The sequence below is a fragment of the Pleomorphomonas sp. JP5 genome, from assembly GCF_023721815.1.
In the GTDB taxonomy this organism is placed as follows: domain Bacteria; phylum Pseudomonadota; class Alphaproteobacteria; order Rhizobiales; family Pleomorphomonadaceae; genus Pleomorphomonas.
In genome coordinates this window covers 1-55,494 of sequence record NZ_JAMDLI010000007.1, presented here as the reverse complement: position 1 = coordinate 55,494, position 55,494 = coordinate 1, and the positions used below count along the sequence as shown (strand labels likewise).

Annotated in this window: 53 protein-coding genes and 1 pseudogene (1 of these 54 only partly in view); 23 read left to right on the top strand and 31 right to left on the bottom strand. The window is 64.3% G+C overall.

Annotation, left to right across the window (positions count from 1 at the left end):
- Positions 1-514, bottom strand: the beginning of a protein-coding gene (locus M4J40_RS07260) for a methyl-accepting chemotaxis protein (protein WP_251753274.1). 1,166 nt of this gene lie to the left of the window's left edge; only the first 514 of its 1,680 coding nucleotides appear in the window; it begins with the start codon at positions 512-514; the stop codon falls past the left edge of the window.
- Positions 515-1,017: 503 nt separating this feature from the next.
- On the opposite strand from M4J40_RS07260, the gene M4J40_RS07255 reads away from it, so the two are divergent.
- Entirely contained in the window at positions 1,018-1,506 is a 489-nt protein-coding gene (locus M4J40_RS07255) for a ferritin (protein ID WP_251753272.1), read from the top strand.
- A gap of 164 nt (positions 1,507-1,670) precedes the next feature.
- Here the strand turns inward: M4J40_RS07255 and add are convergent, their stop codons facing one another.
- Together add and M4J40_RS07245 are read right to left on the bottom strand one after the other, a co-directional pair.
- Complete coding sequence (gene add / locus M4J40_RS07250) at positions 1,671-2,684, bottom strand: adenosine deaminase (RefSeq protein WP_251753270.1); 1,014 nt, start codon at positions 2,682-2,684, stop codon at positions 1,671-1,673.
- A 112-nt stretch (positions 2,685-2,796) separates the two neighbouring features.
- On the bottom strand, positions 2,797-3,711 hold the full coding sequence (locus tag M4J40_RS07245) for a LysR substrate-binding domain-containing protein (protein WP_251753268.1): 915 nt from the start codon (positions 3,709-3,711) through the stop codon (positions 2,797-2,799).
- A gap of 220 nt (positions 3,712-3,931) precedes the next feature.
- Here M4J40_RS07245 and M4J40_RS07240 point away from each other — a divergent pair, with 220 nt between their 5' ends.
- The 3 genes from M4J40_RS07240 (at position 3,932) to M4J40_RS07230 (ending at position 8,310) form a co-directional block, all read left to right on the top strand.
- Positions 3,932-4,237: a hypothetical protein gene (locus M4J40_RS07240; protein WP_251753267.1), complete on the top strand. Its 306-nt coding sequence runs from the start codon at positions 3,932-3,934 to the stop codon at positions 4,235-4,237.
- Positions 4,238-4,664: 427 nt separating this feature from the next.
- Positions 4,665-7,145, top strand: a complete 2,481-nt coding sequence (locus M4J40_RS07235; RefSeq protein ID WP_251753265.1) for an autotransporter domain-containing protein — start codon at positions 4,665-4,667, stop codon at positions 7,143-7,145.
- Between the two features lie 739 nt (positions 7,146-7,884).
- On the top strand, positions 7,885-8,310 hold the full coding sequence (locus tag M4J40_RS07230; protein ID WP_251753263.1) for a GNAT family N-acetyltransferase: 426 nt from the start codon (positions 7,885-7,887) through the stop codon (positions 8,308-8,310).
- A 62-nt stretch (positions 8,311-8,372) separates the two neighbouring features.
- Here the strand turns inward: M4J40_RS07230 and M4J40_RS07225 are convergent, their stop codons facing one another.
- Both M4J40_RS07225 and M4J40_RS07220 read right to left on the bottom strand, forming a co-directional pair.
- Positions 8,373-9,197 carry a hypothetical protein gene (locus M4J40_RS07225; RefSeq protein ID WP_251753261.1) on the bottom strand — a complete coding sequence of 275 codons (825 nt, stop codon included), beginning with the start codon at positions 9,195-9,197 and terminating at the stop codon, positions 8,373-8,375.
- A gap of 346 nt (positions 9,198-9,543) precedes the next feature.
- On the bottom strand, positions 9,544-9,834 hold the full coding sequence (locus M4J40_RS07220; protein WP_251753259.1) for a hypothetical protein: 291 nt from the start codon (positions 9,832-9,834) through the stop codon (positions 9,544-9,546).
- Positions 9,835-9,902: 68 nt separating this feature from the next.
- Between M4J40_RS07220 and M4J40_RS07215 the strand changes: the two genes are divergently transcribed.
- Complete coding sequence (locus M4J40_RS07215; RefSeq protein ID WP_251753256.1) at positions 9,903-11,507, top strand: hypothetical protein; 1,605 nt, start codon at positions 9,903-9,905, stop codon at positions 11,505-11,507.
- 319 nt (positions 11,508-11,826) lie between these two features.
- Here M4J40_RS07215 and M4J40_RS07210 read toward each other — a convergent pair whose 3' ends face one another.
- The gene (locus M4J40_RS07210) at positions 11,827-12,567 is read right to left on the bottom strand and encodes a GntR family transcriptional regulator (protein WP_251753254.1); all 741 of its coding nucleotides are present in this window, start codon (positions 12,565-12,567) and stop codon (positions 11,827-11,829) included.
- A gap of 197 nt (positions 12,568-12,764) precedes the next feature.
- Here M4J40_RS07210 and M4J40_RS07205 point away from each other — a divergent pair, with 197 nt between their 5' ends.
- Entirely contained in the window at positions 12,765-13,484 is a 720-nt protein-coding gene (locus tag M4J40_RS07205) for an alanyl-tRNA editing protein (protein ID WP_251753252.1), read from the top strand.
- 12 nt (positions 13,485-13,496) lie between these two features.
- Here the strand turns inward: M4J40_RS07205 and M4J40_RS07200 are convergent, their stop codons facing one another.
- A complete protein-coding gene (locus M4J40_RS07200) occupies positions 13,497-14,108 on the bottom strand; it encodes a 5'-methylthioadenosine/S-adenosylhomocysteine nucleosidase (RefSeq protein ID WP_251753251.1) in 612 nt (203 codons plus the stop codon).
- A 346-nt stretch (positions 14,109-14,454) separates the two neighbouring features.
- Between M4J40_RS07200 and M4J40_RS07195 the strand changes: the two genes are divergently transcribed.
- A complete protein-coding gene (locus tag M4J40_RS07195; RefSeq protein WP_251753250.1) occupies positions 14,455-15,255 on the top strand; it encodes a TIGR02391 family protein in 801 nt (266 codons plus the stop codon).
- A gap of 153 nt (positions 15,256-15,408) precedes the next feature.
- Here the strand turns inward: M4J40_RS07195 and M4J40_RS07190 are convergent, their stop codons facing one another.
- Positions 15,409-15,837 carry an Rrf2 family transcriptional regulator gene (locus M4J40_RS07190; RefSeq protein WP_251754238.1) on the bottom strand — a complete coding sequence of 143 codons (429 nt, stop codon included), beginning with the start codon at positions 15,835-15,837 and terminating at the stop codon, positions 15,409-15,411.
- A 94-nt stretch (positions 15,838-15,931) separates the two neighbouring features.
- Here M4J40_RS07190 and M4J40_RS07185 point away from each other — a divergent pair, with 94 nt between their 5' ends.
- Positions 15,932-16,909 carry an alpha/beta fold hydrolase gene (locus M4J40_RS07185; RefSeq protein ID WP_251753249.1) on the top strand — a complete coding sequence of 326 codons (978 nt, stop codon included), beginning with the start codon at positions 15,932-15,934 and terminating at the stop codon, positions 16,907-16,909.
- Between the two features lie 178 nt (positions 16,910-17,087).
- Positions 17,088-17,651, top strand: a complete 564-nt coding sequence (locus tag M4J40_RS07180) for a GNAT family N-acetyltransferase (RefSeq protein WP_251753248.1) — start codon at positions 17,088-17,090, stop codon at positions 17,649-17,651.
- Between the two features lie 55 nt (positions 17,652-17,706).
- On the opposite strand, the gene M4J40_RS07175 is transcribed toward M4J40_RS07180, so the two are convergent.
- From M4J40_RS07175 to M4J40_RS07160, 3 genes and pseudogenes are all read right to left on the bottom strand, one after another.
- Positions 17,707-18,354, bottom strand: coding sequence for a hypothetical protein (locus M4J40_RS07175; protein WP_251753247.1), 648 nt, complete (start codon positions 18,352-18,354; stop codon positions 17,707-17,709).
- Between the two features lie 322 nt (positions 18,355-18,676).
- Positions 18,677-19,130 (bottom strand): annotated as a pseudogene (locus M4J40_RS07165) (GNAT family N-acetyltransferase).
- Between the two features lie 31 nt (positions 19,131-19,161).
- Entirely contained in the window at positions 19,162-20,055 is an 894-nt protein-coding gene (locus M4J40_RS07160; RefSeq protein ID WP_251753246.1) for an AraC family transcriptional regulator, read from the bottom strand.
- 96 nt (positions 20,056-20,151) lie between these two features.
- Between M4J40_RS07160 and M4J40_RS07155 the strand changes: the two genes are divergently transcribed.
- Positions 20,152-20,916, top strand: coding sequence for an SDR family oxidoreductase (locus tag M4J40_RS07155; protein WP_251753245.1), 765 nt, complete (start codon positions 20,152-20,154; stop codon positions 20,914-20,916).
- Between the two features lie 391 nt (positions 20,917-21,307).
- On the opposite strand, the gene M4J40_RS07150 is transcribed toward M4J40_RS07155, so the two are convergent.
- Both M4J40_RS07150 and bla read right to left on the bottom strand, forming a co-directional pair.
- Positions 21,308-21,742 carry a CBS domain-containing protein gene (locus M4J40_RS07150; RefSeq protein ID WP_251753244.1) on the bottom strand — a complete coding sequence of 145 codons (435 nt, stop codon included), beginning with the start codon at positions 21,740-21,742 and terminating at the stop codon, positions 21,308-21,310.
- A 119-nt stretch (positions 21,743-21,861) separates the two neighbouring features.
- The gene (gene bla, locus M4J40_RS07145) at positions 21,862-22,740 is read right to left on the bottom strand and encodes a class A beta-lactamase (RefSeq protein WP_251753243.1); all 879 of its coding nucleotides are present in this window, start codon (positions 22,738-22,740) and stop codon (positions 21,862-21,864) included.
- Positions 22,741-22,955: 215 nt separating this feature from the next.
- Between bla and M4J40_RS07140 the strand changes: the two genes are divergently transcribed.
- Positions 22,956-23,891 carry a DUF535 family protein gene (locus M4J40_RS07140; protein ID WP_251753242.1) on the top strand — a complete coding sequence of 312 codons (936 nt, stop codon included), beginning with the start codon at positions 22,956-22,958 and terminating at the stop codon, positions 23,889-23,891.
- Between the two features lie 16 nt (positions 23,892-23,907).
- Here M4J40_RS07140 and M4J40_RS07135 read toward each other — a convergent pair whose 3' ends face one another.
- Entirely contained in the window at positions 23,908-25,080 is a 1,173-nt protein-coding gene (locus M4J40_RS07135) for an ATP-binding protein (RefSeq protein ID WP_251753241.1), read from the bottom strand.
- The gene (locus M4J40_RS07130) at positions 25,077-25,769 is read right to left on the bottom strand and encodes a response regulator (RefSeq protein WP_251753240.1); all 693 of its coding nucleotides are present in this window, start codon (positions 25,767-25,769) and stop codon (positions 25,077-25,079) included. Before M4J40_RS07130 ends, M4J40_RS07135 begins: the two co-directional genes overlap by 4 nt.
- A gap of 186 nt (positions 25,770-25,955) precedes the next feature.
- Here M4J40_RS07130 and M4J40_RS07125 point away from each other — a divergent pair, with 186 nt between their 5' ends.
- Together M4J40_RS07125 and M4J40_RS07120 are read left to right on the top strand one after the other, a co-directional pair.
- Complete coding sequence (locus M4J40_RS07125) at positions 25,956-26,522, top strand: putative glycolipid-binding domain-containing protein (RefSeq protein WP_251753239.1); 567 nt, start codon at positions 25,956-25,958, stop codon at positions 26,520-26,522.
- Positions 26,519-27,436, top strand: coding sequence for an arginase family protein (locus M4J40_RS07120; protein ID WP_251753238.1), 918 nt, complete (start codon positions 26,519-26,521; stop codon positions 27,434-27,436). Before M4J40_RS07125 ends, M4J40_RS07120 begins: the two co-directional genes overlap by 4 nt.
- A gap of 189 nt (positions 27,437-27,625) precedes the next feature.
- On the opposite strand, the gene M4J40_RS07115 is transcribed toward M4J40_RS07120, so the two are convergent.
- The 5 genes from M4J40_RS07115 to M4J40_RS07095 form a co-directional block, all read right to left on the bottom strand.
- Positions 27,626-28,297, bottom strand: coding sequence for an outer membrane protein (locus M4J40_RS07115; protein ID WP_251753237.1), 672 nt, complete (start codon positions 28,295-28,297; stop codon positions 27,626-27,628).
- A 235-nt stretch (positions 28,298-28,532) separates the two neighbouring features.
- Entirely contained in the window at positions 28,533-28,859 is a 327-nt protein-coding gene (locus M4J40_RS07110; protein ID WP_251753236.1) for a hypothetical protein, read from the bottom strand.
- A gap of 11 nt (positions 28,860-28,870) precedes the next feature.
- Positions 28,871-29,440, bottom strand: a complete 570-nt coding sequence (locus tag M4J40_RS07105) for a hypothetical protein (protein ID WP_251753235.1) — start codon at positions 29,438-29,440, stop codon at positions 28,871-28,873.
- Between the two features lie 204 nt (positions 29,441-29,644).
- On the bottom strand, positions 29,645-29,881 hold the full coding sequence (locus M4J40_RS07100) for a hypothetical protein (protein ID WP_251754237.1): 237 nt from the start codon (positions 29,879-29,881) through the stop codon (positions 29,645-29,647).
- 69 nt (positions 29,882-29,950) lie between these two features.
- Positions 29,951-30,700 carry a nucleotidyltransferase domain-containing protein gene (locus M4J40_RS07095; RefSeq protein ID WP_251753234.1) on the bottom strand — a complete coding sequence of 250 codons (750 nt, stop codon included), beginning with the start codon at positions 30,698-30,700 and terminating at the stop codon, positions 29,951-29,953.
- 520 nt (positions 30,701-31,220) lie between these two features.
- On the opposite strand from M4J40_RS07095, the gene M4J40_RS07090 reads away from it, so the two are divergent.
- Positions 31,221-31,721, top strand: a complete 501-nt coding sequence (locus M4J40_RS07090) for a thioesterase domain-containing protein (RefSeq protein WP_251753233.1) — start codon at positions 31,221-31,223, stop codon at positions 31,719-31,721.
- Between the two features lie 139 nt (positions 31,722-31,860).
- On the opposite strand, the gene M4J40_RS07085 is transcribed toward M4J40_RS07090, so the two are convergent.
- The 5 genes from M4J40_RS07085 to M4J40_RS07065 form a co-directional block, all read right to left on the bottom strand.
- The gene (locus tag M4J40_RS07085) at positions 31,861-32,424 is read right to left on the bottom strand and encodes a hypothetical protein (RefSeq protein ID WP_251753232.1); all 564 of its coding nucleotides are present in this window, start codon (positions 32,422-32,424) and stop codon (positions 31,861-31,863) included.
- 3 nt (positions 32,425-32,427) lie between these two features.
- Positions 32,428-33,717: an AAA family ATPase gene (locus tag M4J40_RS07080; protein ID WP_251753231.1), complete on the bottom strand. Its 1,290-nt coding sequence runs from the start codon at positions 33,715-33,717 to the stop codon at positions 32,428-32,430.
- 312 nt (positions 33,718-34,029) lie between these two features.
- The gene (locus M4J40_RS07075) at positions 34,030-35,220 is read right to left on the bottom strand and encodes an efflux RND transporter periplasmic adaptor subunit (protein WP_251753230.1); all 1,191 of its coding nucleotides are present in this window, start codon (positions 35,218-35,220) and stop codon (positions 34,030-34,032) included.
- A gap of 14 nt (positions 35,221-35,234) precedes the next feature.
- Positions 35,235-38,432, bottom strand: a complete 3,198-nt coding sequence (locus M4J40_RS07070; protein ID WP_251753229.1) for an efflux RND transporter permease subunit — start codon at positions 38,430-38,432, stop codon at positions 35,235-35,237.
- The gene (locus M4J40_RS07065; RefSeq protein ID WP_251753228.1) at positions 38,426-38,626 is read right to left on the bottom strand and encodes a hypothetical protein; all 201 of its coding nucleotides are present in this window, start codon (positions 38,624-38,626) and stop codon (positions 38,426-38,428) included. Before M4J40_RS07065 ends, M4J40_RS07070 begins: the two co-directional genes overlap by 7 nt.
- A 171-nt stretch (positions 38,627-38,797) precedes the next feature.
- Between M4J40_RS07065 and M4J40_RS07060 the strand changes: the two genes are divergently transcribed.
- Positions 38,798-39,424 carry a TetR/AcrR family transcriptional regulator gene (locus M4J40_RS07060; RefSeq protein ID WP_405030723.1) on the top strand — a complete coding sequence of 209 codons (627 nt, stop codon included), beginning with the start codon at positions 38,798-38,800 and terminating at the stop codon, positions 39,422-39,424.
- A gap of 119 nt (positions 39,425-39,543) precedes the next feature.
- On the opposite strand, the gene M4J40_RS07055 is transcribed toward M4J40_RS07060, so the two are convergent.
- Both M4J40_RS07055 and M4J40_RS07050 read right to left on the bottom strand, forming a co-directional pair.
- Positions 39,544-41,961: a S8 family serine peptidase gene (locus tag M4J40_RS07055; protein WP_251753224.1), complete on the bottom strand. Its 2,418-nt coding sequence runs from the start codon at positions 41,959-41,961 to the stop codon at positions 39,544-39,546.
- Between the two features lie 13 nt (positions 41,962-41,974).
- Positions 41,975-43,045, bottom strand: a complete 1,071-nt coding sequence (locus tag M4J40_RS07050; RefSeq protein ID WP_251753222.1) for an AAA family ATPase — start codon at positions 43,043-43,045, stop codon at positions 41,975-41,977.
- Positions 43,046-43,257: 212 nt separating this feature from the next.
- On the opposite strand from M4J40_RS07050, the gene M4J40_RS07045 reads away from it, so the two are divergent.
- Positions 43,258-43,515, top strand: coding sequence for an AbrB/MazE/SpoVT family DNA-binding domain-containing protein (locus M4J40_RS07045; RefSeq protein ID WP_251753220.1), 258 nt, complete (start codon positions 43,258-43,260; stop codon positions 43,513-43,515).
- Positions 43,515-43,847, top strand: a complete 333-nt coding sequence (locus tag M4J40_RS07040; protein ID WP_251753217.1) for a type II toxin-antitoxin system PemK/MazF family toxin — start codon at positions 43,515-43,517, stop codon at positions 43,845-43,847. Before M4J40_RS07045 ends, M4J40_RS07040 begins: the two co-directional genes overlap by 1 nt.
- 3 nt (positions 43,848-43,850) lie before the next feature.
- Here the strand turns inward: M4J40_RS07040 and M4J40_RS07035 are convergent, their stop codons facing one another.
- Positions 43,851-44,654 (bottom strand): helix-turn-helix domain-containing protein, encoded by an 804-nt coding sequence (locus M4J40_RS07035; RefSeq protein WP_251753215.1) that lies wholly within the window; start codon positions 44,652-44,654, stop codon positions 43,851-43,853.
- Between the two features lie 255 nt (positions 44,655-44,909).
- Between M4J40_RS07035 and M4J40_RS07030 the strand changes: the two genes are divergently transcribed.
- Positions 44,910-45,599 (top strand): O-methyltransferase, encoded by a 690-nt coding sequence (locus M4J40_RS07030; protein ID WP_251753213.1) that lies wholly within the window; start codon positions 44,910-44,912, stop codon positions 45,597-45,599.
- Between the two features lie 138 nt (positions 45,600-45,737).
- Here M4J40_RS07030 and M4J40_RS07025 read toward each other — a convergent pair whose 3' ends face one another.
- Together M4J40_RS07025 and M4J40_RS07020 are read right to left on the bottom strand one after the other, a co-directional pair.
- On the bottom strand, positions 45,738-47,519 hold the full coding sequence (locus M4J40_RS07025) for a chloride channel protein (protein ID WP_251753212.1): 1,782 nt from the start codon (positions 47,517-47,519) through the stop codon (positions 45,738-45,740).
- An 857-nt stretch (positions 47,520-48,376) separates the two neighbouring features.
- Positions 48,377-48,838: a MerR family transcriptional regulator gene (locus M4J40_RS07020; protein ID WP_251753210.1), complete on the bottom strand. Its 462-nt coding sequence runs from the start codon at positions 48,836-48,838 to the stop codon at positions 48,377-48,379.
- 218 nt (positions 48,839-49,056) lie between these two features.
- Between M4J40_RS07020 and M4J40_RS07015 the strand changes: the two genes are divergently transcribed.
- Positions 49,057-50,100, top strand: a complete 1,044-nt coding sequence (locus M4J40_RS07015) for an SDR family oxidoreductase (protein WP_251753209.1) — start codon at positions 49,057-49,059, stop codon at positions 50,098-50,100.
- On the opposite strand, the gene M4J40_RS07010 is transcribed toward M4J40_RS07015, so the two are convergent.
- Complete coding sequence (locus M4J40_RS07010; protein WP_251753207.1) at positions 50,090-50,455, bottom strand: GatB/YqeY domain-containing protein; 366 nt, start codon at positions 50,453-50,455, stop codon at positions 50,090-50,092. The genes M4J40_RS07015 and M4J40_RS07010 overlap by 11 nt on opposite strands.
- 66 nt (positions 50,456-50,521) lie before the next feature.
- Here M4J40_RS07010 and M4J40_RS07005 point away from each other — a divergent pair, with 66 nt between their 5' ends.
- From M4J40_RS07005 to M4J40_RS06990, 4 genes are all read left to right on the top strand, one after another.
- Positions 50,522-50,938 (top strand): helix-turn-helix domain-containing protein, encoded by a 417-nt coding sequence (locus M4J40_RS07005; protein WP_251753205.1) that lies wholly within the window; start codon positions 50,522-50,524, stop codon positions 50,936-50,938.
- 582 nt (positions 50,939-51,520) lie between these two features.
- Positions 51,521-51,811, top strand: coding sequence for a DUF1778 domain-containing protein (locus tag M4J40_RS07000; RefSeq protein WP_251753204.1), 291 nt, complete (start codon positions 51,521-51,523; stop codon positions 51,809-51,811).
- Positions 51,804-52,313, top strand: a complete 510-nt coding sequence (locus tag M4J40_RS06995) for a GNAT family N-acetyltransferase (protein WP_405030722.1) — start codon at positions 51,804-51,806, stop codon at positions 52,311-52,313. The genes M4J40_RS07000 and M4J40_RS06995 overlap by 8 nt, the downstream gene beginning before the upstream one ends.
- Before the next feature lie 515 nt (positions 52,314-52,828).
- Positions 52,829-54,934: a methyl-accepting chemotaxis protein gene (locus M4J40_RS06990; protein WP_251753201.1), complete on the top strand. Its 2,106-nt coding sequence runs from the start codon at positions 52,829-52,831 to the stop codon at positions 54,932-54,934.
- Positions 54,935-55,494: the final 560 nt, after the last annotated feature.

Below are 55,494 nucleotides of genomic sequence, written 5' to 3'. Positions count from 1 at the left end.
CGGAGCTGTCGTGGTTGATGTTGACGGCCTTGAGGAGCACGCTCGACGCATCGTCGAACACCGTGCGCATCTCGCCCTTGAACAGCGTCGCCGCCTGCTCGTTCTGGTTGGCGCGCGACAGCTCGATGAGCTTGTCATGAAGGGCGTTGTAGTCGCCCCAGCGGGCGATGAACTTGTCGAGGTTGGCCTGCTCGTCCGGCGAGGACACCAGGCTCTTGTAGACGTCGAGGTTCTTGGCGATCGTCGCCGAGACCGCCTTGATCTCGTCTTCCGCCTTGGCCATCTCGTCGGGCGTGGTCGACATGATGTGCGAGCCCTCGGCGATGCGGTAGTCCGAGGTATTGGTGTTGAGCGTGTTGGTGATCTCGACACTCGGCAGCCAGTTGGTGGCGATCTCGATGACGTTGTCGTTGACCTGGCCCAGCGAACGCAGCGCCAGACCGCCTTCAATGGCGATGACCGCCGTCAGGAGAACCGTGAGAAGTGTGAGTGCCGTCTTGATGGTAAGCTTCATTCCAACCTCGGTGGAGAAACGGGGCGTAAGCTGGAAAAGAACACCAGATCCCCATGAATGAATGCTTAATTACGGAAGCGTCTGGCGAGTAACGATGCGTATTTTTATTTGCTGTCCCGGTTGTTTTTCTAGTGTTTGAGCAAAGTATGAAGAAATATATACTTATATAGGTATTTTTGCGAGGTGGTTGAAATCAATGGAGCACATTGCCGGTCGGCTCTACCGCACCGAGGGATCAGCCGCGGCTCGGAGAGGGCGGGCGTCCGTTTCGGATGGGTCGATACCGGCTGGCGTCCGGCGTGCCCGCTGGTGCGTCATTCGTGACTTTTACGCCGGAATCCTGGTGTGGAGCGGCGCCTCTCGGCCTGACCGGTCCAGGTTTCCCTCAGCACTAGCGCGTATTGGGAAAAGTGGAGACGCTCTTCAGGAAAAAAGCGCGATAGAACAAGACGGCTGGAAGCGGTGATGCATCGTCGGCGCGGGCGACAAGAGGAGAAGTGAAGATGTTGAGTGATGCCCTTCAGAACGGCTTCAACGAGCAGATCCAGAAAGAGTTCTATTCCTCGTATCTGTATCTGGCGATGGCCGCCCATTTCGAAGCCGCGAACCTGCCGGGCTTCGCATCGTGGATGAAGAAACAGTCGGACGAGGAGCGCGGCCACGGCATGAAGCTGTGGGACTATGTGTACGATCGCGGCGGCAAGGTGGAGCTTTCGGCGATCGAGCAGCCGCCGGTGGCGTTCGGCAAGCCGCTGGAGGTGTTCGAGCAGGTGCTGGCGCACGAGCAGAAGGTTACCGCCTCGATCAACGCGCTCTATGCGCTGGCGGCCAAGGACGCCGACGTGGCGGCCGAGATTTTCCTGCAATGGTTCGTCACCGAGCAGGTCGAGGAAGAGAAGACCGTCACCGACGTGATCGCCCAGCTCAAGATGTCGGGCGACAACGGCTTCGCCGCCCTGTTCGTGGACAAACACATCCTGGGCCAGAGGTAAGCTGGGCCAGAGGTAACGGCTGGCAACCCGGCGTGCACCATGCGCGCCGGGGCAGAGTTCGTCGCGCGCGGCGGGCGATCCCTGCTGGGCCGACGGCTCGGCGGAGACATTTGCCCGGCGGCGCCTGTTACGCGGATGCAAATGTCGAATTCGCTCCAGTAGCCTCAGCCACTCCATCCCTCGACCAGCCGCCCCCCGAGGGCGGGCTTCGCCGCTTCCGGCCAGAAGGCGTGGCGGAGGGCTTCGAGGTTGTGGGCGAGGAATTCGCCCGTCTGCCAGCCGAAGGCGACGGCGAGGCGGCGGTATTCCAGCGACAGGCTGAGCGGGGCCACCGTGCGGGCGTCGGTGTTGATGGAGAGCGACAGGCCGCGCCGAGACATCCGGTCGATGGGGTGGTCGGCATAGTCGCTGTAGACGCCGACCTGGATGTTGGACGACGGGCAGACTTCGAGGTGGAGGTTGCGCGCCTTGATCTCGGCCAGGAGGTCCTCGCTTTCGATGGCGCGGACGCCGTGGCCGATGCGGGCGGGGGCGAGCAGTGCCATCACCTCGGCAAGGCTGTCCGGCCCGGCCGCCTCGCCGGCATGGGCGGTGACCGGCAGGCCGAGCACGTGGGCGCGGTCGAACACGGCGCGGTTGGCGGCGGCCGGATGGCCCGCCTCGTCGCCGGCCAGATCGACGCCGACGACGCCCCGGTCGCGCCAGCGGTGGGCCAGCTCGATCACCGTGAGGTTGGCCTCGGGCGGGTAGTCGCGCAGGGCGCAGAGGATCAGCCCGGCGGTGATGCCGGTGGCCTCCGCCCCGGCGGCGAGGCCCTCCGTCACCGCCGCCATCACCTGATCGAGGCTGAGGCCGCCGCGCTGGTGGGTGTGGGGCGCGAAGCGGATTTCGGCGTGGATGACGCCGTCGGCGGCGAGAGCCCGCATCATCTCGTCGGTGGCGATGGCGAGCGCGGGCGCGGTTTGCAGCGCGGCGGCCGACGGGCCGATGGCGCGGAGGTAGTCCATCAGGTTGTCGCAGCGCTCGGGCGCGGTGTAGAGGCGGCGGAACTCGGCCTCGCCGATGGGGTTGCCCAGGCGATTGAGCGCGCGGCGCGTCAGCGAACAATCGAGGTGAACGTGCAGTTCGACCTTGGGCCTCGAGGTGAAGGTGGGCGCGGCGGTCACATCGACGAGCATGGGGCAGTCTCCATCCTGCGACGAACTGTCGCCGCGCGTTGCCCGACCGGCAACCGAGTTATGGGGAGTTCAGTTGAGGCGCGCTCAATCATGTCCGTCCGCTTGATCCGGCCTATTCCCGCTCAAGCGATGTTTTGCCGAAGGCGGCGGCCTCGGAGGCGGCGAACTCGGCCTGGAACCAGCGCAGGGTGGACATGTGCAGCGCCGACGTCTGGTCGCTGCGCCAGAGCAGCGCCCAGGTGCCGTCGCGCTTGTAGAGGCCGAGCGGCGCCACCAGCCGTCCGCCGGCGATGGCGTCCCACACGGCCGGGCCGGGCGCCAGCACCGCGCCGACGCCGGCCTCCGCCGCCTTGATGGCGAACAACAGCCGCTCGAAGCGCAGCATGGGGCTTTCGGGCAGCGCGTGGCCGCTTTCCATCGACCAGTTGGACCACATGGCCGTGGGCCAGACGGTGGTGAGCCGCTGGGCGGAGAGGATGTCCTCGGGCGGGCCGCCCTCGGGCAGGATCTCCGGGCTCGCCACCGGGCCGAAGGTTTCCGGGCCGAAGACGTGGCGCGTCATGCCGGGAATGGCGTTCTCGCCGCCGACGACCACGTGCATGTCGATGGAGCGGTCGGTGGCGATGGGGTCCTTGTTCCAGGCGACGACGTCGATCTCGGTGCCCTTGAGGCGCTTGAGCAGCCTGGGCAGGCGCGGCAGGAACCAGCGGACCAGGAAGGTGGCCGGCGCGGCGATCACCAGCCGGCCGCGCTGGCCCGACCGCTCGGCCCGCTCGACCGAGCGCACGATGCTCTCGAAGGCGGCGGCCAGCGAAATCGACAGCCGCTCGCCCGTGTCGGTGAGGATTAGCTTGCGATGGGCGCGGATGAACAGCTCGGTCTTCAGCGCCGCCTCCAGCGCCCGGATCTGCTTGGACACCGCGCCATCGGTGACCCCCAGCTCCATGGCCGCCAGCCGCACGCTGCCAAGCCGCGCCACCGCCTCGAAAACGCGCAGGGCCGAGAGGTGGTCGAGAGGGTCGAGCATGGGACGGGCCGGGGGAGAGGAGGGAAAGGGCGGGGGAGAGTTTAGAGTAGTTTCAGCAAAAGTGGGAACCGGTTTTGCGTCCGAAACTGCGGCAGAACAAATACTCTAGGCACGGGGCGGGGGGATGGGAAGGGGGCGATACGGGTGGCCGATTGCCTGGAAATCGCCGACGGCCTTAGTATCGAAACAGATACCGGCAAGGCGGGCTCCGATGACCGACATGTTCTCACCGTCCCACGTCACGCACGACCCCGACGACATCGCCCTCGTCGTCGAGGTGACGCTGCCGCAAATCTCCAGCTGGCTGCTGAACCGCTTCGAAGACCCGCCCGAACACGTCCTCCAACACATCCGCGACCCCGCCCTCCTGAAGGAAGGGCTGGCGCCGCTCTTTGGCGAGATGCAGGCGGGCGACAGCCTCTGGCTCTGCCGAAGCCGCGTGGGCGGGGGACCGCACGGACACGAGGGCGTCGCGCTCGTTCGGGAGGGGCGGGCGGTGGTTTACGTGAAGGTGGTGCAGTACTGAGGGGGCGGGGTGGGAGGCCGAAAAGGGCGGGGCCGCTGGGTTGGGCGGGGATGGTTAAAAAAATATGACTCATAATGCGCGCTTTGGGGGTAATTCCCCTTGTCAGGCTGCGCAATATTCAAACATACTGCACTCTATCGTTGTGAGATCGGAAAGAGGCCCGTGGGCGCCCAGATCATTCGACGACCAAGTTGAAACATTTGGTCGGCCAGCGAATGCTCCAGATTCATTTGCTGGAGCAGCCGCTTTTCGATCAGGTTGATTAAACCTGATCGGCGGGTGCTCTAGCCTTTGGCTGGGGAGGTAAGCTTCAGTCCCCGGCACCGGTTCCCTTCGCTCTGACTCGTTGGCGCGGCACCTTCCATAGTGCGCGGGGATGGCTATGATTTACAAGGGATTTTCGCCTTTATTGAAGTCATCGACCGCGATGGTTCCGATTTTTCTGGCGCTGTCTGGCCCCGCGCTGTCGAACGGCCTGTCGGACCTGAGGATTGGCGAGAGCGGGAACGAGATCGTCACGATCGTCGACTCGCAGGCCTATAGCGGGATGGCCATTGGCTATGCGGCCGGTTCCGGTACGCTTGGCATCACCGGCGCCGGCGCGGTGCTGGCGATCTCGTTCGGCGTCAACGCAGGCGTGGATGGCGCGGCCGACATGACCGTTTCCAACGGCGGCTCGTTCTCGACCAATGACGGCAGCTTCTATCTGGGCGGCGCGGGAACGCTGCGGGTTCAGGGCACAGGTACTCTGTTCGAGATCGGCACGAAGACGACCGGCATTCCGGCGGACTATCCTGACAGTGCCGGCTGGCTCCTGACCCACGGCGGCAGCACCCTCAACGTGTCGGACGGCGCGACCCTGCGCGTCGACGGCCTTTATGTCGGCGACCAAGACGCAAGCCTTGCAACCATGACCGCGACCGGCAAGGGCACCACCATCGATGCGCAACTGGTGATCATGGTCGGCGGCGATGGCAACCCGAACCCGGCCGGCAATGGCTTGCTGACCATCGCCGATGGCGCCACGGCGCGCGCCTCGGTGATCGCTGCCGGCGTCGACACCAGCAGCCCCGGCACCATCGTGGTCACCGGCGCCGGCTCCAGCCTGACGAGCTTTTACAACAACGCCACCTTCCCCGGGAAGGTCTACGCCGGCTTTAACGGCGACGGCACGATCATCGTCCAGAACGGCGCCGCGCTGTCGTCCGATCACGAGATCCGCATCGCCTGGGGCGCGGCGAGCACCGGCAAGCTGATCGTGGGCGGCGACAGCACGGCGGAAGCGGCCGGCTCTGTCACCGCCGCCAAGGGCGTCGTGTTCGGCGATGGCGCCGGCCAGCTCATCTTCAACCACACCAGCGCGGACTATGTGTTCGCTCCGTCGATCAGCGGGGCCGGCGAGGTTCTGGTCAAGGCCGGCACCACCACGCTGTCGGGCACGAACACCTACACCGGCGGCACTCTGCTCAGCGGCGGCAAGCTGTCGGTCACCGGATCGCTGTCGGGGTCGGCCACCGGGGTGAAGATGTCGGGCGCCACGCTGGACGGCTCCGGCTCGATCGCCGGCACCGACTACGGCGTTTGGTTCGACACCACGGGCAACGTGTTCACCGCCTCCGGCAGCGTGTCGGGCGGCACCGCTTCGGTGTACTTCAACGCCGGCAACAACACGCTGAACTTCGAGCCGGGCGTCGCCCTCAGCGGGGTGGTGGACTATCGCGGCACCACCGGCAACACCACCGGCTTCGGCGCCGGCAGTTACAGTATTCCCGCCGCCAACTACGTTGCCGCCAGCAACACCATCACGCTCAACAACGCCAAGCAGACCCTCGTTCTCGAACATCCCGACACGTCGGGATACATCAACGTGGTGGCCATTCCCGGCGCCAGCCAGGCGGCCAGCCAGTATACCTCCTCGGTGTCCGACGTGGTGGGCAGCATTCTGGCGCTCGACGTGGCGCGGCCCGACCAGGCGAGCGTGGGCGGCAGCACCATTTCCGCCCTGCAATATGGCGAGGACAGACGGGAGAGCGCGGAAAGCAAGGCGCTGCGCGATCTGGGCGGCGGTCTGGCGACGGACGCCTACGGCAATCTTTACTGGGCGCGCGCCTTCGGTGGCCTGCGCTACCAGCCGAGCCGCGGCGGCGACGACTACAGCCACACCGCGCACTACGGGATAATTTCGGGCGTCGACCACCAGTTCGAAAACTATCGCCTGGGCTTCTTCGGCGGTGGCGGCGGCGTGCGCAGCGTGGCCGGGCAGAGCGTGTCGACCATGAACGGCGCCACCGGCTTCCTCGGCGTCTACGGCGCGATGAAGACCGGCGACCTGCAATGGAACGCCTCTCTGACCGGCGGCGCCATCGAAAACCGCGCCAGCCGCTCGCTCAACGGCGGCACGCAAACGGCCTCGGGCGATTTCATGGGCTGGTACGTTTCGCCGGAGATCGCGGTGAGCGGCACCTACCAGATCGCCCCCGGCTGGGAGCTGACGCCCAGCGCCAAGGCCCGCTACACCGGCGCCTTCTACGACGGCTATAGCGAAAGCGGCTCGTCGCAGAACGTCACCTACGACGCGCGCCAGAGCCACACGCTCGATGGCCGGCTGCAGGTGGAGCTGAAGCGCAAGCTGAGGCTGCCCTCCGGCCTGCCGGCGGCGGTGATCGCCACGGCGTCGGTGAGCGACACGCAGGCGCTCGGCTCGAGCACCACCCGCGCCAGCCTGCTCAACAACGAGTTCTCCGTGTCGAGTTCGGCCGACCGGAACGTGGCCGGCGCCAGCCTCGGCCTCGGCTTCGACGCCATGCTGTCGGAACGGACATCGGTCTATGGCTCGGTCGACGGCACGGTCTACACCGATGACTCCATGGCCATGTCGGGGCGCCTCGGCCTCAGAGTGGCATTCTGAGGCAAGGCGGCGCCGGGAGGCCGATATCGGCGCTGCACCCCGTCCTGCTGAGGTCCGCCTTGAGTTCGCGCGCGAATTCAAGCGACCTTCGCGAGGGCAGGACGCGATGTGGAACAGATGGTCAGCGGCGCCCCCCTCGTTTGCCAACCTGTCTCCCCTCACCATCAAGCTGTCCTCCTCTGCGCAGGCAGAGGATCTTAGGCCGGAAAGGGCTCGGCGGAGATATGGGGCTCCGCATGGACCCAGAGCGCGTCCGGCGGCCCCCTGGTTCGCCAACGCGCTCTACATCTTTGCTTTCACGCCCCCCCAGGCGCAAAGCCGGTTCCCACTTTTGCTGGAGACTCTAGAATTCTTGGTTTGACGTTGCGTCTGCCGGTCCCCAATCTCACGACGCGCTGGCTCGCGGGGCCCGGCCTGGAGGAAGAGGAAAGGCGATCCACGTGTCCAAGACGGCGCTCGACCTCAGTCCTCAGCAGGGGGACAGCCGTCCGTGTAAATCCGGCCACTATCGAAGGCGGAGGGAATTTTCTTTCGAGCGATGGCTAGAAGTTCAACGGTCGGAACGGTATTAGCCATCATGGCGGGGCTGTAACAGAGGGTGAGGGGACGGGATAGACAGCCATGTTCTATCCACTTTAACATCTTGCGCTGCATATGCCTGTCTCAAACCTCGTCACGGTAAATGAGATGAGCTTTGTTTTGTGCTCGCGAATGATATAAATGAGGGGGGTCTTGTCCCGTGAAGATAGTGGAGATTAAACAAATCTCGGACAATATTCTTGAGGCGATGAACTATCTAGTCCCTCAGCTTTCACCTTCTTCGTCCTTAATATCAGCCGACGATTTGGAAGATATTATTAGAGATGAGGGGACTATTCTATTTCTTGCTGAAGAATCCGGTTTTTTTATTGGAACTTTGACTCTTGTTATATTCAGAATTCCAACCGGAATCAGGGCGAGAATTGAAGACTTGGTTGTTGCAGAAGCGGCAAGAGGTAAGGGGGCTGGCAAGCAATTGGTTAATCATGCTCTGCGCGTGGCTTTTGAAAACGGTGCGACTGGTGTGGATCTCACTTCGCATGCTTCTCGCGTTGTCGCGAATGAAATGTACAAACGTTTGGGATTTGAAACTAGAACCACCAACGTTTATAGGTGCGTTTTCTAACGTTTGAGCTGAAGCCAAACTTGAGAATTACACAATCGCAGGGCCTAGCAATGAATGAATTACTATCCAATAATCCGTATCCACAAAGCGGTTGCATCATCCCCTATCTTGAAACGCGGAAATTTGACACAAGCGGCATCCTCTTGTTCTATGGTTCTGAGTTCGCTGGCTAAACATGCTAGGCCTTTGGCCCGGATGGCTTCGATCAAGCTATCTGTGTCATAAGCGCCATAAATATCAATGATATTTGCGAACCCATCACTCATAATTAATAGATTATCTCCGTCTTGGATGGAAGTGGAAGTACAGTTTGTGGAGCGAGTTGATGCTTCTGTATCTGGGCTGAGGGCAGTATAGTCTGGGCTGCATCGCTTTGCCCGACGGTTTTCGATGGTGACCTTTGAACGAACTCTTTGGGCTCCAATACCAACTCCCAAAGCACGTGCTTCGTTGGATTCGCTACTCGTTTTGGGGGGCTCTGTGCACCATGAGTACACTAAGCCGGAGACATGCAGAACATAACAGTCAGCCGCCCATGCAACTTGAAGTTTGTCGTTGACTATTTGTGCCAAGGCAAAGGCGGCGGTTGGGATTTCCCAGTCTCCTTGGATGTCTCGTTGCTTATCGGCTTCGAATTTCTCGGCGAGACAAGCGAACAGCCGGCGGCAAGTTGAAGCAGCGTCCGGTTCCTTACAGCTTGAGAGTGCTGCGTCTGCAGTGAAAGCGATCCATGCTGCCCCTCCTTGATCTTTTAGCAAGCCAGGTTCAGCAAGATCTGTTGCGCCGTCTATCACCCATGCACTTTGTGGCGAGATTCCGATCCGGTCTTCATTTGCTCGATCAAAGCTGCCGTTTAGACTAACTGACTGTAATAATTCGAAGTGCATGCTTTATTATCCGAGTTCAGTGCCTTTAGAACATGAATTATTGATTTTACGTTGCAGGTACTTAAAGTTCAATAGTGAGGGGCAGGCGACGTTCACCCTTTCTTTTTTCCAAAAGAAAAACTCCACCTACGGTGGAGGGTTGGATCGGTTCTATGCAGTATAACAGAAGCCTCCGTGCTTGGGCCACGCAGTGGAGCAAGCACGGAGGTTATAGTCGACGATAACCATCTATCCCACTCGATGGGCGCGCAAATACCGCCTGGCTTTTGCGATCCTGATGTAACAAATCTACTTCTAGTTGCCCAAGCGCAGCGTCCCAAGCCTCCGCCTATGGCGGATGGTTTGTTCACGGCCTAACGGCGAGAACAAAGTAGATGTAGAGAACCATGAGTGTATATGTCGATTTGTCGAGTGCGTGAAGAACAAGCCCAGCGTTCAAAGCCGCCATCGCTGCATAGAGAGCATGATGGCAGGTCAAGACTTCTGCAGTTTTCTTCATCCAGTTTAGTGGTTTTCTCAAATTGGGCAAAGCCCGCAGCATGGAGCCGGTGTGAGAATAGGCAATCACTGTGCACAATGCCAGGCTGCGGGATGCACTTTTCGCTACTATTTTGGCTACGTTCAGGAGCTTGTTCACTTTCTTGTTCCTCGTGTTTGTCAAGCCCGGCCGGGTACAGTTGAAATTCGGAACGCGTTGAACTCAATATGAAGAGGATGAGCGGACGAAGCACTGCCGGAGAAAGCGGATTTCTCACGGAAGGACACGGAAGAATGCCTCAAACCTTTGGTATGCTTTTAGGAAAAGAAATTGAAAAGCAGCTCCAATCGACTGGAAAGAAGCAAATTGAGGTAGTGAAAATAAGTCTCGGCATTAACCCAGAGAGTTCAGAATCGAGTCTGACAGATAGTCAGTCCCAAAAAGTTCGTAACGGAACACGTAGGCTCTCTGAGTTAAAGAGGGGTGGTATCCCTAATCCAACACCATCTAATTATTTGCCATATTGTGAGGTGCTTGGAATAAGTTCTGAGCGACTAAACAAGCTTAGGCAACAGGCTGTATCGCCTGAAGAAAAACTGATCGGTTGGCCAGAACTAAAGACGACAGAGGTGCCGATTGATTTAGTGGTGAGAGATTTTCGGTATACAATTAAGGGCTTTACCGCTTTGTCGGAAGCTGAAAGGGCTTATAGTCGCACTAGTGAGCGCATCCGCATACATCCACATGGAGTTGGCGTTTATGATCCATCTGTAAATGCATTCCTGCTCAGGTCCGGACTATCTGGTTGCGCCTTACCCGTAAAAATTGATGAAAAATACTTAGCTTATAACGTAAATAATATTGATGACTGTCAACTTTTGTCTTATGTTGTGAGTGAGAAGGCGAACAAAGGCGCTAAACTATTTAATTCCAGAAAGATTAGACTTTCAAGCGACATACCAAGTAAGGGTGGAGGGGTAGTGCACCTAAGGGAAACGGATTATTGTAGTTCTCTTATGACTGACCAACTGGCGTTTCAGCAGATATATATTGATGATCCTAAAAGTCCGAGGATTCTTCGAGACGGGCTGACCGAGTTCATGCGAGACGGAAGACTAATTGCGCTTGATGACGCGGACGGAATGTCAAATCAGTTGGGCGCATCAACGATTGCGTTCTCCCGGGACGGAAAATTACTGCATGTCGAACAGACACGCCAAAATGCACAGAGTATGGGGCTTTTGGCGCCGAGCGGCTCTGGCTCTCTCGACTGGGAAGATATCTTTGAAGGTAGAGTGGAGTGTGCGAGCGGCAGGAGAGAGGATCTTCTTTCAATTGTCTCTATAGGCGCTGCAAGAGAACTCGTCGAGGAGTGTGGTTTGCATGTTCAACACAACAAAGAAGATCCTTACATCGGCATCGATGAGGTTGCAAAGAACTATCTAAAGGTTTTCGGATTTTCTCGGATGTTGCATCGTGGAGGTAAGCCAGAATTCTACTGCGTGTCTGTTCTTCCTTTTGACCAATTTGACGTAGAAAGGGCGATCCTCGCCAAGGAGGAAGAACCGTATACTCGACGGACAAGGCGGTCTCAGGCTATGAGAGTGGATTTCGCCGGCTCGCTCAACGAAGTACGGCACGCTATTCTGAGAGTTTGCGAAGAGTTTATGGGACCATTCTCAGTAGATATGTTAAGGAAAAACAGAGAGCTCGATTTCCTTTCATTCCCTCTGAGCCATGCTTTTGAGCTTTTGGTGGAGGCGATAAACGGGCCTTGCGGAAACGAGTTGGTAGAGTTTCTGAAGTCTGCGAGCGTGAGGCAACCTGGATGACTTTTCGACAAAGCAGAATGAAATTATAGGAGGGATCATGCGGGAGCGTGATATGTCCTCTTAGGCTTCTCGTCCTGAGGTCCTCGCCTGCGCAAGGATGGCGATTTATATAAAGGAAATAGCGGGTTAGGCGGTGGCGTCTGTCCGGCGAGCTGGTGCCTTCCGTGAGGCGGGGCTGCTCTGCCGTGGCGCTGCTCTTGCTGGCGCTCTCCCTTCTGGTGCCGCTCTTGCTGACGCTGCACTTACCGACGCTGCCCTTGCCGATGCGGAAGCCGATTGCGCCCCGCCTCGCACGCCCCCACCTTCCACCGGCCACCCTTTACCCCTTCTCCGCGAAGAACGCCGCGATATTGCTCGCCGCCGTGTCGATGTGCCGGCGCAGCGTCCTGATGGCGCCTTCCGTATCTCCCTGTCTCGCCGCGTCCAGCATGTCGCGGTGGTCGTCTTGGGAGAGGTGGGAGCGGCCTTTGGCGGCGAGTTGGAAGCGGAGGTAGCGGTCGAAGGCGGTGAGGTGGGTTTCGGTGAGGGCGATCAGTTTGGGGCGGCCGGCGGCGCCGTAGAGCGTCATGTGGAAGCGGCGGTTGAGGTCGCCCATGCGGGCGGGGTCGGGCTCGCTGTCCATCTCGGCGATGAGGTCGGCGGCGCGGGCGAAGTCGGCTTCCGTCAGATGGGGGATCGAGCGTTCGAGGACGGCCGGTTCCAGCGCCAGGCGGATGGCGTAGATGTCGGCGGCGCCGCTGGCGGAGATGTCGGTGACCACCGCGCCCTTGTGCGGCACGAAGTCGATGAGCGCCTGCGCTTCGAGCTGCCGCAGCGCCTCGCGGACCGGCATGCGGCTGACGCCGAAGGCGGCCGCGAGGTCTTCCTGCCGGAGGGGCGTGCCGCCGGGAAGGCGACCGGTGAGGATGGCGGCGCGCAAGGTGGTCTCCACGAACGCGGTGGCCGTGCGGGGCCGGCCGCCGGCCTCGGCGATCAGGGCCGACAGGTCGAGCGCGCGTCCGGCGGACCCTGGTTCGCCAACATGCTCCCGCGTCCGCTGGGCTTGCTCTCGCTTGGGCATGATGGATATCCAGTTGTATATTGGATCCAATCATGCCACGCTGAGCCGACATTGTCACGTCAGCGTTCCGCTTGATCCGGCGGTTCAGGGGCAGCGCCCAGCCGGGGCGTCCGCCTCCGTCAGGGCCGCCCGAAAGGTCGAGGCCCGAGGGAACGGGATCACGTTCGCAAAGCCCTGAAACGAAAGGGGGCCAGCCGTTGCGCCCGCAGCCTCTCTATCAGACCCGCTCCGATCTTCTTGAACTGGAGGCCGACGTGGTCGACGCGCGGCCCGGCATGGTGCTGCTCGATCAGGTGATCGCCTTTCCCGGCGGTGGCGGGCAGTTGCCCGACCGGGCCGTGCTCCACTGGGACGGCGGCGCGGCGGCGATCACCGGCGTGGAGGCGGCGGCGGGCGGCTGGTGGCATGCTTTCGAGGGCGAGGCCGAGGTGGCCGGGCCGGTGCGCGTCACTGTCGACGCCGGTTTCCGGCGCCTGATGGCCGAGCTGCACACCCTGGCCCACATCGCCAACAGCATCGTCTACCAGGCCTTCGACGGCGCGCTGCTGACCGGCGCGCAGCTGTCGGCCGACGGCACCTTCCGGCTGGATTTCGATCTGCCCGCCTCGGATGTGGAGCGGCTGCGCGCCCTCTCCGGCCCGATCAACGAGGTGATCCGGGCCGACCTGCCGATCCGCGCCTTTCAGATGCCCTGGGACGACGCCAACGCCGTGCCGGGCCTCTTCCGCAGCCGGTCCGTGTCGCCGCCCCGCCAGGACGACGGCAACGTCCGCATCGTGGAGATCGGCGACATCGACCGCCAGGGCTGCGGCGGCACCCATCTCAAATCGACCGGCGAGGCAAGGCCGGTGCGCATTCTCAAGGTGGACAACAAGGGCCGCCAGAACCGGCGGATCAGAGTGGGGTTCGAGGGCTGACGGCCTCTGCCCTCAAGCGCCGCCAACCACCTCGCCGGCCAGAATCCTGTCGACGATGGCCGCGAGCTTTTCGTCGATGATGTGGAGATATTCCGTCCAGTCGTGAAAGCCGGTGAGTTCGCTCTGGCCGTCGGAGATGCCGCGCAGGCCGAGGAGGGGGACGGCGAATTTTTGGGCGGCGCGCCAGAGGGCGAAGGTTTCCATGTCGACCATGTCGGCGTCGATCAGGTCGTAGGCGGCGCCGGAGACGACGTTGCCGCCGGTGGAAAGGCTGGCCTCCGGCACGCCGGGGATGCGCAGCGGCAGCGGAACGGTGGCCGGCAGGTCGAGCAGCGGCGTGGTGCCCTTGGCAAAGCCGAGGGGGGAGGCGTCGATGTCGCGATAGGAGATGGACGTCGCCTGATAGACCTCGCAATGCCTGAGCCTGCGCGAGCCGGCCGAGCCGAGGCTGACCACCAGCTTGGGCAGGTCGCCGCGATGGGCGCGGGCGGCGAGCTCGGCGGTGAGGTTGACGGCGGCCTCCACCGGGCCGACGCCGATCATCACCGGCCTGATGCGCGCCCGGAGGCCGGGGCCGTATTCCTGCTCGGCGGCCATGGCAAACAGTATCGACGTTCCGCGCATCCTCAACCCCTCTGGAGACTATCCGGCAAGTGGCGGGACGGTAGCCGAAATCGGCGGGCGCCGCGAGGCGTCGATGCGCTCAAACCCCGGCGTCACGCTCTCTTGTAGAAAAAACGACCCCCTCGCGAAAACGACGGCCGCACTTCGGATGATATACTATTGAAGCACTCGTTCTTTATGGAACGGGGAGCATACTTGCCGGGTTAAATCATTGTCCGATGTGAGTCTGATCCGAATCTTTACTGGCGCTGGCGTCTGGCTTCGTTCCTTTCGCTTGATGCCGGCGAGTTCGAGTTGGACTCCGGAATGTATTCAGTCGCGGGCGGTTCAGCCAGGGCGAGACATCATGCCAACATTTACCCAGACCCAATTGGAAGCCATAGCCGGCGCGCTCGGCGATACGCCCGGCGGTTTGACCGAAGGCGAGATTCCTGCGCTGTTCGAGATGGCCGGCATTCCCGATCCCGATGCCGGGCTCGACACGCGGCAGCGGCTTTTCAACGCCTTCGCCGACGTGCAGACGACGCGCAACGACCGCACCCACATCCTGGCCTTCATCTGCACCGCCATGCGGCCCGAGCGCTTCGCCAGGGATCCGGAGCGCTTCGAGGCGATGCGCGACAGCGTCAACCGGGCGCTGGCGCTGGCCGGCCTCACCGTCAGCGTCGAGGGCAAGCTGGAGGCGATGCGGACGGCCTCGAAGCTCAGCGAGGCCACCAGGCGGGCGCGCGAGCTGAGGGCCGACCTGACCTATCGCGACGCCCACCCGGAGGTGATGCGCTTCTGCCAGCAGGAGCTGCTGGCCGACGGCTACTTCCTCGCCGTGCAGGAGGCGATCATGGGGCTGGCCGACAAGATCCGCCGCCGCACCGGCCTCGATGGCGACGGGGCCGACCTCGTCGACGAGGCCTTTGCCGGCGCCCCACCGCTCCTGGCGATCAATGCGCTGACCTGCGAGGGGCTGATCGGCGAGCAGAAGGGCTTTGCCGCGCTCCTGAAGGGCGTGTTCGGCCTGGTCCAGGCCCCGTCCGAGGCCGAGGCGCGCCCGCACTGGCACATGACGCGGGAAGACGCCGAGGATCTGCTCTGCCTCGTCTCGCTGATCCACCGCCGCCTCGACACGGCCAGCACGCCGCAGGTGATGTAGCAGGGAGGGGGCATGGGGAGAAGCTAGGACACAGGGGAGCGCGATAGCGGCGTCGCGCCTCATTCTGCCTGAGGTCCTGCGCCTTCGCGCAGGAAAGGGCGAGGCAGTGATACCGCTCTTCTACTTCTCCTTCGGACGCGCCGGGCCATCCGATCAGGCGCCCTTCGCCGTTTCCATGGCGGCGCGGGCGATTTCGGACAGCGGGGCGGCGCCGTAGATCTCGGCCAGCCGCGCTTCGGCCGCGGCGTGGGCGGCGACGAGCACGGCGTTGGAGGCGCGCTCCACCGGGCAGGAGGGATGATCGCTCGAGGTGGCGGCCGGCAGGATCGGCCCGGCGCTGAGCGCCCGCTGCACGTCGAGAACCGTGATCTCCTCGAGGCTTTTCGCCAGCTTCCAGCCGCCGCCGCGCCCACCTTCGGAGGCGACGATGCCATGAGCGCGCAGGGCGCCGAGGGTGCGGCGCACCACCACCGGGTTGGTGTTCAGCATCTCGGCGATGCGCTCTGAGGTCTCCCGGCCGCCGAGCAGCGCCATGTGAACCAGCACGTGCAGCATGCGCGCCAGCCGGCCGTCGCTTCGCATCCTCATCGCCTTTCCGCAACAATTGAAGTTACGCTGTCTTGACTCGCTCGTCATTCTGTAACACCATTTGTTACGCAATAAAAGGAGCCATGCCATGCGCGAGACGCGGATCGACACGCGGACCATCTCCATGAGTCTTCTCGAGGCCGGCGAGGGGCCGCTGGTGCTGTTCTGCCATGGCTTTCCCGAGGGAAAACGCGCCTGGCGCCATCAGGTGGCGGCGCTGGCGGCGGCCGGCTACCGGGCGGTGGCGCCGGACATGCGCGGCTATGGCGGCAGCGACGCGCCCGGCCGGGAGGACCAGTACACCGTGGTGCATGCCGTCGGCGACATGGTGGTGCTGCTCGACGCGCTCGGCGAAGCGCAGGCGGCGATCGTCGGCCACGACTGGGGCGCCACCGTCGCCTGGCAGGCGGCCCTGATGCGGCCCGACCGCTTCCGCGCCGTGGTGGCGCTGGGCGTGCCGATGATGGGCCTACCGCCGCTGCCGCCGTCGCGGATCTTCCCACGGAGCGAGGAGGCGCTGTTCTACACGCTCTACTTCAACGAGCCGGGGCTGGCCGACGCCGAGTTGGCCCGCGACCCGCGCCGGACGCTTCTCAAGATCCTCTCCGCGGCGAGCGGCGAGGCCGGGCCGCGCCACCCCGGCGACGACACGCCCAACCCCTTCGGCATGGTCCGGCGGGGCGGAGGGCTTCTCGCCGATCTGCCCGAGCCGGCGGCGCTGCCCGCCTGGCTGCCCGAGGCGGAGCTCGACCGGATGGCGGCGGCCTTCGCGGCCAGCGGCTTCACCGGCGCGCTCAACTACTATCGCAATCTCGACCGCAACTTCGAGCTTCAGCAGGCGATGGCCGGCGCCAAGGTGGCGGTGCCGGCGCTGTTCCTGGTCGGCGAACGCGACACCGGCCTTTCCATCCCCGGCATGGCCGAGATCATCGCCGCCATGCCCGATCTGGTGCCCGACCTTCGCGGATCCCATGTGATCCCCGGCGCCGGCCACTGGCTGCAACAGGAGCGGCCGGAGGCGGTGACCGAGGCGCTGCTCGCCTTCCTGAGGGAGGTTGAGGGGTAGGGGGCATCGACCGGACCGTTGCGAGCCCTCCAACGAAAGCATCATCCGGCCGGCGCGCGGCGAGGTGGCAAGATGTTGCTTTCCAAGCCCAAAAGGCGTCTTGAAACGGAGATGGCGATTGTCCGGTGAAGGAGACTCACCGGGGAGTCTCCAGGTGTGGCAAGGAGGGCCCGCCGCAATGACCGCCTTTTCGACACCCCCGGTTCTGGTGAGGCCGACGCTCGATGCGCTCGGCGGCTATGAGGACGCGCTGACGAGGGGCTGGGCGCCCGACCCGAGGCGCACGGGCGACGCCGCCTACATCGCGGCCGAACTCGACGCCCTCAGGGCCGACCGGGCCGGCTATCTCGACCGGCTCCTCACCTTTCCCGCCCCGGCGGAAAGCGCCCTGCCGACGACCGAGGTCAACCACGCCCTCTGGATCTCCGACGGCGAATTCGCCGGCAAGGCCGACCTGCGCTTCGTCCCGGCCACCGGCGCCGTGCCCTATGGCGTGCCCGGCCACGTCGGCTACTCCATCGTCCCCTGGAAACAGGGCCGGGGCTACGCCACCGCCGCGCTCCGGGCGCTGATGGCGTTTGCCAAAACCAAGGGCCTCACCGAGCTGCAAATCCTCTGCAATGTGGAGAACCTCGCCTCGCGGGCGGTCGTCGAGAAGGTGGGTGGAGAGGTGCAGCAGGTGGGGCCGCACCCGTCGGACCGGCCGGAGCAGATGAAGGTGTATTATCGGGTGAGGGTTTGAGGGGGAGGGTGTCAGCCTCATTGATCCCCACCAGAGAGACTTCCCCAAATAAAGACTACTCGCGTATCGCGAAAACCTTTCGGGTCCCCGAAAACTCGCCATCCTTATCCTTGTCTCCATCGTAAGTTCGCCGAACTTCATCCCGTAAGAAGGCATCGAACAGGTCTGCGATCTCAAGCGGTGAGAAGTGAAATAGCTGTGTCTTGCTCTGCGTGTCCGATGCGATCAGCAAGCCGTTCGGCAGATAAGTACTTCCTGAAAGAACGCCGATGACGCGGGCGTGTAGCATCTTGTCCGAGATAAATTTTGGCGTTCGTTTTTCCTGCCGCCGGGCCGTCATGTCATAGTTGTTGAAGATTTCGCTCGACGTTCGGCTTACGAATGGCTCTCGCCATTCCACATCTTTATTAACGTCGATCTCATGAACTTCAAGCGGCGTCTCGCGAAAACGATCCGTCACCAGACGGCACTCGATTAGTCGTCTCATGCACACGGCAGCGATTCCAACCGCTCTCTCCAGCATGTGATAGGGATTGTGCTCCGTATCCGCTTCCGCCAACGCCTCATCGAGATGAAGAATAATTCTGCGGCGCTGCTCGGCGAGTTCGTTCTTCCACGTGTAGGACTTCCAATCAGAAGAGCTTACGCTTCCCAACTTGCGAGCTTCTTCCATCTGATCTTGTATGTTCTGGTCGAACGTCACCGCTTAACTGCTCCGCCTTTTCTCACCCTATTGTAGTCGATCGACGGAGGCATGCCGAGCACCTTGTTAGCTTCGACACCAAACGCATTTGGGCGGCTTCCGCGTTGCCCGAAAGCGTGACAGAAACAGTCCTTCCGCTCCCGGCCCAATCGCGGACATTCGGATATCAATCGCCCGGCGTGTGCCTCCGCCTAGCCCGGCGTTGAAGAGGCCCATGGGGTTGGGGAGGGTGGCGCCTTGGGGGAAGGTGAGTTTGGCGGTGGTTTTGTAGACTTCGCCGGTACAGAGGATGCCGGCGGGTAAGCCCGAGGGATATTTCCTGTCAGAGCGTCAGCTTCATGCCCTCGTGGCTCGCCGTGAAGCCCAGCGATGCGTAGAAGGCGTGGGCGCGGGAGCGGGCCTTGTCGGTGGTGAGCTGGACCAGCGCGCAGTGACGGGCGCGGCACTCGGCGATCGCCCGTTCGACCATCGCCCGGCCGATGCCGGCGCTGCGCCGCGCCTGGGCGACGCGCACGCCCTCGATATGGCCGCGCCACATGCCCCGGCGCGTCAGGCCGGGGATGAAAGGTGAGTTGCAGGCAGCCCACCACCGTCCCGCCGTCGTCGGCTACCAGCAGCCTCTGGTTGGCGTCGCGGGAGATGGCCTCGAAGGCGGTCAGGTAGCCGGCGTCGAGCGGCAGGCGCGCATCCTCCCGCCCCCGGCCGAGATCGTCGTCGGCCAGCAAGGCGATGATGGCGGGAAGGTCGTCGGCGGTCGCGGCTCTGATCTCGACCATGGTGGGCGCGTCCTTCGTGTTGGCGCGGGCGTCACGCCTCCCGCGCATACCGTGCCGGCGGCACCCCTACGTGCCTTGAGAAGGCGATGGTGAAGGTGCTGGCGGAGGCGTAGCCGACGCGTTCGGCGACTTCGGCGACGCCGCCCTCGGCCCGGCGCAGCATGTCTTTCGCCAGCGCCATGCGCCAGGCGAGCAGGTAGTCCATGGGCGTGAGGCCGACGACGCGGCGGAAGCGCTCGAAGAAGACGGTGCGGGAGAGGCCGGCTTCGCGGGCGAGGCCGGGCACCGTCCAGGGGCGCGTCGGGTTTTCGTGCAGGCGGCGCAGCGCGGTGGCGAGGCGTTCGTCGGCAAGGCCACGGACGAGGCCGGGGCTGGCGGAGGCGCCGCTGTCGGCGCGCAGCGCTTCGATCAGCATGATCTGCAGAAGGTGGGCGAGGATGACGTCGCGGGCCGGGCGGTCGGCGCGGGCCTCCTCGTCGACCATCTCCACCAGGGTGGCGAGCCGGGGTTGGCCGCGCACATGGATGAGGCTTGGCAGCAGCGACAGCAGGAGGGCGGCGTCGGGCGAGCCGAAGGCGCAATAGCCGACCGCCATGCGCGCGTCGGCCGGTCCGTCCGGTCGCCCGTGCCGGTAATGGCGCGGGCCCACTTCCAGGTGCGGGGTCGGCTCGCCCTCCGGCGGCGGTTCGAGGCTGGACATGCTGAAGTCGTTGGCCGAGGGCAGCAGCAGGAAGTCGCCCTGTTCGAGAATGATCGGCGGCCGATCGTCGACGATGAGGCGGCAGCGGCCTTCCAGTATGGCGCAGTAGAAGGGGCGGCCGGCATCCGAGCGCGTCACGCGCCAGGGGCCGGCGGTGCTGGCCAGCTTGGAGAAGGAGGCGCTGGGCTGCAACAGGGTGACGACTTCGGCGAGGGGGTCGGTCATATCGGGACTTATGCAAAAGAAATGCGGACGAAGCATCGTAGCACGTCCTGATGCTGCGATCTATTCTCAAACGACCGCAACATGAAAGGACATCCCATGACAACGGTTCTGATCACCGGCTGCTCCTCGGGCTTCGGGCTCGAAACGGCGCGCCTGTTCCTCGAACGCGGCTGGAACGTCATCGCCACCATGCGCGAGCCGCGCGAGGACATCCTGCCGGCATCGGAGCGGCTGCGCGTTCTGCCGCTCGACGTGACGGACGCCGCGAGCATCGCCGCCTGCCTTGAGGCGGCCGGGCCGATCGACGTGCTGGTCAACAATGCCGGCGTCGGCCTGCTCAACGCCCTCGAGGGCATTCCGATGGAGGCGGTGCGCCTGGCGTTCGAGACCAACACGCTCGGCACCATCGCCATGGCCAAGGCGGTATTGCCGCAGTTCCGTCAGCGGAAGGCGGGCGTCATCATCAACGTGACGTCGACGGTGACGGTGGCGCCGCTGCACCTTCTCTCGGTCTACACCGCCAGCAAGGCGGCGGTGAACGCCTTCACCGAGTGCCTGGCGCTGGAGGTGGAGCCCTTCGGCATTCGCGCGCGCATCGTTCTGCCCGGCCGCGCGCCGGAAACCGCCTTCGGCCAGAACCACCGCAAGCGCATGGCCTTCGGCATCCCCGAGGCCTACTCGGAGATCGCCGAGGGCGTCTTCGCCGAGTGGCGCACCTACCCGGCCGACCAGGTGACGCGCGTCGGCGACGTGGCCGAAGCGGTATGGCGGGCGGCCACCGACCCGACCTGCCCCATGCGCCTGCCGGCCGGGGTGGATGCGGTGGCGGCGATGGAGGGGGCCGAGCGCGTGCTGGCGTGAGGAAGGGGAGGGAGCGCGATAGGGGCGTCGCGCTCCGTTCTGCCTGAGGTCCTCGCCTGCGCAAGGATGACAATTTATATAAATGGAACAATTGGATAGAGCGTATCTCCTCGCCTCTGAGGTTTCCCCCTCCGTATATGGCAGCACGATGCACGCCTTATGGCGGATCGCGGGTTATCCAACTGATTCCTCTATATAAATTGTCATCCTTGCGCAGGCGAGGACCTCAGGCAGGATGGGGCGGTGGGGTTGATATCGGACTCCCGTTACGCGTCCGCCATGTTTGCGCTCGCTTGATGCGAACGGCGTCTATCAGGCTCTCTTCCTACCTCACCCAGCTTTCCCCGTTGAGCGAGGGGGCGGCAAACCCGCCCCCTCCGTGCCTTGGCCGTCAGGCGCTTCGGCTGGGTTCGCCGCTCGGGCGGGAGATGTTGGTCAGCGCTTCGCCGGCGATGCCGTTGCCGGTGTTCACGGCCACGTCGCCGAGCGACAGGATGCCGACGAGGCGCTTGTCGCGATCGATGACGGGCAGGCGACGCAGCTGGACATTGCCCATGTCGCGCGTCACGTCCTCGATTTCCTGGTCGTCGAAGCAATACTTGACGTCGTCGGTCATCACGTCGCGCACCTTGGTGTCGGGCCCCTTGCCCAGGGCGATGGCGCGGATGGCGATGTCACGGTCGGTGATCATGCCGACGAGGCGTTTCTCCTCGCTCACCGGCAACGCGCCGGCGTCGAGCCCCGCCATCAGCTGGGCGGCCTGCTCGATGGTTTCGTCGATGTTGGCGACGCGGACGTTGCGCGTCATGGCTTCGCTCACTTGCATGGCGGCCTCCTGTTTGTCGTGCTGGGGCTCGGGCCGCGCGACGGGTCCGTCGCGCGGCCCGAGACAGAGCAACCGCCATCTCTACCAATTGTTCCCGTTTTGCCGGAAAAAAGCTCCCGTCAGCCGAAGCGGGTGGCGATGAGGGCGGCGGCGTCGGCGATCACCTTGTTGCGGGCGGGCATGTCGAGCGTGGAGCCGGTGAAGTAGATCGAGGCCAGGATGGGCGCCTTGTCTGGCCGGTAGATGAGGCCGATGTCATTGCGCGTGGCGTTGCCGCCGCCGCCCGACTTGTCGGCCACCTGCCAGGTTTTCGGCACGCCGGCGCGGATCAGCGGGCCGGTGACGGTGCCGGCCAGCATCCAGTCTTCCAGCGTCTGGCGCGAGGCCTTGGAGAGCGCGTCGCCGATGAGCAGCGCGTCGAGGTTGCCCAGCATGGCCTCGGGCGTGGTGGTGTCGCGCGGGTCGCCCTCTTCGGCGGTGTTGAGCGTCGGTTCGTCGCGGTCGAGGCGCGAGGTGGCGTCGCCCAGCTTGCGGGCATAGGCCGTCCAGCCGGCCGGGCCGCCGATCTCTTTCAGGATCAGGTTGGCGGCGGTGTTGTCGCTGACGGTGATGGCGGCGCGGCAGAGCGCCTCCAGCGTCATGGCGCCCTCGGCGACATGCTCCTTGGCGACGGGGGCGTAGTCGAGGAGGTCGGCCTTGCCGTAGGGGATCGACTTGTCCAGCGTCGTCTCGCCCTTGTCGACGGCGGCGAGCACGGCGGCGGCGGCCAACACCTTGAACGTCGAGCACATGGCGAAGCGCTCGCCCGCGCGGTGGGCGATGCGGGCGCCGGTGGCCTTGTCGAGCGCGGAGACGCCGAGCCGGCCGCCGCTCCGCTTTTCCAGCGCGGCGAAGTCGTCCTCGGCGGCCAGCGCCTTGCCGGCGAGCATCAGGCCGAGACCGGCGGTGGCGGCGGTGCCGAGCAGCGTTCGGCGGGTTGGGAAAAGAAGATCGCGCATCAATGCCTCTTGCTTGTTTTATCGATTCATGGAGCCCCGGACGGCGATCCTGACCCCGGATGTGGCGGTTGTGGGGCAGGGGGAGCGGCCCTCGGGCAAAGCCGGCGCATGCCGACGAAAGGGAGACCGGATCTTCGCAGAACCTTGACAATGCCGATGCAGAGCAGCGCCCCGGGGGGGCTCGCACGGGATGTCTGCACATGCATTTGGAGAAGATGAACGCCCTTTCCACCGAAGACCCGTTGCCCCGTGGCGCGCCTTGCGCCCCGGCATCGCGGCCCGGCGGCGAGGCGACCGATCTTCGGCGCGCCATGGTCTGGCGCATTCTGACTGCCTTCACGCGGCTCACCTGGAAGCGGAGCGTTCTGCTCTGGATCCGCTTCGTCGCCAATCCGCCGCTGAGCCTTGCGTGGTGGCGATGGCTGGCGCGCTTTGCCGCATCGCACGGCTATCCGCTGCCGCATGACGACCTCATGCAGAAGCCGCTCACCAAGTTTCTCGTCCACCGGCTGAAGGGCTGGCAGCGGCTCGGCCTGCTGACCGGCCATTTCTCGATCGCCGCGACAATCCTGTCGCGCGACACCATGGTGCGGCTCTGGCAGGGCGAACGGCTGTCGATGGGCGAGGTGCGGGGCCGCAGCGGGGCATACGAGTGCCAGTTGATGCTGGCCGATCAATGCGGTGGCCGCCACGAGGGCGCCTTCGCCATCCGGCTCGTTCGCAGCCTTGACGGGGCGACGCTGTGCAAGGCCCGGTTCACCTTCGTCCACGAAGACGCCGGTCAGGTTTTCACCTTCGTGGTCGGCAGCCTGCAGGGCGTTCGCAACGCCCGGCAGACGATCGTCGATGCGACCCGCGATCTCCACGGGCTGCGACCGAAGGAGGCCGTTCTGCTGGTGCTCCAGGGGCTGGCGGCCGAGGGGCGCGCAAGGCACTTCTACGCCGTTTCGAGCGCCAGACACCCCATTCGCTACCGCCGCCCCAAGCGGCAGTTCATGCTGCTGACCGACGTGGACGGCTTCTGGTTGGAGCGCTCCGGCGAGCCGGACGACGCCTACGGCTTCGTGGTTCCCTGGTCGCGGATCGGCGGGCGCGACAAGCGCAATGCCAGCAAGGCGCGGTTCATGGCGCTCGGCGAGGCGTTTCGCTGACCGTTGGCGGCGGACCTCATTGCGGACGGAGATGGATGGCGACCGTCGCCCCGCCGTCCGGCCGGTTGGCGAACTCCAGGCGACCGCCGTGGGCGATGGCGATGGCCTGAACCACCGACAGGCCCAGCCCGGTGCCGCCGGTGGCGCGCGACCGCGACGGATCGCCGCGCCAGAAGGGATTGACGGCCACCGCGTCCATGTCCTCGGGGAAACCGGGGCCACGGTCGAGAATGCGGATGACCGCGCCGCCGTCGGGCGAGGGCGCCGTCTCGCAGCGCAGCCAGCGGCCGCCCCCGGCATAGCGGCAGGCGTTGTCCAATAGCGCCAGCACGGCCTGACGGAGCCGCGAGGGGTCGGCGGCCATCGGCGCCGGGCGGAGGTCGGTTTCGACCGCGATGCCGTGCTCGTCCAGCATCGGCCGGGCGACGGCGAGGACCGCCCGAACGACCTCGGCCGCGTCGATGGGCTGGCGCTGCATCACCAGTTTCTGGCCGATGGCGAGCGACAGGGTGCGCAGGTCCTCGACGATGCGGCCCAGGCCCTCGACCTGCTGCAGCAGGTGGCCGATGTTGTCGCGCTCCAGCGGGAACACGCCGTCCACCATGCCCTGCAGGCCGCCTTGCAGCACCGTCAGCGGCGTGCGCAGTTCGTGGGCGATGGCCATGTTGTTGAAGCGCAGGCGCTGTTCCATGGTGTCGAGGCTGGTGGCGAGGGCGTTGAAGGTGTCGACGAGGCTCGACACCTCCCGCGTGCCGCCGGACTTGGGGGTGACGCGGGCCGAGAAGTCGCCGGACTTCAGCGCGTCGGCGGCGGCCGTGAGATCCTCGAGCGGGCGGGCGATGCGGCGGGCCAGATAGATGCCGATGATGGCGCAGATCACCGCCGAGATCAGGCCGCAGACGAGGGCGGCCAGCTGGATCTTCAGGTCGGTTTCCGCCTCCATCTCCGGCGCGTTCAGCCGCTCGATGAGGTTGAGCAGCGCCTGACCGTCGGGAACCCGGTGCTCGTTCAGGTCGCGATAGGCGGCGGCGGCATCGGGCGGCAGGCCGCTGGTGATGCTTTCGTCGAGAACCGTCGAGTACCAGGTCACCCCGATGAAGGTCAGGCCGACGCTGAGCAGCAGCATGGTGGCGATGACGGCCGCGGTGAGCGTGGCGAGCGACAGGCGCCAGGGTTTCCTTGCGATCATTGCGGATCCGAGAAGCGGTAGCCGATGCCGCGCACGGCGGTGAAGAAGCCGGTCTGCCCCAGCTCCTCCAGCTTGCGCCTGAGGTTGGAAATGTGGGTGTCGACGGTGCGCACCAGGGCGTCGCTGTCGGGCAGGCAGGCATCGAGGATTTCCGCTCGCCCGAAGGCCTGGGTCGGGTGGCGGATCATGTGGGCGAGGATGCGGAACTCGCTCAGCGTCAGTGACAGGGGTATGCGCTTGCCGTCCTTGTTGACCACGACGGTGTAGCTGCCGAAATCCACCTCGATGTCGCGGAACCGCCGCACGCTGTCGTTTCGCTCGCCCATGGTCCGGCGCAGGACCGCCTTCACCCGCGCCACCACCTCCTGCGGGTTGAACGGCTTGACGATGTAGTCGTCGGCGCCAAGGTGGAGGCCGCTCAGCCGGTCGAGATCGTCGGCGAGCGCGGTGACCATGATCACCGGCGTCGAACTGGTCTGGCGCAGGCGGGCCAGCACGCCGAAGCCGTCCAGCTTGGGAATGCGAGCGTCCAGCAGCACGATGTCCGGCTTCAGCAGCGCATGATGATCGATCGCGGTTTCGCCGTCGGCGGCCTGCACCGTGCGGTAGCCGTCGCGCAGAAGATAGGCTTCGAGAATGCGCGCGATGGCCGGCTCATCCTCGACGATGAGAACAAGGTTGTTTTCCACCTGAACGCCTGGCCACCATTCCGTTTCGCGCGCCGCCGCCAACACGTTGCGAGCATGCGAGATTATCGGGGCGCGCGCAACCGGGAACGGCGGGCCGGCGGCGGCTCCGGCCCTGCCGACGCCGCCAGCGCTTTACGCCGGCCCCGCCTGCCCGTAGGATTCACCTCGTAATCGCAGGAGAGGCCTATGACAACCACCGTTTGCTGGCGCGAATGGGACGGCGAGGGGCTGGAGTGCTGCGCCTTTCGCCTCGACGAGACCGGCCTGATGCTGGAAGGCGTGGTGGCCGGCACGCAGGGCGGTCCGCATGGCGCGCATTATCTGGTGCGCACCGACGATGCCTTCCGCGTGCGCGAGGTGCGCGTCGCCTTCGTGGGCGGGGCCTCGCTCTATCTGGTGGCCGATGGCGAGGGCAACTGGCGCGACGCGGCCGTGGGGCAGCCGCTGCCCGGGCTCGACGGCGCCATCGACGTCGACATCGGCATCACGCCGGCCACCAACACGCTGCCGATCCGGCGGCTGATGCTCGAGGTGGGCGAGAGCCGCGAGATCACCGTCGCCTATGTGCCGCTGCCCGACGGCAAGTGCGACCTTCGCCCGAGGCGCGTCACGCAGCGCTATACCCGCCTCGAAGGGCTCGGCCGCTATCGCTATGAAGGGCTCGACAGCGGATTTACGGCCGAGATCGAGGTGGACGCGGCCGGCCTCGTGCTCGACTATCCCGGTGTGTTCCAACGATTGAGGCGTCCATGACCGATCCCACATCCTTCCTCGGCCTGCCGAGCCACCTAGCCGAGGGGAAGCCGCGCGCGATGATCTTCGGCGCCAGCCACGGCAGCGCCTATCCCGGCCGGCCCAGTCGCTCGGCCACGGCGGCGGCGGCCATCCGCGCGGCGAGCGCCGACGAGGCGCCGCTGATCGGCCATTGGGACTTCGATCTCGGCGGCCCGCTGTTCGGCGACGAGCCGGTCTCCTGCGTCGACATCGGCGACGTGGCGACCGCCGCCGAGGATGTCGCCGGCAACCGCGCCGCCATCGCCGCGCAGACGGCCGAGGTGCTCGCCGAATCCGCCATACCGATCCTGCTCGGCGGTGACGATTCCGTGGTGATCCCCTTCCTCGCCGGCTTTGCCGGGTATGCCGAGGTTCGGGGGCCGATCTGGGTGTTGCAGATCGATGCCCACATCGACTGGCGCGACGAGATTCTGGGCGAGCGCCACGGCTATTCCAGCCCGATGCGGCGGGCGAGCGAGATGGCCCACGTCGAGGGCATCGTGCAGGTGGGCATGCGCGGCGTCGGCAGCGCGCGGGCCGAGGAGATCGAGGCGGCGCGGCGCTTCGGCAGCCACCTGGTGACGGCGCGCGAAATCCACGCCGCCGGGGTGGAGGCGGCGCTGAGGCTTATTCCCGAGGATGCGCGGGTGGTGATCACGCTCGACTGCGACGGGCTCGACCCCGGCATCATGCCCGGCGTGGCGGCCCCGAGCCCCGGCGGCCTCACCTACACCGAAACCATCGACCTGATCGCCGGGGTGGGCCGGCGCGCCTGGATCGTCGGCTTCGACATCGTGGAGCTTGCTCCGGATGCGGACGTCGGCAACGTCTCCGCGCTGACCGCCGCGCGGCTGGTGACGAACGCCATCGGCGCGGTGGTGCGACAGGGGTAGGGCAGAGACTGCTACGGGGAGCGCCGTCGCAAGCCGAACTCTCTCCCGCCTCCATCAAACTGTCCTCCTCTGCGGAGGCAGGGGGGGGCGGGCGGAAAGTGGCGAACGGGTCGCCGGCGGAGGCGCCAATGACAAAACCGGCCGGATGGCTCCGACCGGTTGCGATGCTGTCTCGAAAAGTGGCCCGGCTCAGAACTTCATGCCGACGCCGACGCTGACGACATGCTGGGAAAGTTCTTCCTCCAGCTTGCCGAACTGCCGCTCGAAGAACTTGTTGTAGCGATACTCGGCGCGCCCGAAGAGGTTTTGCGTGAATGCATAGTCGGCGCCGGCGCCGATCGTCACGCCGTGGAAGTATTCGTTGAAGGTTCCGGTCGCAAGGGTCGTATTGGCCTTGTCGACGACGCGCGTCGCCACATAGCCACCCGTTGTATAAAGCAACAGGTTGTCAAAGGAGTAGCCGACGCGGGCGCGAATGGACCCGGACCAGTCGGTGCTGAACTTCTCTTGGCCAATATAGGTGTTGGTCGCGTCGAAGATGTTGAAGGTTCTTGCGTTGCCGCCGGTGTAGGTCACGTCCCCTTCGAGACCCAGCACAACGTTGTTGTTGAGCTGCTCCTGGTAGCCGGCGAACAGGCTGACGTGGGAGCCGGGGAAATCCTGCGTGACGTTGAAGAACTTGCTGCCGTCCGCACGCGTCAGATCGCCGCCGCCGGTGATGCCGAACTGCATGCCGGTCCAGTCGATGGTCCGCGTGGTTGCCGGCTGGTCCGAAATGCTGGGCCGAAGCACGTCCATATCGGCGGCCGCGGCGGTCGATACCGTGAGAGCTGCGACAGCGGCAGCATAAGCGAGACGCATGGTTTCCCCTTCCTGGGTGGTTGATGACTGCCGGAACCGTCGGGTCCGCGCCTTTCCCGTCATCGACCAAGCGCTCGCGTCGACGAGTTCGGCAGCGAACCCCGTCGAACAATTGGTTACAAATTAAGGTTGATGGATGGTTAAGGTTGCATGCGAAACGGACACGCGCCTTCCGTTTTCTACATCGGTAGGAATGCGGAGCGCGTGGCGCCGGGGGCGGGGCAGCGCCCGTCCGTCATCTTGAGGTCGCGGCGGCCTGATCCACATAGACCAGCGTGTAAACGTAGGACTTCGGGCCCTTGCGGCTGACCCAGTCGCCTTCCGGGGGATGGTCGGCCTGTTGGGAGGGAAGCGTGTTCCACGGCCGGCCCATGCAGGTGCCGCTGGCGTCGTCCCAGGCGACCCAGCCCCAGTCCGGGCGATGGACGATCCACAGGTCCTGATCCTGCCGCCTGTAGGCCGCGCTCCCGTCGGCAAGGCGCTCGCGCACGAAGGTATAGACGAGATCGTCGCTTTGGCGCCTCAGCTCAAACCGCTGCCAACTGCCGGCCTGCCCAACCATGATCCCGCCTCTCAGCCGGCGATGATCGCCAGCACGGGCGCGCGGGCGTCGGCGTCGATGCCTTGCGCGTCGAGCGCACTCTCGAGAAGCGCGGCGTCGCAGCCGTGGTCGCGCAGCCAGCGGGCGACGATCTCGGCCCGGTCCTTGCGGTCGCGGCCGAGCTCGGTGGCGAGGCGGAGTTCGGGCGCCACCGCCTTGATGCTACGCTCGCCCGCTTCGATCTCGGCAAAATGCGTCCACGGGCCGCTGCCCCTGGACTCGATGAAGGCGGACTCGGTGGGCGTTTCGACGGTGCTGGCGTCGACCTCAACGCCGTCCACCTCGTAGGCGGCGTAATACTGGCCGCAGCAGTCCATCCAGGTGGGCGGCGTGAGGCAGCGGAAGGCGGCGAGCGCCCGGGCGAAGGTGTCGATCTCGGCGCGCGTCTTGACCAGGAAATCCACGTCGGCCGGCTCTATCGGCGCCCCGCGCAGCAGGTCGGCGGCCGTGCCGACCAGGCGATAATCGAAGCTCCCCTCTCGCTCCACCAGATCGAGCACGGTGGCGAGCGTATCGCGCAGTTGCCCTGTCGTCAGTGTCATGAGACCGGTCCTCCCGCCCTGAGATTAGCAGGGTTGCAGGGCGGGCGAATGCGGTCTTTTGCGTGTGGCGAGGGCGTGCGGCCTATCCGCCGCTGGCCCATCCGAGGTGTCGCGCCCGGCTTCCGGAGTGACGGCGGCCGAGAGGGGCCGCCGCCGCCATGCATGGGATGTGTTCGGTGCCGCAGGCGTCTTTCCTCGACGCCCTCAGGCGGCGGCGAACTTCACCGTCACGCCGCGCTGGCGGAAATAGGCCTGCATCAGCTTGCGGCCGGAGCGGTTGTTCTGCGCCAGCCGGGCCGGGTCGAAGACGGCTTCCTTGGCGCCGGCCTCGGCCAGCGCTGCCTTGAGCGTGGCGATGTGCAGGTCGAGATCGGTATTGTCCGCCTGCAGCGATGCGTAAACCCGCTCCATCGCCTCTTCCACGGTCGGTTGGCTCACGATTTTGCTCCTGTCGCTTGTGTGGCGGTGCCCGCCTGTTCGCGCGAGCTATCGTGATGAAAGGCCGCGCCGTCAATGGGGGACGTTGCCGGAGGGCAGCCGCGCGCTCTCGGCCGCGTCGGAGCGGTAGCCGTCGAAACAGCCGCCGCCGTGGCGGGCCAGCTCGCGATCGGTCAGCGACAGGAGCGCGGCCGGCTTGCCGAGCACGGCGTCCTTGAACGCCTCGGCGGCTTCCTCCGCAAGGCGCCGATCGAGCCGCCGCAGCAGGCGCGGCCCCCATTTTCCATTGCCGGTCCAGCGGTTGCGCCCGAGCAGCATCAGGTCGATCAGGCGGGGATGGAGCTGCGCGGCGGTGGCGGCGATCTCGTCGGCCGGTCGCTCGGCGCGCAGGTCGTCGGCAAGATCGGTCAGGATGTAGCGCAGGGCATCGAGCGGAGCGCCGGAGAGCGGCTTCGGCCCGGCGGCGAGCACCTGCCGCGCGCGTTGCTGGATGGCGGCGGCCTCGGCCGGCGCGTCACTGATGATGACGCCGTTCGCCACCATGTCGACCATGACGGGGACGCCGCGCTCCGCGTCGTTCTGCAAGAAGTAGGCGAGCGTCTCGGGATCCTGCACGAAGGCCTCGATGGGAAAGCCGTCGAGCACGAAAGACTCCCGCCACGCCCGCTCGAGCCTCGGGTAGAGGACGACCATGTCGATATCGGAGAAGGCGTTGCCCTCGCCGCGCAGGATCGAGCCGGCGACGAACAGGTGCGATGCGCCCTTGAAGCGGGTGGCAAGGCATTTGCGGGCTGCCGCCAATGCGGCTTCGATGCGCTGCATGCTGTCGTCCTCCATCAGGCGGGACGCGGCAGGCACAAAAAAACCCGCTCGCATCCGGCGGGTCGATCGGTTTCGTCTGAAGCGGCTCTAGCTCATGACGCAACCAACCGCCGCGCGGCGGTGGTCGAGGACGTCGAAAGGGAGAGCGTCGTGGTCATGGGGTGACGTTAGCGCGGGGGCGGGAGTTGTCAACCGGTTCGCGTGGTGGAGGAGCCCCATATCGGCCTATTGCCTCTTCCTGCCTGAGATCCTCTGCGAAGGCAGAGGAGGACAGTATGATGGGAACAGGAGACCAGCCGGAGAGCGTTGCGCCATCCGATGCGCGATGCTCTATCCAGAGAACGACGCACTATCCCGCTGTTTCCTATGTATAAAGCTGTCCTCCTCTGCGAAGGCAGAGGATCTCAGGCAGGAAGAGGCGCCGCCGGAGATATCGGTCGCATTTGGCCCGGGAGTGGCGTTGGGATAGCTTGCTCCCCGCCTTGCCCGACAGGGCTCGATGCTGGAGCCGGCCACCGCGATGGAACGAGACGATCTGGAAATCTATCTGCACGAGCAGATCCCGCTTACCAAGGCGATGGGCGTGTCGGTGCGCTCGATCACCTCAGACACCGTCACCCTCGCCGCCCCGCTCGCCCCCAACATCAATCCCAAGGGCACCGGCTTCGGCGGCAGCGCCTCGACCCTCTGCATCCTCGCGGCCTGGTCCACCCTCCACGTCCGCCTGACCGACGCCGGCCTGCCCACAGAGATCGTCATCCACTCCAACACCATGGAGTATCAGCGGCCGATACGAGGGGAGTTCGTGGCGACGGGGGCGATCAACGCCGACGCTGATTGGCCGGGGTTCCTGAAGACGCTGGAGAGCCGGAAGAAGGCGCGGGTGGAGGTCGAGGCGGCGTTGAGGTGTGGGGATGAGGCGGTGGGGGTGTTTCGGGGGCGGTTCGTGGCGTTCTTGAGGGAGGAAGAGACGGCCCAGTTAGAGGTCGTTAAAAAACCAGTAACGCTTCCGCGAGACTAACCCAAGTTTGGTGCCGAAGTTTTTCCGAAAAACTCGGAAAAGCTACGAAAGCCGCACTCCTTGCCAAATCGGGATTAGGCCGCACTTGCCCGTTAGTCGACAGTTCCACATCCCAAATCGCTTCTAGTTCCCCAAACAATTACTCGCATGCCAGTCGAATTCGAGCTGCCAAGTTCCCAAAATCTTCCTGACATTTAGCGATGATCAAATCGACCCGCCTTGACGCTTCCTCTCCTAATACCTTTCGCCCTCTTCCGGGGCCATCTGTTATCTTTCTACGTCTGCATAACTCATCAAAATAGTGTTCTTTCACCGAAATATCTGCGCGCACGTCTGCCCAACTCCAGTCTTTGGGGAGTGCGACACCCGCCAAGACCCAGGTCTCAAGCTCCTCCCAGGCGTTCTCACCAATTATAGTGCACTCAGTAAATATTTCTTCAATCTCGTCTAGTCGCGCCCTTCTTCCTGGAACCCCATCTCTGTCTACGCAAAGGACAAATATATCCACGGTTCCAATGTATCTGTCGACGATTTGTTTAATCTTATCTGTATTTAGCGCTTCGCTCACTCCTCGCAATAGTGGGTCAAGGCAAACGCGAATTTGCGCGTTATTTTTGCCCATCATCGAGAGAAGCTTCTTGAAGATTGGGGTTAAAATGTACTGGTCGTTCCTGAAATCCTCAGGGATGATAAGAACCTTCATTTACTATCTCTCTTCCTGATTATGTTCGATAGTAAAAGAAACTATGTCTTCCATCCATCCGGACGCGTGGAGTCGCCCAAGTCCCTGATCTTTCCTTAGTTCTATTGCTTTTGGTAGTGTTTTTACGGGTTTAATGATGGAAAATGCCCCGCCGGAAGCTCTCGCCACTACTGAAGTGTTCTCGAACGTCTCATCGCTGATCATCGATAGCAGATCCGGAGAATGCGTCGTCGTTATGACCTGCGTTCCTCGCTTTTTTGTTTGTGTTTCTATCATATCGAGTAGAACCCTTAATCTCGATGGATGTATTCCATTATCTATTTCTTCAAAAAAGTAGACCATAGCGGGCTTGCTCCCGAAGAGAGCTGCCAACATTGCCAAAAACCTTAAAGTTCCGTCGGATACGCTGTATGAGGATACTATTTGCCCGCTATATTCGACGATTGCCAACTGAACGAGACCCGTTATCCCGTCCGGGACAAATGCTAGGTCCTTTATATCCATTGGGGTGAGTTCACGTATCCACTCAATTATTGTGCCTTTTTTTGTGGAATCGCTGCAGATATCCTGGAGAACCGTTGATAGGTTCTCTCCACTATCACCAAGGACAGTTTGCCCCGGGAACGCGGGTTTCCGCATTGCATCAGGAACGAGGTCTAGGAAGCGCATACTAGAGAAAAGCTGAACGGCGAATTCAATTCTATCCCGCTGATACCTTGAAATACGCTTTGAGTCGGCAATCTGCGTCAACGCAGGCTGATCTGATCTCGCTTCTAGCCTCGCGCCTAGCCTACGCTGATCACCTGTTTTACTCATGCGAAGAAGCAGTTTTTTCTCGTCTTCCTGATTGTTGATCGGATCTCCAACGCCAGGATGGCTAGTGTAAATGCATTCGCCCAGCCAGTCGCTGTAGCTTGGAGCTAATAATTCTTTGATTACTCTAAAGCCAGATCGGACGTTTTGATCCTCCATAACGGTAATATGGTAAGTATAGCGACTTGTGGATGTATATGAGAAAGTGACTTCGAGAGAGAATTTTTCTTTTCCAAATCGGACAATTTCACGGGCGGATCCTCTCAACGCGCCCCATTCGACTTGTCCGCCGGAGCCATATTTCCCGCCTATTATTTCCGCTAGCGTGTACCCACGACCTATTCCATGCAGAAAGCGGAAGGCGTCCCTCATGTTGCTTTTGCCGCTGGCGTTCGTTCCAACCATCACGGTGAAGGGACCAACCCTGAGGGCCCCATCGGCGAAACTCTTGAAATTTTTGAGCCTAATTTCGTTGATCATTTCGCCTCAACAATGCGTCAAAGAGCTAGTGTTTCAACGCTGCGAAACAGATAGCTGACTCCTTCCCGACGCGTACTCGCTGGACTCAGCATATACGATGTGTGTTTAGCATCTGATATGAGCGGATGCTACTTGCACGATAAGAGGAGCTTCGGGGGATGTGGCTCACTCATAGAGCGCTGTGACACAGGAAACTGCCGCTTGCAGGATGTGTTGGGCTTTGCGGGTGCGATATACCGGCGCTCGTGCTAAAACACCGCCGCCGGCCCTTTCGAACCGGCGGCGGATGTCGCTCGCGGGGTGTCGGCGGGATTACCGCGAGGCGAGGTTTTCCTTCTCCGGCAGGGGCTGCACCGGCACGCCCGGCCAGATCTTCTGGAGGTTGCCGGAGATGACGAGGTCGTTCTCATTGAGGCCGGAGAGGATGGCGATGTCGGGGCCGTCGGTGCGGCCTGTTTCGACCATGCGCTGTTCCACTGTGCCCTCCTTGCCGATGACGTAGACGTATTTGCCGAGCTGGCTGGAGCCGAGCGCCACCTGCGGGGCCATCAGCACATCCGGCTGTTCGCCGACCGAGAGGCGCAGGTGGACGTATTGGCCGGGCAGGAGGTCGAACTTGCCGTTGGCGATGGTGGCGCGGGCGGCGACCGTGCCGGTGGAGGCGTCGAGGCGGTTGTCGATGAAGGTGAGCTTGCCGGCGTAGGCCTTGCTGCCTTCCTGACTTCCCTCCTGGCCGGGTAGGGTGATTTCGGCCGTCACCTCGCCCTTCTCAAGGGCGGCCTTGATGGCGGAAAGTTCCTTTTCGGCCGGGTTGAAGGTGACGTAGATCGGGTCGAGCTGCACCAGCGTGTTGAGCACCGTCTGGCCGGAGGTGACCAGCGTGCCCACCGACGCGGCGCCCCGACTGAGCCGGCCGGCGAAGGGCGCGCGGATGGTCGAACGCTCGATGTCGAGCTCGGCCGCCGCCACCGCCGCCTTGTCGATGGCGATGCCCGCCTCGGCCTGACGCAGCGAGCTGGTGCGCTGGTCGAAGCCATCCTTGGCGAGGAAGCCCTTCTGCGACAGCTCCTCGCCGCGCTGGAGGCTGGAGCGGAGATAGTCGACCTGGGCGGTGTCGCGCTGAAGCTGGGCCCTGGCCTGATCGAGCGCCGTCTGGGCGTCGCGGTCGTCGATCACATAGAGCACGTCGCCGGCCTTGACGTCGGCGCCGTCGGCCACGACGCGCTCGCGGAGATAGCCGGTGACCTTGGCTTGCAGCGAGACGGACTGGATCGCCTCGGTGCGGGCGGGATAGTCGAGATAGACCGGCAGCGTGCGCTTTGCCACCTTCTCGACGGGCACCGGCATGGCCTGGGGCGCCTGCGCGGCGGGGGTGGCCGCCGCCGGGGGGGCGAAGAGGTCGCCGACATAGCCTTGCACCGCCGGGTGGATGAGGCTGGCGCCGCCGGCCACGACGGCCAGCGTGAACAGGGAGGTGATGGGGCGTTTCGTCAGGAAAGACATGATGAAAACTCCGGTCACTCAGCAGCCTTGGCGAGGTCGTCGTCGACCTCGTTGGCGGCCACGGGATGATGGGCGTGATGGAAGAGGGCGGCGTCGCGCTCGACGGCGGCGGGGTTCCACCGTTCGCGCAGGCGCTCGATCACCACGTAGAACACGGGGGTGAAGACCATGGTGAGCACGGTGGCCGCCAGCATGCCGCCCACCACCGTGGTGCCGAGCGACTGCCGGCTGGCAGCCCCCGCCCCGGTGGCGAGCATCAGCGGCACCGCGCCGAGGATGAAGGCGAGCGCCGTCATCAGGATGGGGCGCAGGCGCAGGCGGGCCGCCTCGGTGGCCGCCTCGACGATGCCGAGGCCGTCGTCGCGCCGCTTGCGGGCGAACTCGACGATCAGGATGGCGTTCTTGGCGGCGAGGCCGATCAGCATGACGAAGCCGATCTGCGAGTAGACGTCGATCTGCATGCCGCGCCACTGGATGGCCCCGAGCGCGCCGAACAGCGCCAAGGGCACGGTGAGCAGCACCACGAAGGGCATGGTCCAGCTCTCGTACTGGGCGGCGAGGATCAGGAACACGAAGACGATGGCGAGCGCGAACACGGCGGTGGCCGCCGAACCGGCCTTCAGCTCCTGGAAGGTGATGCCCGTCCACTCGTAGCCGAAGTCGCGTGGCAGCGTTTCGTTCGCCACCCGCTCCATGGCGGCGATGGCCTGGCCGGAGGAGAAGCCGGGGGCGGGGCCGCCGTTGATCAGCGCCGAGGCGTTGGAGTTGTAGTGCGGCACCGTTTCCGGGCCCACGGTGGGCTTCAACTCGCCGAGGGTGGAGAGCGGCACCATGCCGCCGCTGTTGTTCCTGACATAGAGGCGGGTGAGATCGGTGGCCGTGGAGCGGGCGTCCTGGTCGGCCTGCAAGGTGACGCGGAAGGTGCGGCCGAACAGGTTGAAGTCGTTGACGTAGAGCGAGCCGAGATAGATCTGCAAGGTGTTGAAGATATCCGGCAGGTTGAGCCCCAGGAGCTTGGCCTTGTTGCGGTCGAGGTCGTAGACGAACTGCGGCGTCGACGTGCCGAAGCTTGAGAACAGCTGCTGGGCGTTGAGCTCGGGCTGCTGGCGGGCGGCGGCGAGCAGGCCCTGCGTGGCGTCGTTCAGCGCCTGGCTGCCCTGGCCGGAGAGGTCCTTCACCTGGAACTCGAAGCCGCCGGTGGCGCCGAGGCCGGGGATGGACGGCGGATCGAACGACAGCGCGAAGGCGTCGGGGATGGCCATCAGCTTGGGACGGACCTCCTCGACGATGCGCGAGGCATGCTGATCCGGCCCGCGCTCTTCCCAGGGCTTCAGGATGGCGAACTCCACCGCCGAGTTGGACTGCGCCGCCGACGTCAGGAAGTTGAGGCCGGAGATGGCGCCGACGGTTTCGATGCCGGGCGTCGCTTCCAGAATGTCGCGCACCTGTTCGGCGACCGCGTTGGTCCGCTCCAGCGAGGCGCCGTCGGGCAACTGGACCACGACGAAGAAGTAGCCCTGGTCTTCCACCGGCAGGAAGGTGGAGGGCGTGCGGCTCCACAGCCAGTAGGTGGCGCCGATGGTGACGACGAACAGGGCGAGCACCAGATAGCGCAGCTTCACCAGCCCGCCGACGCTGGCCGCATAGGCATGCGACATGGCGCCGAAGGCCGAATTGAACCAGCGGAAGGGGGCAAAGCGCACCGCCCCCTGGTGGCGCAGGAAGGCGGCCGACAGGGCCGGGCTCAGCGTCAGCGAGTTGAAGGCGGATATGCCGACGGAGATCGCCACGGTGAGCGCGAACTGGTTGTAGAGCTGGCCGGTGACGCCGGGGATGAAGGCGACGGGGATGAACACCGCCATCAGCACCGCCGTGGTGGCGATGATGGGGCCGGTGACCTCGGCCATGGCCTTGCGCGTGGCGGCCAGCGGCTTGAGGCCGGCCTCGATCTGCCGCTCGACATTCTCCACCACCACGATGGCGTCGTCGACCACGAGGCCGATGGCGAGCACCATGCCGAGGAGGGAGAGCATGTTGAGCGAGAAGCCCAGGAGCTCCATCACCACCAGCGTGCCCACCAGCGACACCGGAATGGCGATGGCCGGGATGACGGTGGTGCGCCAGCTTTGCAGGAAGATGAAGACCACGGCGATGACCAGCACCAGCGCTTCGCCCAGCGTCTTCAACACGTCGTCCATCGACGCCTGCACGAAGCGGGTGGTGTCGTAGTGCATGGCGTAGGAGATGCCGGGCGGGAAGCGCTTGGAAAGCTCCTCCATCTTGGCCTTGACGCCTGCCTGAAGGTCGAGCGCGTTGGAGCCGGGCATCTGGAACACGCCGAGCACCACCGTCGGGTCCTTGCCGAAGAAGGCGGAGGAGGAATATTGCAGCGCGCCCAGCTCGATGCGGGCAACGTCTTTCAGGCGCACGACGGCGCCGCTCGCCGCGTCGGCGCGCAGCACGATGTCGCCGAACTCCTCGGGGCTACTGAGGCGGCCGACGGCGTTGACCTGCATTTCGAAGGCGGTGCCGGCGGGGGCGGGGGCCTGGCCGATCTTGCCGGCGGCGACCTGCACGTTCTGCTCGGCGATGGCCTGCTGCGCGTCGACGGCGGTCAGCCCGAGGTTGGCGAGCTTGTCGGGGTCGAGCCAGACGCGCATGGAATAGCGCCGCTCGCCGAACACCTGCACGTCGCCGACGCCGGGCACGCGCTTCAAGGGATCGAGGATCTGCAAGGCGGCGTAGTTGCTGAGCGCCACCGGATCGACCGAGCCGTCGGGCGAGATGAGGTTGACGATGAGGACGAAGTTGGGGTTCTGCTTCCTGACCGACACGCCGGTCTGGTTGACGATGGCCGGCAGCGAGGAGGCGGCCTGCGACACGCGGTTCTGCACGTCGACGGCGGCGGTGTTGATGGGGTAGCCGACGTCGAAGGTGACGGTGATGGTCGACGAGCCGTCGTTGGAGCTCGACGAGGACATGTAGGTCATGCCCTCGACGCCGTTGATCTGCTGCTCCAGCGGCGTGGTCACCGTGTCGGCCACGACTTGCGCGCTGGCGCCGGGGTAGTGGGCCGAGACCACCACCTGCGGCGGCGAAATGTCGGGAAACTGGGCGACCGGCAGCAGCACGTAGCAAATGGCGCCGGCCAGCACCATGATGATGGCGATGGCCGAGGCGAAGATCGGTCGTTCGGTGAAGAAGTTTACCATGTGCAGCCCTCGCCGCGACCGGTGGAGGCCGCCATCCAGCAGGGAACCGTGTCGTCCTCGCCGCCGTTGAAGAAGCGATCGCCCACCTGACGCAGCTCGCGGCGCAGGCGCTCGGGGTGAACCCGATCGGCCCGCATGACGGTGAGCACCAGGGGATCGCGGAGGAGTTCGTCCAGGGTGAGTTCGGGCTTCATGGCAGGTCTCCTGCGCGGCGGGCGGTCAGTAGGGGGTAGACTAAGTGTGCAGGGGGTCGTTGCCGCTCCCGGTGGGTGCTGGCCTTGACGCGTTGGAAAGGGGGTGTTACCCGTCAGTAACACTCCGGACGTTACAGATCGGTAACATGGGCGTCAAGGCGCCTTGGCATCATGGGCAATGACGAATTGGTGAGCTGCTGCGTGAAGAGGCCGCGAGAGCGGATTATCGAGATGGCGCAGCTGCTATTCCGCAAGCACGGCATCCGCGGCGTCGGCGTGGACGCCATCGCCGAGGAAGCGGGCACCAACAAGATGACGCTCTACCGCCACTTCGGCTCCAAGGACGAGCTGATCGCCGAATGCCTGCGCGAGACGGCCCGCACCGCCGACCCCTTCTGGCAGGAGCTGGAACAGAACTTCCCCGGCGATCCCATGGCCCAGCTGCACGAATGGGTGCGCGCCGTGGCCACCTACGCCAGCATGGAAGCCGGCGGCTGCGACCTCGTCACCGCCGCCTTCGAACTCCCCGAACCCAACCACCCCGCCCGCCAGGTGGTGGAAGCCTTCAAACACGACCAACGCCAAAAACTGATCGCCCTTTGCCGCAAGGCGGGGATTGGCGAGGCGGAAAAGCTGGCCGACACACTGGGGCTGTTGCTGGAAGGCGCGAGGGTGAACCGGAGAAGCGTGGGGCCGGACGGGCCGTCGGCGAGGTTTGTTGCGCTGGCGGAAGCGGTGATCTTCTCGTTCAGCACTGCGGGGAAGGCGGAGCGGGTGGGGGAGACGGAGGGGGCGTAGGGGTTTCGTATAGAACGCTATACCGGTCTTGCGCCAAGGACCAATTGTTGACCATTGATTGGCCCACGCAAGTAATCAGCCTGTTGCTTGCTTTAAGCCTGCCGCAGCGATCTAGGTCATTATGGCCGAACAGCCTGAGGTCGTACACGGGCTCTGACTTCTTCATAGAGCTGAACCTGCCCGGGCATGGCGACAGTTACGGCTAATCCAAAGGGTACCGCCTTATCTTCAATGCCTCCCGCGTCGGGTTCTCGTTGAACCCTTAGGGGGAGCGTCATTGCTGGCGTGACCACCGCCGCGCTCTCGCCACTCCAACACCGCGTATAAACAGTACCACGATTGGTTTGGTTGCCGTCCGGCTGGTTACCGTGGGCAGCCACACCTAAGCTAACGATGTCGACTGGGTCCAGTATCCTCATCCTTACTGCGCGATAAGCCTTGCGCCCCGGCAGAACGGGCGTGAGCCATGCAAGAGTAGCTGAGATGAAATGTGGCTGCGTTCTACCGCCGAGCACAGACGGAATTGGTACCGATATGTCGGCGCATTGCTCATTTGACAGAGAACCGACGGCCCAGAAAGTTGCTCTGTCGGCCGCGCAAGCAACCGCATCGTCCGGATCGAGCACTCCATAACCAATGAAACGGCGGATGTTATCCTTCTGGCGGGAAGCCTGTCCTTTGCCAAGCGGACCCAAGAGACGCTTTATCAACGCTCCAGTTTCTTCAGGCCAGCGCGCGGGATGCACTAGGAGAGCTTTCAGTAAGGTTGCACGTTGAGCATTGCTCAGTTGCAGAAACTCCTGCCCATACTCAGCCTCAAGTGCGTCGTGAATTCGGTGCGCCGTTCTGGACGCAAGTGCGGCAGCAGCGCTTGTTCCGTTGGTGTACCCCTCGGTGCCTTCGAGGCCAGGCAAACGTGGAGGCGCAGCAACTTTCAGGCCCGCTCCTCTGCTCGCCTTCGCCGGAGCGACCACAATCAGTTCACCGCTTCTAACGACGCGCAGATGTTCACGAGAACCAGGCATTAGAATATCTGGCTTGACGGCGTTAGCAAAGCCAGGCCCAAGAGCACTGGACGGGTTGGCCGTGTCGAGCGCTTGAAGGGGATTAATGTTCGTTCGCGCGAAAGCCCGGTCGGCAACAGGCACCGAGTCTAGGTTACGTGCGCCGATGGTGAGGCCATTAATGGTCTCTGCCGGAGAGAGTAGGCGCCGATCAGCCTGAACATCGGCAAGCGCTCTTATGATACCGCTAGCGCGATCAGCATCCGGTGCATTCTCGAAATCCAGAGCGGTCGCAAATGCCGGCACCGGAAATTCAGTAGTTACATTGCCTGCGCTGACAAGGAACAAAATGCCAAAGCGATAAGCCAGACGATCCAATAATCTCGCCCATGGCGATACCTGCCCGTGAAACTGCCGACGAGCATTTCCCAATGAGATGTTGACGATGATTACATGCGGCGCCGATGGATTTTGGGTGTCGCGCATACGTATCACGGCCTGGTAGATCAGATCGACAATCAGTCGATCTGCCGGAAAACAATCAGCGGCCCCGAGCACAGGAATACAATGGATCTGTCGGGGTAGCGATGGCTCCGGTCGATTGCGGTCACCATGCACGATAAGTGAAGTCATAGCCGAGCCATGAACGCGCTCGGCGACCAGCGCGTTCGACTCCAGACCGAACAGGTCTTCGACACTTACGTGTTGCCGAAGAAGAGGATGGCCAGCCACCGGCACCCCGTCAAGCACAGCTAAAATCGGATCATTGACAATAGCTGGCAACGGAGCAATTGGCGCCAACCCAACCGTATCGACAACGTCAATTTCAGTGGCGACACTTTGTGGTCGAATGTACATAATCTGTTCGATCCCCGCCAAGCTGGCTGGAGAGCGCTCAATAATGGGCCGGATTGCAGCGACGGGTAGTCGAGCAAGAATGGCGTGATAAGCGATATCGTCCAGCCTTGCCCGACTGACAACGACGCCGCCGTAAGCAGTGATCGCGCGGACTACGTTTGTTTCGTTTGTGGTGGCAGCCTCAGCGCTCGGCCGAAACACAACTTCCACCTCAAGCAGAATCTGTTCGTCGTCTGCTTTGCCCAGGATTTCCTCTTCGAGGAGTGTGACGTCGGAGGGGTGCACGCGGTCATTTGGACCCCAAGGCCGTAGGTCCCGAAGGCAGGCAAAGACATCCCGCCAAGGAGTGTGCCCCGTAGGAAGCTCACGACCGGCAATCCAGTGCCGCCATAGACTCTCAATTTGCCGAAGGGCACGCATGTCAGGAACAAGGAGGTAGGCTACAGGCGCCTTATCCTCGTCGCTCGGCAGTTCCTCTTCATCAATCAACTCGAGGCCGGAAAGCCTAGCGACCGCCTTTGCAAACGATGCTATGCTGCCCCTGACTTCGAATACGAGCAGACGCTCGGGGGCTAACGCGGCAGGATCGGCGCGTAACTCCAGAGCATCATTGTCGCGAGCAAGCACTTCGGACAGACGACGGAATCGCTGACCGAAGCGTTGTTCCTGATCCACTCTAGAGAAAGTATCAGGTCCTGGAATCGGGGCGGGTCTTCCGGGAGATCTTGCCCGTACCTGACCGGGGTTTATCCTTAGGAGCGGTTTGGTTGGATCGCTCGGCATTCATCACCTCTGGCCGCACTCGGGACACCCAGAGGTCTAGCTCCGTCCGCAACGCGTCATCGACAGAGAGCTCCCCCAAGCCCAATATTTGTCGCCGTCTTACATTCTGACAGAAATCAACCGCTTCAGCGTAACTCACCTCACCAAGCTTGGAGGCGATTGATTGTGCCGACAGCCGCGGTCGTTCGGACCACTGCGATATGACCCGATCAAGAAACACCTCAACCTGCACCTTATCAGGCGCCGGGAACCCCAGGCGAAGTTGGAACCGACGCCAGACGGCACGGTCAAGAAGTTCGGCATGGTTCGTAGCGGCAATGACGATCACATAGCTCGGCAGTTGGTCGAGCTGCATCAGCAGGAACGACACTACGCGCTTGATCTCGCCGGTCTCGTGTGTGTCGCCGCGCTCTTTCCCGATGGCGTCGAACTCGTCGAAAAAAAGTACACTCGGTCGAGTGCGAATGTAGTCGAATAGTTTTCGCAGGCGGGTGTTAGTTTCTCCCAAATAACTACCGATGAGCGCATCGTAACGAACTACAAAGAAGGGCAGCCCTAAGGCTTCGGCAACTGCCTCTGCAAATGAGGTCTTACCGTTACCCGGCGGACCGGAGAGTAATACTCGATGGCGAGGCTCGTAGCCGTGAGCGCGCAGGACGTCGGCACGAACATGCTCTTCGATAAGTTGCCGTCCGCCCTGCTGGACAGGCAACGGCAAGAACAGTTGCGCCATCTGTGCCCGTGGTTCGATCTCAAGAATTGAGTCTTTGCCTGCTCCAGCTAAGTTGACGGCAGTAGTAAGGGCCGGTGGCGTTACTGGAACGGCGGACAACGCCCTTTCCAGGCGGTCCGCCACGATATGATGATTCTGCGCGCGCTCCTCGGCGACCAAGGCTTCGGCCGTCGACTTCAGCATATCCCGGTCGCCGGTTGCGCCGGCGCGCACGAGGGAAATGAGGAGATCACTGCGAGCCATAGTTGCTACGTAACTTTCAAATAGACGATACCATCTAGACCGAATCCTACCTCAAAAGTCGTTAACTGTCTCGGCTTGTCGTGACCTTTCAGCCGTTGACGATGGTCGCAGCCGTCTCTGTACCAAGCTCGCAAGTTTACCCCTCTGCCCCTTCTCGCCCTTGGTCGTACACCTCCAATTGTTATATATTCATATAACTAACGGAGACTCCCATGCACACGACCAATCTGCGCAAGGTCGGCGGCTCGATCATGCTGGCGGTACCGCCGGCACTGCTTGACGTCCTGCAACTCTCAGCCGGCGCCAAGGTTGGCCTCGCCGTCGACAATGGGCGGTTGGTGGTCGAGCCGAAGGCCCGGCCGCGCTATGCGCTCGATGAGTTGCTGGCTCAGTGCGATCCGGCGGCCGAGGCTGCGCCCGAGGATCGCGAGTGGCTTGATAACGGGCCGCTTGGCGGCGAGCTTCTGTGATGGAGCGGGGCGATATCTTTCTGGTTTCGCTCGATCCGACGTCCGACCATGAGCAGCAGGGGACGCGGCCGGTGCTGATCGTTTCGCCGGGGGCGTTCAACCGGGTGACGCGGGTGCCGGTGGTTCTGCCGATCACCAGTGGCGGCAACTTTGCCCGTACGGCCGGGTTTGCCGTGTCGCTGATGGGGGCGGGGACTGAGACGACGGGCGTCGTGCGTTGCGACCAGCCCCGCGCCCTCGACATTGGCGCGCTGCGCGGGCGCAAGCTGGAAAGCGTGCCCGAGGCGATCATGGACGAGGTGCTGGCGCGGCTGGCGACGATCCTCGAATAGTCCTCACCCAAACCGCTCCGCCATATACCGCCCCGGCGCCGTCCCCAGCGTTTTCCGGAACATGGTGACGAAGCTCGGGACGCTTTCGTAGCCGAGGTCGGCGGCGACTTGTTGGATGGAGGCGCCGTCGGCGAGCCATTGGACGGCCAGCATGATGGCGAGGCGCTGGCGCCAGCGGCCGAAGCTCATGCCGGTTTCGTCGGCGATGCGGCGGGCCAGCGTGCGTTCGCTGAGGCCGGCGCGTCTGGCCCAGGTGGCGAGCGGCGCGCGGTCGGCCGGGGTGGCCAGCATGGCGTCGGCCAGCCGGCGCAGGGCGGGGTCGGCCGGCATGGGCAGGTTGAGGTCTTCCACCCTGGCGGCGGCCATTTCGTCGATCAGCACGGCGAGCAGGCGCGAGTTGACGCCGCCTTCCTCGTAGAGCGGCGGCAGCCGGGCGCCGCGGGTGAGCAGCTCGCGCAGGAGCGGGGTGACCGACACCGCGCAGCAGGCGGGCGGCAGGCCCAGGGAGACGGCGGGGTCGACGAAGGCGTTGTAGCCTTCGAGCATGCCGCTCATCCGCACGGCGTGGCGCAGGCCGCCGGGAATCCAGATGGCGCTGCGCGGCGGCACGATCCACAGGCCCGCGTCGACCTCGCAGGTGAGCGCGCCGCCCTGCACCAGGATGAACTGCCCCTTGGCATGGCTGTGCGGCGGCAGTTCGATGTCGTTGAAGCGCTCGGCGACGAAGCCGTAGATCACCACCGGCCGGGCCACGGCGTCGGGGTCTATCCATTCGGTCGCCTGGAGTGGCTTGTTGATGATGGGCATGGCCGCAGGATCGCCGGGCGCGGCAACTTTGGCAAGATCGAATAATAAACTGTCCGGACTTCGTAATGACGCCACGGCGGGCGGCGGTTATTTTGGCGTCGACAGTCCACTTTTATCGACTTGCCTGAAGGTTTGCCGATGCTGGCGGGCTCGCCGGAACACCTTCCATTCCCCTGTTGAGGCGCCCGTCCGGAGGCGGGGCAGGCGCTCTTTCTTGCCGGGTTCGCTCCGGAGCCCAGAGACGAAAGGTTGGCCATGAACGTTCTGATCAACACCCCGGTCACCGGCGCGCTCCACCGGTTGCACCGCGACGCACGAGACTCGGACCGCGACCTGATGGAGGCGGTGGCCCATGCCTTCGCAACGGGGGCTTCCGGGCAGGCGATCGCCGACTTTCTGGCCGAGGAGCGGGCGGATTACCGGGGTGTCTGCCAGGGGCTTTCCGGCAACTTCCTGTCGGTGTCGCCGGCCTACGGGCGCTTCCTCTACATGACGGCGCGGGCCTGCCGGGCGCGGCGGATCGTGGAGTTCGGCTCGGCCATGGGCATTTCCAGCATCTACCTGGCGTCGGCGCTGCGCGACAACGGCGGCGGCAAGCTGATCGGCAGCGAGATCGAGACGTCGAAGGTGGTGCGGGCGCAGTTCCACCTGGGGGCGGCCGAGTTGGGCGACCTCGTCGAGATCCGCGAGGGCGACGCTCTGGAGACGCTGAAGGACGTGGGCGGGCCGGTGGACATGCTGCTGCTCGACGGCGCGATGTCGCTCTACCTGCCGGTGCTGAAGCTGATCGAGCCGCACCTGGCCCCCGGCGCGCCGGTGCTGGCCGAAAACGCCTTCGCGGAAGACTATCTCGACTATGTCGGCGATCCCCGGAATGGGTATCTGACGCTGCCGCTGCCGATCGACCGGGGGCGGGGGAATGTCTATTCGGTAAGGGTGGGGTAGGGGTAGGGGAGCGTGATATCGGCCGGGGGAGATTTCTCGTCCTGAGGTCCTGCGCATGAAGCGCAGGATGACAATAGATTGATATAAAACAATATTTTAGCCCTTCGCCTCGTCCCTCGTCCCTCGTCCTCCCTCCGCTCAGCCCTCTCCCGTGATGTCGCGCCGCGCCTTGTCCAGCTCCTCGGCGTAGCGGCGGAGGAGGTATTGTTCGGTGAGGAGGCCGATGACCTTGCGGGTGTGGAGGCTTTCGACGACGGCGAGTTCTTCGGCGTTGGCCATTTCGAACAGCTTGGCGGCCTCGGCCACCGTCATCGAGGGCACCAGCATGGCCTCGCGGTGGCGGAGGAAGGGGGCGATGTCGGCGCGGCCCTTGGTGGTGTGCTCCTCGGCGCTTTTGGGGGCGTAGGCGTCGGCCACCACCACGATGCCGGCATAGCCGCCGTTGCCGTCGACGGCGATGGCGCGCTGGGTCGAGCCCAGCGGGAACATGGCGCGGAAGCCGTCGAGGCTGAGGCCCGAGGAGACGGTGCGCACGTCGGAGCGCATCATCCTCGACACGGTGAGCGAGCGCATGCGGCCGACGTCGTTGGCGCTGCGGATGGTTTCGCCCCGGAGGTGCAGGCGCCAGGTGGAGAAGGAGTAGCCGAAGGTTTCGCGCACCACCACGGCCGAGACGATGGAGGCCGTGAGCACGGCGCTGGCGATGGCGAGGTCGCCGGTGGTTTCCAGCACCAGGAAGGCCATGGTCATGGGGCCGCCGACGATGCCCACCGCCATCGACGCCATGCCGATGACCGCGGCGAGAAGTGGCGACAGGTTGGGCGCAAGGCCGGTGGCGATCAGGATCAGCGCATAGGCCTTGCCCATCAGCGCGCCGAGGTAGAGCGAGGCGAAGAACAGGCCGCCGCGAAAGCCCGAGCCGAGCGACAGCGCCGAGGCCAGCGCCTTCAGGACGAACAGGGCCAGCAGCATCTGCCAGCCGGCCGAGGACTCCAGCGCCACATGCAGCGCGCCGTGGCCGGAGGCGAGCACGTGCGGGGTGATGAGCGCCAGGCCGCCGACCAGCGCGCCGCCGATGGCCGGCCGCGCCCAGGCGGGGATCTTCACGAAGCGGAAGGCGCGCTCGACGCCGGTGGTGAGCTGCATGACGGCCACGGCGAGCAGGCCGCCGACGAGGCCCAGCAGCAGGAAGGGCGCGAGATCGGAGGCGGTAAGCACCGGCACGTGGCCGATTTCCACCGTGGTCTGGAAGGCGCCCAGCCAGCCGGCCGTCAGGCTGGCGGCGAGCGAGGCGGCCAAGACCGGCGCCACCAGCGCCACCGAGTAGGTGCCGATGATCAGCTCGAAACCGTAGAAGGCGCCGGTGATCGGCGCGTCGAAGGCGGCGGAGATGGCCCCCGCGGCGGCGCAGCCCACCAAGGTGCGGATGTCGCGCCGGCGCAGGCGCAGCGCCTCGGCAAGGCGCGAGGCGAAGCCGGAACTCGCCTGGGTGTAGCCGGCCTCCAGCCCCACCGAGGCGCCGAAGCCGGAGGAGATCATGGTCTGCAGCGCCACCAGCAGGCTTTCGCCGATGAACATGCGGCCGCCGTGCAGCGCGTTGGCCTCGATGGGGTCGACCGGCTGGCGCTTCAGGCGGCGGCGCGTGGCGACGGCGAGCAGGGCGAGCAGGATGCCGCCGGCCACCGGCATCAACGCCAGCGCCGGGTGGACGAGGCTCGCCTGCTCGCTCAGCCGCTCGCCCGAGGGCAGCATGTAGAGCCACTGGTGGGCGAGGTTGGTGATCCGGCTCATGGCGGTGACGACGACACCGGCAAGGCACCCCACCACCGTCGCCAGCGCCACGAGCCCGAGCTCCCGGTAGCGACGCAGCCGGATCAGCAGGCGAAAGGCGGTGATTGTGAGGGCGGAGAGGCTGGGCATCGGACGTCGGCTGGCGGTGGAGGGCAGGGCGGAGAGTGGCGTCGGGCCGGAGCCCACGAGGGGATAACGCCTTATCGCAGTTTCGGATGCGATGGGAAGGGAGGGGAGCGGTGGAAAGCGGTGGCGGGGGGTGAGTTTCCGCTGGCTGTCCCTTTCCTTCCATTCTCTCTCGAAGGCGGAGAGCCGCGGTTAGGAAGAGGGGCGAGGGTGATATCGGGCCTCAGGGAAAGGGAGCTTGATAGTGGCCTCAGTGCGATCTCGTCCTGAGGTCCTGCGCCTTCGCGCAGGATGACAATTAATTGATATAGAACAATAGGATAGGCGTTGCGCTTGAGTTTGGGAGGTTGCGTCCTCCATGGAGGCATGCGATGTGGGGCAGGCGATGCGCTGGATGAGCGCGCGTGCGGATTATCCCACTGTTTCCTCTATATAAATCGTCATCCTGCGCGAAGGCGCAGGACCTCAGGCCGAAAGGGGCAAGGGGGATGTATAGGTCTCCCTTGGTTCATGGAGCGTGATATGGGCCGAGGCGATATCTCGTCCTGAGGTCCTGCGCCTTCGCGCAGGATGACAATTAATTGATATGAAACAACAGGATAGGCGTTGTGCTTGGGTTTGGCAGGTTGCGCCCTCCATTGGGGCAGGCGATGCGCTGGATGAGCGCGCGCGCGGCTTATCCCACTGTTCCCTCTATATAAATCGTCATCCTGCGCGAAGGCGCAGGACCTCGGGCAGAAAGGGGCGAGCGGCTGATATAGATCTCTCTTGGTTCATGGAGCGTGATATGGGCCGATGCGCGCTCTCGTCCTGAGGTTCTCCGCCTTCGCAGAGAAGGACAGGAAATTGATATCAAACAATTACTTACCCTTTCCTCGGCTCGCCGTTGACGAACTCTCTCCCGCTTCCCACTCCGGCGAGGAGGGGCAGGGGGAGAGGTCGAGAAAGCGCGGCTCGGCGCCCGGTTTGCCGCGCGCCACCCAGTCGCGCTTGGCGCGCAGGTAGTCGGTGAGTTCGGCCAGTTCCGCTGCCTTGCGCTGGAGCCGCGCCAGCGCCTCGTCCATCAGCTCGACCTCGCGGGCCGGCGTCAGGCCCTGGCGCTGCAATTCGGCGGCGATCTTGGCGATTTCCTTGAGCGGCATTCCCAGCGACTGGGCGAAGCGGATCATGCGGGCGGTGGAGGTGTCGCGCTCGGAGAAGATCTGGTAGGGGTTGCGGCCGCCCTTGGCCCCGGTTTCCGGCGCGAGAAGGCCCTTGCGGACGTAGAAGCGGATGGTGTCCGGGCTGAGCCCCGTCCGCGCCGCGAATTCGCCGATCAGCATGACCGCGCCCCCTTGACCATGGACCTTGGTCCAGGCTTATGAAAGATGCTCCCTTCGAGCCAGACTCGCAATTCTACTGGAGCGGACATCTAGCTTAGTCTTCTGCGCTTCCGGTGCTCACGAACCTCAAGTTCGCTCGGCTCCGGTTCTCGAAGCCGTCGCCAGCTGCCTCGCCCCAGCGATTTTCAAGCCAGGCTCTTACTCCTCGGAGCCCTTTCATGTCGAGCGATCCCCTCACCATTCCGCCGCGTTCCCTGGCCTTCGTCACCGGGGCGACCGGCCTTCTCGGCAACAACCTGGTGCGCGAACTGCTCACCGACGGCTGGCGCGTGCGCGTGCTGGTCCGCTCGCCGGTCAAGGCGATGCGGCAGTTCGCCGGCCTCGACGTGGAGATCGTCACCGGCGATATGCTCGACGTGCCGGGCTTTGCCGAGGCGCTGTCCGGTGTCGACGTCGTCTTCCACACGGCCGCCTATTTCCGCGATTCCTACAAGGGCGGCAGCCACTGGCCGGCGCTGAAGGCGGCCAACGTGGACGGCACGCGGGCGCTGCTCGCCGAGGCCCATGCCGCCGGGGTGCGGCGCTTCGTCCACGTCAGCTCGATCGCCGTGCTCCATGGCGCGCCGGGCGCGACGATCGACGAGACCATGGAGCGCCACGAGCGCGACGCCGACGACTACTATCGCAGCAAGATCCTGTCCGACCGCGAGGTGCTGGCCTTTCTCGATGCGCACCCCGATTTCTGGGCGGCCATGGTGCTGCCGGGCTGGATGCACGGGCCGGGCGACATCGGGCCGACCTCGGCCGGGCAGACGGTGCTGGACGTGGCGGCGGGGCGCCTGCCCGGCGTGCCGCCGGGGTCGTTCTCGGTGGTCGATGCGCGCGACGTGGCGCGGGCGCTGATCCTCGCCAATGCCAAGGGGCGGCGCGGCGAGCGCTACCTCGCCGCCGGGCGACACATGACCATGGCCGAACTCATTCCGCTGATCGCCGCGGCGGCGGGGGTGAAGGCGCCATCCTGGCGCATCCCGCAGGCGCTGCTCTACCTGATCGCCGCCGGCAACGAGATCTACGCCCGGCTGACCGGCAAGCCGGTGCTGTTGAGCTGGGCCGTGGCGTGCTCCATGGCGCGGGAGGCCGACCGCACGCGCTTCGACCCCGGCAAGAGCCAGCGCGAACTCGGCCTCACCTTCCGCCCGCTGGCCGAGACGCTGGCCGACGAGGTGGCGTGGTTCCGGGCGAACGGGGGTCTCACCCCCTGACGTAGCGGCGGATCGTCTCCACCTCGGCGGTGAGCGCGGCGGAGCGGGCCGCGACGCCGAGGCGGGCGAACTCGGCGGCTGCTGCCGTGCGGTCGTCCATCTCCCACTTGAAGATGGCGCGGATGTCGTCCTCGGTGAGGTGGCGGCGACGCGCCTCGGCGGTTCCCGCGCCGAAGGGCAGGGGGGTGGCGTCGGAGCCGGTCGCCGGCACGGCCTCGGCATTGTCGATCGCGCCGATCAGCAGCCGAAGCAGCGACGTTTCCGCCTTGTCGCGCCGCTTCATGGCGACGACGAGGTCGCGGCGCAGGTCGGCCTTCATGGTGTCGGCCGGGGTGGTGGGGGTGATGTCCGTCATATCCATATTGCTCCTTATCGTTCCCTGATATATAGAAAATGAAGAACAATAAGGAGTCAACAGTCCATGGCGAACGCGCTGCTCACCGTCGATGAGGCCGCCGAGGCGCTGAAGTTGCACCCGAAGACGGTGCTGCGCCACATCCGCGAGGGGCGGCTCGAGGCGACGCGGATCGGCAAGGCCTATCGGATCGACCGTGTGAAACTCGACGCCTTCGCCGGCCTCGCCCAGGGGCACGTCCGCCCCGCCGCCGGCGCCCGCGCCACCGTCATCGTCGACGTGCCGGACATCACGGTCGAGGCGGCCGAGCGGCTGGCGACCTTCCTTGGCGCCGCCGCGCTGTCGGGCGACGCCGAAACGCCGCCGCTCACCATCAACACCGCCTTCGACCCCACGACCGGCGCCTTCAAGGTGGTGCTGATCGCCGCGCCGGTCGACGCGGCGCGGATGCTGGAGGTGATCGAGATGGGCCTCTCCCGCTGAGCCTGGCTCGAAACTCTACTGGGGCGGGCATATGGCTTAGTGTTCTGCGCTTCCGGTGCTCACGAACGTTTAGTTCGCTCCGCTCCGGTTCTCGAACCCGTCGCCCTCTGCCGCTCCCCAGCGAATTTCGCCTCAGGCCGCCGGAGCCCTACGATGTCCGGGAGCCTGATATGGGCCGATTGCTCTGGCTTCCTGAGGTCCTCGCCTGCGCAAGGATGACAATTTATATAAATGGAACAATGAGATATAGCGTATCGCTTGGCCTCTGAGGTCTCCCCATCCGCCAAGGCAGAACGATGCGCATCCCTGGGATGCAAGCGGCCTATCCCACTGTCCCGCTTATATGAATTGTCATCCTTGCGCAGGCGAGGACCTCGGGCAGAAGGGGGCACGGGGCTTATATAGGGCTCCCTTGGCTCACGGACCCCGATATCGACCCCTCGCTCCACCGTCGCGAGATCCTCCGCTTTCGCAGAGGAGGACAGCTTCATGGGAAGGGGAGTTTATCGGGCTCCACATCGGACGCTTTGGGGACGGCCGCACTTGTGTTGACCTTGTCAACACAATGGATCATAACGAGGCATGTCCAAGCAGCAAGCCACAGCCGACGTCAACATTCACTTGCGCGCCCGCCCGCAGGACCGGGTTCTGATCGACCGGGCCGCCGAGCTGGTGGGGGCCAATCGATCGCAGTTCATGCTGGCTTCCGCCATCAAGGAGGCCAAGGCGGTGCTGCTCGACCAGACCTCCGTCTACATGGACGCTCCGACGTTCCGCAAAACCCTCGACTGGATGGATGCCCCCGTCACACCCGAGGAGGCCGAGGGGATGAAGCGTCTGATGGCCGCGCGGACGAATTGGTCCCGTGACTGACGCGGGCTTTCCGTTCACGGCGCCGGCGCTGCTTTCTAACGATCACGACATCGGCGCCTTCCAGTCGGGTGAGTCCAGCCTCGACGACTGGCTGCGCGACCGCGCCCTTGCCAACATGGCGCTCGGCGCCAGCCGCACTTTCGTGTCGTGCCAGGGCGGAAGCCGGCGCGTCGTGGGGTTCTACGCCCTTGCCATGGGGCAAATCCTCAATCAGGAGGCCGTCGGCTCGGTTCGGCGCAACATGCCCCGCTTCATTCCGGCCGTCGTGCTCGGGCGCCTCGCCGTCGACGCGGCATGGCAGGGCAAGGGGCTTGGCGCAGCACTGCTGAAGGATGCCGTGCTCCGCGCCCTCAGGGCGGCCGGGGACGTGTCGGCCCGGCTGGTGGTGGTCCACGCCATATCGCCGGCCGCCGAAGCATTCTATTTGCGGCACGGGTTCAAGCGCCTGCCGGTCGACGCGCCGGCGCTGGCGCTGGACCTTTTGAAGCTCGCCAGGCTGTAGCCTGCCTTTTTTGCCGACACGACTTTCGTCGTAGTTGGCGGAGGGGCGGAACGGTCTGAGCCCGAGCGCACGCCGTGCGACCGGCAACAATGTAACGTGTTCATGGTCTCGATGCCGATGTTTTTCGTCGCAAGTCGAGGCGGGAGTAGACCTGCGGGGCAGTGGCAACGTTACGGGCGCCGGGCCGGTGGCGGTGGACGTCGATCCGGTCTTTCCTTCCGGGGTGGTTTTGAAAAGTCGTCGTTTTACCGCGAAACGTGTGGCCCTTCCTGAGGAATGTCCGCAGGAGTTGCAAGAAGAACTGGCGGCTTCGATAGTTTATCTATGTGCGATCATGGTTGTGTTGCCCCGTCATATGCATGCCACAGATATTATAGTTTCTATGCTTTGATGGTCGGCTCGCTGTTCTAGATTTGGAAAACCGATTTCCGTTACGAGTTTCTCCAGTTTTTACTTAAGGAACTGTTCAGCAAGTTTGCCCTACGCATTCCATAAGTTGCTTATGGGAGGGCAAAATGAGCAAGTTTCTGAGTCGTTTCAGCCTGGGAACTGTGCTGGGCTTCTTCACGCTCCTCATCTGCGTCGCGGTCATCGGCCTCAGCGCCAGGCAGATGCTCGCCAGCCATTCGTCGTGGCAGACGGCGCGCTCCGTCACCGCGCTGACCAACCAGGACGTTGCCGTGTTCAACGTGCTGCAGGCGCTGCGCTACGAGCGCGTCGATACCGACACCATGCTGCGTCTTTCGGCCGACAAGGCCGGGGCGCTGGTCAAGAGCGTGGCCGACTATCGCGCCACCGTGGACGCCAACATGGCCAAGGTGGCCGCCGCGCGGCTTGACGATTTCCCGGCCTGGGCCGAGACGGCCAAGGCGATCGACAATGGCTACCGGACCATCCAGGCGCTGCGCGCTTCGGCCGACGCCAACCTCGGCAGGGCGCCGGAGGCGCGCGACACCGCGCTGCTGGGCAGCTACATGAAGGACACGGCCGGCGTCCTGACCGTGTTTGAAACCGCTTCCAAACAGCTCGACGGCGAGATCCGCCGCCGCGACGCGGCGAGCGGCGAGCTGCTCCTGACCAAGCAGATGGCCTGGAACGCCCGCTCTCTCTCCGGCACGCCGGCCGTGCTGTTGCAGGGCGCGCTGGCCGACGGGCGGCAACTGACGCCGGCCGAGGCGCGCGCCATCGTTGCCGGGCGGGCGCAGGCCGACATCGCCTGGGCCAGCATGAAGGAAATGGCCAAGACGCAGGATCTCGGCCCGGCCTTCGAGGCCGCCGTGAAGACAGCCGACGCGACCTATTTCTCCGGCGCCTTCAACGACGCCTACCTGAAGGCGCTCGACGATCTCTCCGTGGGCGACAAGACCGACCTGACCTTCGACGCCTTCAAGGGCGAGATTCCCGACGCCCTGGCCAACGTCGCCGCCGTGTCGAGCGCCGTGCTCGACGTGGCCCTTGCCCGCACCGAGGCGGTGGCGAGCCGCCAGCAGGGCCTCTTCATCGCCTACGCCGCGCTGATGGCGCTGGCGATGGCGCTGTCGCTGGTGAGCTACCTCGTGGTGCGCCGGCACGTCGTCGGCCCGCTCGACGCCATGACGCGGGCGATGTCGCGCCTCGCCGACAACGACCTCTCCATCGAGGTGCCCGGCGCCGGCCGTGGCGACGAGATCGGCGCCATGTCCTCGGCGGTGGGCTTCTTCAAGGACAAGCTCGCCCACAACCGCCAGCTGGAAGAGGAGGTCGCCGCCGAGAAGGCCAAGGTGGAGGGCGAACGCCGCCGCGTCATGTCGGAAATGGCCGACGACTTCGAGGCGGCCGTCGGCTCCGTGGTGGGCGCCGTCTCCACCGCCTCCCACCAGCTTCAGGGCGCCGCAGAGACCATGTCGGCCAGCGCCGAGGAGACGACGCACCAGTCGACGGCGGTGGCCGCCGCCGCCGAGCAGGCCTCGTCCAACGTGCAGACGGTGGCTTCGGCGGCCGAGGAACTGGCCGCTTCCGTCGGCGAGATCGGCCAGCGCGTGCAGCACTCGGCGCAGATCGCCGGCGAGGCCGCCAAGGACGCCGACACGGTGGCCGCCAAGGTGGCGCGGCTCGCCGAGGCGGCGCAGAAGATCGGCGCCGTGGTCGAGCTGATCAACAACATCGCCGGCCAGACCAACCTTCTGGCGCTGAACGCCACCATCGAGGCGGCGCGGGCGGGCGAGGCCGGCAAGGGCTTCGCCGTGGTGGCCGCCGAGGTGAAGAACCTCGCCGACCAGACGGCGCGGGCCACCAGCGAGATCGCCCGGCAGATCGAGGAGATCCAGGGCTCGACCATGGAATCGGCCTCGGCCATCGGCACCATCACCACCACCATCCGGGAGATGAACGACATCGCCATGGCCATCGCCTCGGCCGTGGAGGAGCAGGGCGTTTCCACCAACGAGATCGCCCGCAACGTCCAGCAGGCCTCGGCCGGCACCAGCGAGGTGTCCGCCAACATCGTCGGCGTGACGCAGGCCGCCTCCGAAAGCGCCGCCGCCTCCACCCAGGTGCTGGCCTCGGCCTCCGAGTTGAGCCGGCAGTCGGCGCGGCTGGGCGAGGAAGTGGGGAAGTTCCTCACCACCGTCCGGGCGGCCTGACCGAAATTCTACTGGGGCGGGTATAGGGCTTAGTGTTCTGCGCTTCCGGTGCTCACGGACAGGAAGTCCGCTCCGCTCCGGTTCTCGAACCCGTCGCCCTCTACCGCGCCCCAGCGAATTTCGCCTCAGGCCGCAGGAGCCCTATGAGTTGGGGAGCGTGATAGTGGCCGATTGCTCCACCTTCCTGAGGTCCTCGCCTGCGCAAGGATGACAAATTATATAAATGGGGCAATGGGATAGAGCGTTTCGCCTAACCGCTCGGGTTTTCTCCCCCGTATAAGGCAGCTCGGTGCGCTTTCCATGGTGGCGCGCGGCTTATCCAGCTGATTCCTATATATAAATTGTCATCCTTGCGCAGGCGAGGACCTCAGGCAGAAAGGGGCGTGGGGCTTCTATAGGGCGTCCCATGATGAAGGGCGCCCGATATCGGCGGCTCGCTCTACCTTCCTGAGGTCCTGCGCCTTCGCCACTGCTGTCCGGTTTAAATCGCCAACCCAGGGAGAAGCATCTGCCTTGGATCGCTTACGGGCGGTTTGGGTGGTGTTTTGAGATGGCAAATG

What these genes read in the sequence shown, in the direction of transcription:
- bla (WP_251753243.1), bottom strand. Translation starts at nt 22,740, where the DNA reads ATGCGCGATCTTCTTTTCCCAACCCGCCGAACGCTGCTCGGCACCGCC.
- M4J40_RS07225 (WP_251753261.1), bottom strand. Translation starts at nt 9,197, where the DNA reads ATGCACTTCGAATTATTACAGTCAGTTAGTCTAAACGGCAGCTTTGAT.
- M4J40_RS07140 (WP_251753242.1), top strand. Translation starts at nt 22,956, where the DNA reads ATGAACGCCCTTTCCACCGAAGACCCGTTGCCCCGTGGCGCGCCTTGC.
- M4J40_RS07110 (WP_251753236.1), bottom strand. Translation starts at nt 28,859, where the DNA reads ATGGTTGGGCAGGCCGGCAGTTGGCAGCGGTTTGAGCTGAGGCGCCAA.
- M4J40_RS07025 (WP_251753212.1), bottom strand. Translation starts at nt 47,519, where the DNA reads ATGCCCAGCCTCTCCGCCCTCACAATCACCGCCTTTCGCCTGCTGATC.
- M4J40_RS07125 (WP_251753239.1), top strand. Translation starts at nt 25,956, where the DNA reads ATGACAACCACCGTTTGCTGGCGCGAATGGGACGGCGAGGGGCTGGAG.
- M4J40_RS07095 (WP_251753234.1), bottom strand. Translation starts at nt 30,700, where the DNA reads ATGCAGCGCATCGAAGCCGCATTGGCGGCAGCCCGCAAATGCCTTGCC.
- M4J40_RS07255 (WP_251753272.1), top strand. Translation starts at nt 1,018, where the DNA reads ATGTTGAGTGATGCCCTTCAGAACGGCTTCAACGAGCAGATCCAGAAA.
- M4J40_RS07035 (WP_251753215.1), bottom strand. Translation starts at nt 44,654, where the DNA reads ATGCCCATCATCAACAAGCCACTCCAGGCGACCGAATGGATAGACCCC.
- M4J40_RS07120 (WP_251753238.1), top strand. Translation starts at nt 26,519, where the DNA reads ATGACCGATCCCACATCCTTCCTCGGCCTGCCGAGCCACCTAGCCGAG.
- M4J40_RS07075 (WP_251753230.1), bottom strand. Translation starts at nt 35,220, where the DNA reads ATGTCTTTCCTGACGAAACGCCCCATCACCTCCCTGTTCACGCTGGCC.
- M4J40_RS07160 (WP_251753246.1), bottom strand. Translation starts at nt 20,055, where the DNA reads ATGACCGACCCCCTCGCCGAAGTCGTCACCCTGTTGCAGCCCAGCGCC.
- M4J40_RS07245 (WP_251753268.1), bottom strand. Translation starts at nt 3,711, where the DNA reads ATGCTCGACCCTCTCGACCACCTCTCGGCCCTGCGCGTTTTCGAGGCG.
- M4J40_RS07180 (WP_251753248.1), top strand. Translation starts at nt 17,088, where the DNA reads ATGACCGCCTTTTCGACACCCCCGGTTCTGGTGAGGCCGACGCTCGAT.
- M4J40_RS07105 (WP_251753235.1), bottom strand. Translation starts at nt 29,440, where the DNA reads ATGACACTGACGACAGGGCAACTGCGCGATACGCTCGCCACCGTGCTC.
- M4J40_RS07155 (WP_251753245.1), top strand. Translation starts at nt 20,152, where the DNA reads ATGACAACGGTTCTGATCACCGGCTGCTCCTCGGGCTTCGGGCTCGAA.
- M4J40_RS07115 (WP_251753237.1), bottom strand. Translation starts at nt 28,297, where the DNA reads ATGCGTCTCGCTTATGCTGCCGCTGTCGCAGCTCTCACGGTATCGACC.
- M4J40_RS07085 (WP_251753232.1), bottom strand. Translation starts at nt 32,424, where the DNA reads ATGAAGGTTCTTATCATCCCTGAGGATTTCAGGAACGACCAGTACATT.
- M4J40_RS07005 (WP_251753205.1), top strand. Translation starts at nt 50,522, where the DNA reads ATGGCGAACGCGCTGCTCACCGTCGATGAGGCCGCCGAGGCGCTGAAG.
- M4J40_RS07030 (WP_251753213.1), top strand. Translation starts at nt 44,910, where the DNA reads ATGAACGTTCTGATCAACACCCCGGTCACCGGCGCGCTCCACCGGTTG.
- M4J40_RS07020 (WP_251753210.1), bottom strand. Translation starts at nt 48,838, where the DNA reads ATGCTGATCGGCGAATTCGCGGCGCGGACGGGGCTCAGCCCGGACACC.
- M4J40_RS07010 (WP_251753207.1), bottom strand. Translation starts at nt 50,455, where the DNA reads ATGACGGACATCACCCCCACCACCCCGGCCGACACCATGAAGGCCGAC.
- M4J40_RS07135 (WP_251753241.1), bottom strand. Translation starts at nt 25,080, where the DNA reads ATGATCGCAAGGAAACCCTGGCGCCTGTCGCTCGCCACGCTCACCGCG.
- M4J40_RS07040 (WP_251753217.1), top strand. Translation starts at nt 43,515, where the DNA reads ATGGAGCGGGGCGATATCTTTCTGGTTTCGCTCGATCCGACGTCCGAC.
- M4J40_RS07240 (WP_251753267.1), top strand. Translation starts at nt 3,932, where the DNA reads ATGTTCTCACCGTCCCACGTCACGCACGACCCCGACGACATCGCCCTC.
- M4J40_RS07215 (WP_251753256.1), top strand. Translation starts at nt 9,903, where the DNA reads ATGAAGAGGATGAGCGGACGAAGCACTGCCGGAGAAAGCGGATTTCTC.
- M4J40_RS07080 (WP_251753231.1), bottom strand. Translation starts at nt 33,717, where the DNA reads ATGATCAACGAAATTAGGCTCAAAAATTTCAAGAGTTTCGCCGATGGG.
- M4J40_RS07060 (WP_405030723.1), top strand. Translation starts at nt 38,798, where the DNA reads ATGGGCAATGACGAATTGGTGAGCTGCTGCGTGAAGAGGCCGCGAGAG.
- M4J40_RS07090 (WP_251753233.1), top strand. Translation starts at nt 31,221, where the DNA reads ATGGAACGAGACGATCTGGAAATCTATCTGCACGAGCAGATCCCGCTT.
- M4J40_RS07190 (WP_251754238.1), bottom strand. Translation starts at nt 15,837, where the DNA reads ATGCGAAGCGACGGCCGGCTGGCGCGCATGCTGCACGTGCTGGTTCAC.
- M4J40_RS07050 (WP_251753222.1), bottom strand. Translation starts at nt 43,045, where the DNA reads ATGGCTCGCAGTGATCTCCTCATTTCCCTCGTGCGCGCCGGCGCAACC.
- M4J40_RS07150 (WP_251753244.1), bottom strand. Translation starts at nt 21,742, where the DNA reads ATGCAAGTGAGCGAAGCCATGACGCGCAACGTCCGCGTCGCCAACATC.
- M4J40_RS07210 (WP_251753254.1), bottom strand. Translation starts at nt 12,567, where the DNA reads ATGCCCAAGCGAGAGCAAGCCCAGCGGACGCGGGAGCATGTTGGCGAA.
- M4J40_RS07065 (WP_251753228.1), bottom strand. Translation starts at nt 38,626, where the DNA reads ATGAAGCCCGAACTCACCCTGGACGAACTCCTCCGCGATCCCCTGGTG.
- M4J40_RS07185 (WP_251753249.1), top strand. Translation starts at nt 15,932, where the DNA reads ATGCGCGAGACGCGGATCGACACGCGGACCATCTCCATGAGTCTTCTC.
- M4J40_RS07070 (WP_251753229.1), bottom strand. Translation starts at nt 38,432, where the DNA reads ATGGTAAACTTCTTCACCGAACGACCGATCTTCGCCTCGGCCATCGCC.
- M4J40_RS07195 (WP_251753250.1), top strand. Translation starts at nt 14,455, where the DNA reads ATGCCAACATTTACCCAGACCCAATTGGAAGCCATAGCCGGCGCGCTC.
- M4J40_RS07000 (WP_251753204.1), top strand. Translation starts at nt 51,521, where the DNA reads ATGTCCAAGCAGCAAGCCACAGCCGACGTCAACATTCACTTGCGCGCC.
- M4J40_RS07235 (WP_251753265.1), top strand. Translation starts at nt 4,665, where the DNA reads ATGGTTCCGATTTTTCTGGCGCTGTCTGGCCCCGCGCTGTCGAACGGC.
- M4J40_RS07045 (WP_251753220.1), top strand. Translation starts at nt 43,258, where the DNA reads ATGCACACGACCAATCTGCGCAAGGTCGGCGGCTCGATCATGCTGGCG.
- M4J40_RS07200 (WP_251753251.1), bottom strand. Translation starts at nt 14,108, where the DNA reads ATGCGCGGAACGTCGATACTGTTTGCCATGGCCGCCGAGCAGGAATAC.
- add (WP_251753270.1), bottom strand. Translation starts at nt 2,684, where the DNA reads ATGCTCGTCGATGTGACCGCCGCGCCCACCTTCACCTCGAGGCCCAAG.
- M4J40_RS07015 (WP_251753209.1), top strand. Translation starts at nt 49,057, where the DNA reads ATGTCGAGCGATCCCCTCACCATTCCGCCGCGTTCCCTGGCCTTCGTC.
- M4J40_RS06990 (WP_251753201.1), top strand. Translation starts at nt 52,829, where the DNA reads ATGAGCAAGTTTCTGAGTCGTTTCAGCCTGGGAACTGTGCTGGGCTTC.